The sequence below is a fragment of the Yersinia massiliensis CCUG 53443 genome (assembly GCF_000312485.1).
In the GTDB taxonomy this organism is placed as follows: Bacteria; Pseudomonadota; Gammaproteobacteria; order Enterobacterales; family Enterobacteriaceae; genus Yersinia; species Yersinia massiliensis.
In genome coordinates, this window is the sequence record NZ_HE997645.1 from 115343 (window position 1) to 173013 (window position 57671).

Consider the following 57671-nt stretch of genomic DNA (forward strand, 5'->3'; position numbering starts at 1 on the left):
AACCTTGACGCCTAATGACTCCGCAATCGCCACGGCTTTGTCCATATCGTCCAAATCTGCGACGTTGGTTTCAGGGCGATATTTGCAGATGGCTTCTTTCATCGTTAATTTGGCGAACGGCTTGCCAAAATCAAACGTCTGCTCACCATACTGCACCACACTGCTGCCTAGAATAGTTTCGGTCAACGTGCGGAACAACTCTTCGGTCAACACGATAAGATCTTTGTAATCCGCATAAGCCATATAGAGTTCCATCATGGTGAACTCAGGGTTATGGCGCGGTGAAACACCTTCATTACGGAAGTTGCGGTTGATTTCAAAAACGCGTTCAAAACCACCCACCACCAGACGCTTCAAATACAGTTCTGGCGCGATACGCAAATACATATCGATATCCAGCGCATTATGATGCGTGACAAACGGACGTGCAGAAGCGCCGCCAGGAATCACCTGCATCATAGGGGTTTCGACTTCCATGAAGCCTTTTTCCACCATGAAGCTACGGATGCCAGACATCACTTGTGAGCGAACTTTGAAGGTATGGCGAGATTCGTCATTCGCGATCAAATCCAGATAGCGTTGACGGTAGCGAGTTTCCTGATCGGCCAGACCGTGGAACTTATCTGGCAGCGGACGCAGTGCTTTGGTCAGCAAACGCAGTTCGCTACAATGGATAGACAGCTCACCGGTTTTGGTTTTAAACAACTTACCGCGTGCACCCAGAATATCGCCCAAATCCCACTTTTTGAATTCTTCGTTATAAACGCCTTCCGGGAGGTCATCACGGGAAACGTATAACTGAATACGACCACCGACATCTTGCAGCGTGACGAATGAGGCTTTACCCATGATACGGCGAGTCATCATTCGACCAGCAACGGTCACTTCAATATTCAGCGCTTCTAATTCTTCGTTTTCTTTGCTGCCGTACTCAGCATGCAACTGGTCAGAAAGATGCTCACGGCGGAAATCATTAGGGAATGCAATTCCCTTCTCCCGCAGCGCAACCAGTTTTTCCCGACGAGCTTGTAACTCACTGTTGAGTTCTTGCGTTTGGTCAGCGACTTGCGTTTTTTGCTCTGACATCTCAGTTCCTTATAACCCGGCTTTCAAACTTGCTTCGATGAATCTGTCCAGATCACCATCCAATACCGCTTGCGTGTTACGTGTTTCCACGCCGGTACGCAAATCTTTGATACGGGAGTCATCCAGTACATAAGAACGGATCTGGCTGCCCCAACCGATATCGGACTTGTTGTCTTCCAGAATCTGTTTATCAGCATTTTTCTTTTGCATCTCAAACTCATACAGCTTCGCTTTTAGCTGTTTCATGGCTTGATCTTTGTTTTTATGCTGAGAACGGTCATTCTGGCATTGAGTCACAATATTGGTTGGAATATGGGTAATACGTACCGCAGATTCCGTTTTGTTGACGTGCTGACCACCCGCGCCAGATGCGCGATAAACGTCAATACGTAAGTCTGCCGGATTGATTTCGATATCAATATCGTCGTCCACTTCAGGATAGACAAAGGCAGAACTGAAAGAGGTATGACGGCGGCCGCCTGAGTCAAACGGGCTTTTACGGACCAGACGATGTACGCCAGTTTCAGTACGTAACCAGCCAAACGCGTACTCACCAATAATTTTAATGGTGGCAGACTTCAAGCCCGCTACATCACCATCCGACTCTTCAATGATTTCAGTTTTGAAACCCTTGGATTCAGCCCAACGCAGATACATACGCAGCAGCATACTGCACCAGTCCTGAGCTTCAGTACCACCTGAACCGGCTTGCAGATCCAAATAGCAGTTGGCGCTATCGTATTCACCAGAGAACATACGGCGGAATTCAAGCTGGCCCAGCTTGCCATCAAGGATATCTAACTCAGCAACGGCTTCGTTAAACGTCTCTTCGTCGTCAGCTTCAATCGCCAATTCTAGCAAGCCAGTCACGTCTTCCATGCCTTGATCCAATTGATCAATGGTGGTGACGATTTCTTCGAGTGCAGAACGCTCTTTACCCAGCGCTTGCGCGCGCTCAGGTTCATTCCAGACGTCGGGCTGTTCTAGCTCGGCGTTTACTTCTTCCAGTCGCTCTTTCTTGGCATCATAGTCAAAGATACCCCCTAAGAACGGCAGTACGCTCAGACAGATCCTGAATTCGGTTTTTTACCGGGTTTATTTCAAACATGATTTAAAGTCTTACGTTGAGTCGTCGATGACGGAGTGTCATTAGAACCGGTAATTCTAACGGATCTTAACCACGGTTTATAGCAAGTTGACTATATTTCCTGCGTACTGACCATGATTTCCTCCGTACCGGTCATGGTTACCGGAATAACCGCCCGCCTTGCACCAAATCACGAATGAATACCCGTGATTTGGGCTTCACTCGAGACGAACTAATAAGGCCACAAATGTTGGATCAGCAACTGGACACTGCGGTTACCGCGAAACTCATTAATATCGAGCTTATACGCGAGCTTAACTTCACGTACGCTGCTGTCTGGCCATAAAGTCGTATCGATATTAAACGCGATGCCATCGAGCAAAGGCCCGCCATCTAATGGCTCAACCATGAGTTTCAGATGCCGCTCCCCCACTAGCCGCTGTTGTAAAATGCGGAATCTGCCATCAAAAGTGGGTTCTGGGAATGATTGCCCCCAAGGGCCGCCATCGCGGAGCAACTCTGCCGTTTCAATCGATAAATCGTTGCCTTTCAGTTCACCATCAGACCAGACCACGCCTTCTAATTGCGAAGCATCCATCCACTCACCGACTAAATCAGCAAAACATTGACGGAATTCATCGAATTTATCCTGCTCTAGCGATAATCCTGCCGCCATTGCATGCCCGCCAAACTTCAGAATCAAGCCAGGGTTTAAGGTATCGAGGCGTTCAAGGGCATCACGCATATGTAAACCCGCCACACTGCGGCCAGAGCCTTTTAGTAAACCCTCTCCTGCAGGGGCAAATGCAATCACGGGCCGATGAAAACGTTCTTTAATTCGTGAGGCCAAAATACCCACCACACCTTGATGCCACTCGGGGTGATACATCGCGATACCGTAAGGTAACTCAGTACTGGTGCGCTCCAATTGGTCACACAGTTGCAGGGCTTCGACCTGCATACCTTGCTCTATCTCGCGGCGAGTCTGATTAAGGCTATCAAGATCGATTGCCAGTGCGCGAGCCTGAGCAATGTCGTCACTGAGCAGCAGCGCCACCCCAATAGACATATCATCCAAGCGCCCTGCTGCATTCAGCCGAGGACCGAGAGAGAAACCCAAGTCATTAGCGGCTAACTGCTTGGCATCACGATTCGCCACTTCCAGTAATGCGCGGATCCCTGGGCGGCATTTCCCTGCACGGATACGGCTAAGGCCTTGATGTACCAATATGCGATTATTGGCATCCAGTGGCACCACATCAGCAACAGTGCCCAGTGCAACTAAATCCAGCAATTCCGCTAAATTGGGGACAGCTAGCGCACGTTGCTCAAACCAGCCACTGTCTCTGAGGCGAGTACGTAATGCCAACATCAGATAAAAAGTGACACCGACCCCCGCGAGAGATTTAGACAGAAAATCGCAACCGGCTAAATTGGGGTTAATGATGGCTTCAGCCGCAGGCAGTGTTTCACCGGGTAAATGATGATCGGTAACCAGCACTTGAATGCCCTTGCCATGTGCCAAGTCCACCCCTGCATGGGAGGAAATACCGTTATCTACCGTGACAATCAGTTCCGCGCCAAGGGCGGCAACTTGCTCGACGACTTCAGGGCTAAGCCCGTAGCCATCGTCAAAACGATTTGGCACTAAGTAATCAATATTACTGCCACCCATGCTGCGCAACGCCAGCACGGCCAGTGCCGTGCTTGTCGCACCATCAGCATCAAAATCGCCGACGATCACGATGCGCCGACGATCAGACAGAGCCTGTTGCAATAGGGTGACACCCGCATCAATGCCGTCGAGTTGCTGCCATGCCAGCAGCCCCTTGACACCGCGCTCTAGTTCTTCTGAACTTGTCACACCACGGCTGGCATAAAGGCGGCGTAACAGAGGATGCAATTGTTCAGGCAAATGGCTGCCATCCACTTCTTCACGACGACGAAGTTGAGTTTTCAATGTCACGGGGGATTAATCCGCTGCTTTTGAGGAAGCCTGATGCTTATTCAGCACCTGCAACATCTCTTTGGGTTCCATATACCCCGGAACAACGGTGCCATTTTGCAGCACAATAGCTGGTGTACCTTGAATACCAAACTGCACACCTAGCTGGTAATGCTTGCTGATATCCGTTTTGCAGGTCGCTGGCGAGATCTCAGTACCTTTCATCGCTTCATCGAATGCTTTGTTACGATCAGCCATACACCAGATGGAACGCATGTCTTTCTCTGCTTGAGAACTTAGCCCCTGACGTGGGAAAGCTAGGTAACGTACCGTAATCCCCAGTGCGTTATAGTCTTTCATCTGCTCATGCAATTTATGGCAGTAGCCACAGGTAATGTCAGTAAACACCGTCACTACATGCTTTTCCTGCGGCGCTTTGTACACAATCATTTCGCTGCTCAATGCTTCCATTCTTTTCACTAACGATTGATTGGTCACATTAACCGGCTGGGTGCCACTAACGTCATACAACGGCCCTTGCAACAGATGCTTACCGTCGGCCGACATATAGAGCACACCACTTTCAGTCATTACCGTACTTAAACCGGGGATCGGCGAGGGTTGGATATCCGCATGCTGAATATCTAATTTTTTCAGTGTTTGCTGGATAGCGGTTTCGTCAGCATGAGCCAAACCAGTGAGAGCCGCGATTAACATCGGCAACAGTAATAAACTCTTTTTCATATATAAATCCTATCCTTTTCCACGCGACGATTAAGCGCGCGGATGATGCTGTTGATGTAGCTGCTTCAAACGTTCAGTGGCTACATGGGTATATATTTGGGTCGTCGACAGATCACTGTGGCCCAATAACATTTGTACCACACGTAGGTCCGCACCATGATTCAACAGGTGCGTGGCAAAAGCATGCCGTAATACGTGGGGTGAAAGCCGTTCACTATCTATACCCGCAAGGATCGCATAGTGTTTGATGCGATGCCAGAAAGTCTGGCGGGTCATTTGTTGGCAACGGTTGCTGGGGAAGAGCACATCCAGCGACTGACCATTGATAAGCCACGGTCGCCCGTGCTCCATATAATTCTCAATCCAATAAACGGCTTCCTCGCCCAAAGGCACGAGTCGCTCTTTATTACCTTTACCGATAACCCGCACCACACCTTGGCGCAAACTCACGTCGCTGATGGTCAGACCAACCAGTTCAGATACCCGTAGGCCGGTAGCGTAGAGCACCTCTAGCATTGCTTTATCACGCAATTCCAGCGGGATATCGATATTAGGTGAATTAAGCAACGCATCAACCTGCGCTTCACTTAAATCTTTCGGTAAACGCTGCGGTAGTTTAGGCGATGACAGCAGCGCTGTTGGGTCATCATCGCGTAATTTTTCGCGATATAAATATTGAAATAACCGCCGCATCGCACTCAGTAAACGAGCAGAACTGGTGGCTTTATATCCACCCTCAACACGCTCAGCAAGGAAAGATTGCAAGTCCTGCGAACCGGCGCGCATTAAATCACTGCCGTGGTGTTCCAACCATCCGGTTAATGCATGTAAATCCAAACGGTATGAGGCCAGTGTATTTTCTGCCAAATTCCGCTCCAGCCACAGCGCATCTAGAAACTGTTCAATCAGGGGATTATTTTGCTGCTGCATCGCGATTGCTCTCTTTGATTGAACTCAGCCGCCATTATGCCTGATGACGGGACAAATCTGGTACACTCGATGCTATTCCTTATTAGTAATGCTATGGCTATACATCATGAAGATTGGTCTCTTTTACGGCTCCAGCACCTGTTACACCGAGATGGTGGCAGAAAAAATCCGCGATATTCTCGGTGAAGATTTGGTCGACCTCCACAATCTGAAGGATGTCAGTCCCCGCGTGATGGAAGAGTATTCCATCCTAATTTTGGGGATACCGACTTGGGATTTCGGCGAGTTGCAGGAGGATTGGGAAGCCGTTTGGCCGCAATTAACACAGCTTGATCTTAAGGGAAAGATTGTTGCCATGTATGGCATGGGTGATCAATTCGGTTATAGCGAATGGTTCTTAGATGCCCTTGGCATGCTACATGACCATATTGCCCCGCTGGGTGTGAAATTTATTGGTTTTTGGCCCACCGAGGGATTTGAATTTACCAGTCCGAAGCCCCTTAGCGCTGATGGCAAACACTTTGTCGGTTTGGCGCTGGATGAAGTCAATCAGTACGATTTAAGTGAGGCGCGGATTGAACAATGGTGTGAGCAGATTCTGTTAGAAATGGATGCGCTGCTTTAGCCGAATGGTATTGAGAATCAGATAAACGGGCAGCAAATGTGCCCGTTTTGCTTTAATGTTTGCTTACTTTAATGCTTTCTTACTTCAATGTTCTCTTTCTTAACTAACGTTGCCACACGCGCTTACTTCCACAAACGGAATTTATCCTGCGAACCGCCTCCCGCGGGCATTGGGTCTATCGGCATTCCCTCCTCAGCAGTTTCAGGCACCGTTGTTTCGCTGCTTTGTGTTCCGGTCAAACGTTGCGCTGAAGCCACCTGATACCAGTCTAATTGGCGAGTCAGGATCATCACGGCCGCCAGAACGATAAACAACAACCCAGCCCCCAGTAACAGCGCATTGTCTTCTGATTGCAGCAAACCATACAACACACCGTAAAGCAGTAATAAACCCCCAGCAAAACACATGCCCCGCAACCGCCCACCTAGAACAGCACTCAGATAAATGGCAATCAAGGCGCTGCAACTCAGGCTAGCGATGATGTACGCCAGCGTGAAACCAAGGTGCTCAGCGAACGCCAATAACATCAGATAGAACAAGACTAATGCCGCGCCAACCAACAAATATTGAATAGGGTGGACGCGCAGTGACGTTAAACTTTCAAACAGGAAGAAACTGAAAAATGTCAGGCCAATAAACAAAATGGCATATTTGATCGCCCGTGCCGTCAACTGATAATGGTCAACTGGCTCAATCAGACTGGTATTAAATGCCGGTAACTCATTGAAATCAAGGCGGGAGTTATCGCTTGCAAAGTTAATATTCATGCTATTAGCCAGCCAGTTACTACTCCAATGGGCACGAAAACCATTCTCATCAACTTTGCGCTGCATCGGTAGGAATTCGCCGATAAAGTTAGGATGTGGCCAGTTACTCTGTAACGTCAGTTCGCTGTTACGCCCAACAGGGACGACTGAAAGGCTGTTGGTACCAATCAGGGTCAACTTAAAATCAATATCAAATTTGCCTTGCTGGATTTGTGCCAAAGTCAGCGGTACATGAACGCCTTGTGTACCACCGCGCCCCATAAATACCCCTGGCTCAAAGTTCATTTTTTCATCGCCCAACGTCAGTGGCGAAATCTGCTGAATGCCCCGTGAATCACTTAATGCCAATACCAGCGACGGTGCCCCAATGATGACGCCTTCGCGCGCCAAGTCATCCAGAGATGAAGGCTCGAATTGCCCATGAAAATAGAATTCACCTTGATATACCTGAGCTTTATAAATTCCCAGTTGGCGGACATCGACATTTGGCGCACCTTTGACGGTCATGACTTCAGGCAATAAATAACGGTGATGATAGACACGCTGGCCTTGCTTTTTGCCGTCAACTTCAGTTACCACCCATTCGCTATAAGGCACCACGATGAGTGGACCTAGAATCTTCTGCGCTCGACTGGTGCTATCGCTGACTTTATCAATCACACTTTGGCGATAGCCGCTACGCTCATCGATAACGTTCAACAGCATTTCTTTTGGGATCATCATCAACAGAATTAAGCCCAGCAATGTGGCTATTTTCCAAAACAGAACGGATTTAAACATGACTTGCACTCCTTTTAAGGTCAGGAGAGCAGCCTAACGACGTGAAGTGAAAGGAGAATGAGGTTATGTGAAGTGAGCGTGAAGTTAGCCGTTAAACGTTATCTATCGGTAACATCAAGCGGGCGGTTACGCCTTGCGGCTGGCGGTTTTCCAACGAAATAGTGCCTCGATGAATTGCCGCGACCTCGCGAACAAAATTCAGCCCCAGCCCCGTACTTTTAGGGGTATTGGCTCTGGGCAGTGAATAAAAACGGTCGAAGATCCGCGCTTGGGCATATTCGGGAATACCACTGCCACTGTCTTCAACCGTAATGACATAGTTATCCGCTTGCCGCTCACCGCGCAATGTCACTTTGCCCCCTTCAGGCGTAAAATCCAGTGCATTATCAATGAGATTGCTCAGTGCTTGGCTCAGTAATAAGGCATCACCCGTGATCATCGCGCTATCGGCGCCCAAAAAGCGCAAGTCAATACCACGGCTGACCGCCTGAGCTTCTGTGCCATTATAGACTTGCTGCAATATCGGGCGGATTTCCAACGGGGAAAGTTGCAGGTCGACTCGGCTCTCTAACCGTGCCTGAATAAGCATTTTATCGACTAACTGTTGGATACGGGCACTTTGCTGCTCAATATTGAGTAGAAAACGCTGGGCAGTGACCGGTGGTGGGGACTCCCGTAATAATTCCGCCGCGCCGGTAATAGCTGCCAACGGACTTTTCAGTTCATGAGTCAACGTGTGAACGTATTGTTCGATATAGGCTTTGCCATCCAATTTCAGGCGCATGCTTTCTAATGCTTGCGCTAAGTCATTGAGCTCGCTGCTCCCCATCGCCGGTAACACGACGGGCTGTCCCTGCGCGACTTGCTCGGCGTAGTTGACCAATTTACCGATTGCACGGTTGATCCACCAAACAAAACCCAATCCGATCAGCAGTGCGATACCCAATAACACGCCGCCAGCTAACAAGATTTTACGTTCACTGCGTTTGATAACCGGTGCCATCGATATATTGGGTTTCCCCACGCTGAGCACCCCCATAATTTTATTACCAACCATGACTGGTGCGGCGACATACATCACCGAACTTTGCTCATCATTGGGGTCACTGCGGGTACTGCGCGCACCATATTCGCCGCGCAGCGTTAACCATACGTCATTCCAGCGTGAATAATCCTGCCCCACCGCTTTGCTGGAAGAATCAAAAATGACTTGCCCATTAGCATCGGTTAGATAGACCCGATATTCGTTACGATCTTTGCGAATTCCTTCAATGTTGGCTCCGATTGGCCGCAAATTCAGCGATGCAAAGGCTTGTGCCAACTGGCCGTCCGCAACCTTGTTTTGCAACATGTCCTGCCGAGCAAACTGTGCCAGTAAGGTCGCGGTATCCACCAATGTGCCTTCGGTGGCTCGCCGTACGCCTGGTTTAACTTCCTGCACAAAAATGCGGATCACAAAGTAACCCGCAATAGCCACGATCAGAAAATAGCCCAGTAACAGTCGAATACCAATTTTCATAATAAATAGCTCATGGGCAATGGCTCATCATCGGCAGCTTAAGGTTGGTATGTCAGGCTATAGCCCAGCCCGCGATGAGTGCGGATGGGCGATTCTTCATCGTAAGCCATACGCAATTTTGAGCGCAGTGTCTTAATGTGGGTATCGACGGTGCGGTCTTGGCTCTCTTCTGCCTGCGCCCAAACAATATCCATCAGTTGTTGGCGCGAATAGATACGCTCGGGTGCTAGCAGTAATGTTTTCAGCAGTAAGTATTCATAGCGTGTTAGCCACAATACCTGTTGATGGTAGGTCACGCGCGCGCCCGCTTCATCGAGCGTGAAATGACCAAATTGATGCAGTGCTGTAGGCGCAGACAGCATTTGTGACTTCTGTAAACGGCGCAAAACGGTGCGTACTCTGGCGCTCACTTCGCGGGGTGAGAACGGTTTGGCAATATAATCGTCGGCACCAATTTCCAGACCGATAATCCGATCCAGCTCTTCACTACGGGCGGTCAAAAAGACCACCGGTAACTCTGGTGCCTGCGCCAGAAGACGGCGGCAGAGGTCAAAACCGTTGATATCGGGCAAGCCGACATCCACTATCGCCAGTGCGGGCGGGCCATTAGCCAATGCCACGAGCGCCGGTTCCCCCCGGTCAAACCACCGGAGGGTAAAACCTTCGCTTTCCAGCGTATAAATAAGCGTATCGGCAATGCTTGGCTCGTCTTCCACCAGCCAGATTAACGGCTTCATCGGGTATGCCCTTCATCCGCATCAAAGGAGTGACGCAATAGCAAGCAAAGTTGCCGCCACTCATCTTCTGACATGCTATCAGCCGCCAACCATAGGCGCTTACAGGTTGATCGACTGTTTGCCTGCCGTAAGCGCAATAACACACCATATCGGGTCATCCATGGCTGCTTAGCGACAATCCATTCAAGCCGTTTCCATAGCACCACATTGCCGGGTTTCAGCCTGATTTCCCCTTGGCAGGAGGTAATATTCTTCTGGCTGCGGATGCACTCAAATACCACCAGTGTCAGCAATACTAACCACAGCGCGGTATAACCCTGAGGCCAGGGTGCGACCAGCGTGAGGATGACCAAGACGCCATGTGTCAATAAAGAGAAAAGTTGAGTGTGCCAGGATATCCGCAGGTCACATCGCCACTGGGCCACGGGCTTTATTTCGCGTTTGAATCAATTTCACCATCTGACGCAGTTCGTCATCCTGCGGCTCCCCATGATTCATCAACCAATTGAAAAGGTCTGGGTCATCACATTCCAGTAGCCGAATAAAAATCTGCTTCTCGCTATCACTCAAGCCATCATATTCGTATTCAAAAAATGGCATGATGGAGATATCCAGTTCACGCATACCACGGCGGCATGCCCAGTGAATACGGGCTTTATTATCGATTTCCATGTCCTGATTGACTCCTCAAAGAAGGATGCTGATAGGCTAAAGGCGCTAGAGTGCTGTTTTTTCATACATATTCAGCACGTCGCCACAGAATCTGCGGCTATTGTACCTCAGAAAGAGGCGAATTCAGAGACAGGATAATAATGGTCAATCCGTGGAATAACTGCTTGCAAAGCTACTCGGCTATTTTACCATTGAGGCATCAGTTTTTCGCAGACACTTAACTTCACAAACAATCAATTCGCAGGTAAATAATGGCACATAACACTCCGTTCGTTGCACAACCGCCCGCTGCATCCTCCGAACTGCCGTTAACGCTAATGTCACTCGAGGATTGGGCACTGGTGACCTTAACCGGCGCTGACAGAGTCAAATATCTGCAAGGGCAAGTGACCGCGGATATTGATGCTCTGGCCGATGATCAGCATATTCTTTGCGCCCATTGTGATGCTAAAGGAAAGATGTGGAGCGATTTGCGGCTATTTCACCGTGGCGAGGGGCTGGCGTATATCGAACGCCGTAGCCTGCTTGACCATCAGTTAATTGAACTGAAGAAATATGCCGTGTTCTCCAAGGTGGTGATCACCGCGCAACCTGATGCGGTTTTATTCGGTATCGCTGGCACGCAGGCAAAAACTGCGTTGGCGGAAGTCTTTGCTGAATTACCCAATGCCGATCATCCGGTAGTACAGCAAGGGAATAGCACACTGTTGCATTTTTCGTTGCCTGCCGAGCGTTTCCTCTTGGTCACGGATAGCGAACAGGCGCAGCAACTGGTTGATAAACTGGCTGATCGTGCTCAATTGAATAACAGCCAACAGTGGTTAGCCTTGGATATTGAAGCAGGGTTCCCGATTATTGATGCCGATACTAGTGCGCGATTTATTCCGCAGGCGACGAATATTCAGGCATTGAAGGGTATCAGTTTCAGTAAAGGGTGTTACACCGGTCAAGAGATGGTCGCCAGAGCAAAATACCGTGGCGCGAACAAACGTGCGCTGTATTGGCTTGCGGGTCATGCCAGCCGAGTTCCGGCTGCGGGTGAAGATTTAGAGTGGCAATTGGGTGAAAACTGGCGTCGCACGGGGAGCGTGTTGGCGGCCGTTCAACTCAGTGATGGTCAGTTGTGGGTTCAAGCAGTATTGAATAACGATCTGGCGGCAGACAGCGTACTGCGCGTTCGTGACGATGCTGATAGCGTACTGACTATTCAGCCATTGCCGTATTCACTGACCGAAGAGTAATCTCCCTCGTTTGCCCCACATGTTTGAGGCCGGTTATCCGGCCTCAATATTTATGACAAATCCCTCTACGTTTTTACGGCCTCATCAAACGTACAAATAGATCGCCATAAAATGGCAAACACTGCCACCTAGCACAAAACCATGCCATATTGCGTGACCAAAGCGGATACGTTTAGAGGCATAAAAAATCACCCCCAAGGTGTAGAGCAAACCACCGGTGGCCAGCAGTGCCAACCCACCAATCTCAAGTTTTACCGCCAACTGATAAATCACAATCAGTGATAACCAACCCATCGTTAGATACGTGACCAGCGACAGCACTTCAAAGCGATGAGCGAAGGCCAGTTTGAATATCACACCAATCAGTGCCAGCCCCCAGATAACCGCCATTAAACCTCGCGCCAGCGGTGAATCGAGCCCTACCAGCAGGAAAGGCGTATAGGTGCCGGCGATTAAAAGATAAATGGCGCAGTGATCGAACTTCTGTAACCAGAGCTTCGCCTTACGGTGTGGGATCGCGTGATACAGGGTCGAGGCTAAAAACAGCAAAATAATGCTGCCGCCGTAGAGGCTGTAGCTGGTGAGTGCTTTGGTGTCAGCGCCGGTATCCACAGCTTGCACCAAGAGCAAAACCAACCCAATGATACCGAGCACTACACCAATGCCATGGCTGATGCTATTGGCGATTTCTTCCGCCCAAGGATAAACCGGCGTGGTGGTTGCTGGAGTGACTGTTGTTGCCGCAGTGACTGTTGTTGCCGTAGTGACTGTCGTTACCGCAGGCGCATCAGGGATGACGGGGGTCGAAGGTTTAGTCTTCAATACTGATTTTCCTGAATATTATTTATTTTATCGCAGGTCATCGTTAGCTCATTCCGTTAGCCTGATAAACGATGCTCTAGTTGTACAAAAATACCACACTCAGATTAACTGAGAATGATTCCAGTGTACACGTGTACGCTAAAATATTCTGTCAGCACATGTAAGCTGCCGTGACAGTGCCTAATGGATGGAAAATCATGTATTGAGCTGCAACCTTTTATTTTCCGCCAGCCATATCCAACACGCTGCCGGTGACATAAGAAGCGCTGTCTGACAGCAGCCAGACAATGGCTTGCGCCACTTCTTGCGGATGGCCACCACGCTTCATGGGCAGTGAGCTTTGTACGCGATCAACCCGCCCAGGTTCTCCTCCGCTGGCATGCATATCTGTATAGATAAAACCCGGGCGCACACCGTTGACTCTGATACCTTCTCCAGCGACTTCAAGCGACAACCCCGTGGTTAACGTGTCAATCGCCCCTTTGGAGGCGGCATAGTCCAGATATTCGCCCGGCGCACCAAGGCGGGCCGCCGCAGAGGAAACATTCACAATCGAACCGCCATTGCCGCCATGGCGAAAAGCCATACGCTTAACGGCTTCGCGGCTACATAAAAAATAACCGGTCACATTGGTGGTTAGTACCCGATTGATACGCTCAGCGGTTAATCCTTCGATGCTGGTTTGGGGGAACAGAATACCAGCATTATTCACCAGTGCAGTAAGCGGGCCGAGCTGGGCTTCAAGTTGTTCAAACAATGCGACAACTTGCCGTTCATCGGCAATATCAGCCTGCAAGGCCACTGCCAGCCCACCCCCCGCGGCAATTTCAGCCACAACGTGTCGGGCTGCTTGTTCGTCATTGATATAATTAACCGCCACCCGATAGCCCTGTTTTGCCAACAGTAATGCCGTGGCGCGGCCAATTCCCCGACTCCCGCCGGTGACTAATGCCACTTTTTTATGCATGCCTTAACCCCCTATTCCACCGTGAAGATGTTCCAATTTGAAGCGTAAGCGCCGCCATCGTTTAACTGAACTGCCCATAAAAAAGGGCTGCAGTTTAATGTGCAGCCCTCAGTATCATTCAAAACACCTATTACTTGTAATCAGTTATTCATAATCAGTGATTGGCACACATGAGCAGAACAAATTACGGTCACCGTAAACATCATCTAAGCGTTTCACGGTCGGCCAATACTTGTTTTCCAGCACACCGGCAATAGGGAATACCGCCAGTTCACGACTGTAAGGGTGCTGCCAATCGCCAACTAATTCCGCTTGAGTATGAGGTGCGTTCACCAGTGGGTTATCTTCCAGCGGCCACTCACCTTTGGCGACTTTCTCGATTTCTGCACGGATCGCCAACATGGCATCGATAAAGCGGTCCAGCTCGACTTTACTTTCTGATTCAGTCGGCTCCACCATCAATGTCCCTGCCACAGGGAAGGACATCGTCGGCGCATGGAAACCAAAATCAATTAAGCGTTTGGCGATATCCATTTCACTGATGCCGGTAGCTTCCTTCAGCGGGCGAATATCCAAAATGCATTCATGCGCTACACGGCCGTCATGGCCGGTATACAGCACCGGATAGGCTCCTTTCAGGCGAGTCGCGATGTAGTTTGCATTGAGAATAGCCACCTGACTGGCTTGCTTCAAACCATCAGCTCCCATCATGCGGATGTACATCCAACTGATTGGCAAGATTGATGCACTGCCGAATGGCGCTGCGGAAACAGCTCCTTGCTGAGTGGTCATGCCATCAATTTGTACGACGCTGTGACCGGGAACAAATGGCGCTAAGTGGGCTTTGACACCAATTGGCCCCATGCCTGGACCGCCGCCGCCGTGGGGGATACAGAAGGTTTTATGCAAGTTAAGGTGCGAGACATCCGCACCGATATAACCTGGGGTGGTGATCCCGACCTGCGCATTCATGTTCGCGCCATCCAGATAAACTTGACCGCCGAACTGATGAACGATCTGGCAAACTTCACGAATGGTTTCTTCGTAGACGCCATGAGTTGACGGGTAGGTCACCATAATGCATGACAACTCATCACCTGCTTCACCCGCTTTCTGGCGCAGGTCATGCAAATCAATATTGCCTTGCTTATCACAAGCCACGACGACGACTGACATCCCTGCCATTTGCGCGGAAGCTGGGTTGGTGCCGTGAGCAGAGCTTGGGATCAAACAGATATGGCGGCTCGCCTGATTGCGGCTTTCATGGTAACGACGGATAGCCAGCAGCCCCGCATATTCCCCTTGCGCGCCTGAGTTCGGCTGCATACACACCGCGTCATAACCGGTCAGTTGTACCAACCATTGCGACAGTTGACCGATCATCTGCTGATAACCCGCCGCTTGTTCTGGTGGGCAGAACGGATGTAATTCAGCGAATTCCGGCCAAGTGATTGGGATCATCTCAGCCGCCGCATTCAGCTTCATGGTGCAAGAACCTAGCGGGATCATGGCCTGATTCAAGGCTAAGTCTTTACGCTCTAAACGATGCATGTAACGCATCATTTCCGTTTCGCTGTGGTAACGGTTAAAGACCGGATGAGTCAGAATTGCGTCTTGGCGCAACATTGAGGCTGGGATCGACTGGCTATGCTGACTGACTTTGGCATCAAGTTGGTCAATGTCCAGACCGTGGTTATCACCGACAAGCAGGGAGAATAACGCCTGAATATCTTCACGGGAGGTGGTTTCATCCAGCGTAATACCCACTGCGCCATGAATATCAGTACGCAGGTTAATGCCAAAGCTCAATGCTCGGGCCAAAACAGCGGCTTTGTCTTTAACGTCAACCGTCAGCGTATCGAACCAATGTTGGAAGCGCAGCGTCAGACCGGCTTGCTGCAAGCCAGCCGCGAGAATGTCGGTCATGCGATGAATACGCCCAGCGATACGCTGCAAGCCCTGCGGGCCATGATAAACCGCATACAAGCTGGCGATATTGGCCAGTAACACCTGAGAAGTACAGATGTTGGAGTTCGCTTTTTCGCGGCGAATATGCTGCTCACGAGTTTGCATCGCCATGCGCAGCGCAGTATTGCCCGCCGCATCACGCGATACGCCAATAATCCGGCCCGGCATCGAACGTTTAAATTCGTCACGGCAGGCAAAGAAGGCGGCATGTGGGCCACCGTAGCCCATCGGCACACCAAAACGCTGCGCAGAACCAAAGACCACATCGGCACCCTGATTGCCCGGTGCAGTCAGTAACACCAGCGCCATAATGTCAGCGGCAACGCTCGTGATGATCTTGCGTTTTTTCAGTTCAGCCAGTAACGCACTGTAGTCATGCAATTCGCCGGTGGTGCCCACTTGTTGCAGTAGCACACCGAAAACACCGTCTAGCTCGAGCACTCTTTCCGCACGGTCAATAATGACTTCAAAACCAAAGGTTTCCGCGCGAGTCAGCACCACATCCAATGTTTGCGGATGAACGTCATCGGCGACGAAGAAGCGATTAGCCTCTTTCAGTTTGCTCGCACGTTTAGCCAGCGCCATGGATTCCGCTGCGGCGGTGGCTTCATCGAGCAACGAAGCAGACGCCAAATCCAGACCGGTGAGGTCTTGGGTCAATTGCTGGAAATTCAGTAATGCTTCGAGACGGCCCTGAGAAACTTCAGGTTGATAAGGGGTATAAGCGGTGTACCAGCCTGGATTTTCCAGCATATTGCGCAGGATAACCGGCGGTGTCAGCACAGGGCTATAACCCATACCAATATAAGATTTGTAGCATTGATTCTGGCTGGCAATCCCTTTCAGTTCCGCCAGCGCCTGATGTTCAGTCGCGGCATCACCCACTGGTGGCGGGCTAGGTAATTGGATATCTGCCGGAACGATTTGCTGGATCAGTGTCTTTAACGAGCTGGCACCAATGGCGGCCAACATCTGTTGCTGCTGTTCGGCTGAAGAACCGATATGGCGCGCAATAAAAGCATCGTTATGTTCAAGCTGGCTGAGATTCTGAGTCATTGCTACGAATTCCTGAATAATGCAAAGTACGGGAGATAGGACTGACCTCAAAGGGCGTTATTGTTGCAGGCAGTTTGGATTCGGACAGCGCACAGAAACCGGTACGTACACAGAGTATCTGATGATGACTAGTACGTGAGGATTTCGAGCACTGCCCGGGTTCAAAATGGCAAATAAAATAGCCCTAAATCTATTTACTCGTCGATAGTGGCTAAATAAGCTTCAGCATCTAACAAACTCGCCAACTCGCCCTCATCAGACGCTTTAATGCTAAACAACCAACCATCAGTGTAAGGTGCGCTGTTGACCAATTCTGGTGAACTCTCCAGCTCGGTATTCACCGCAACGATTTCACCGCTGATTGGCGCATAAATATCGGATGCCGCTTTCACTGACTCAGCGACGGCACAATCGCTGCCCGCTGAAACGTCGCTGCCCACTTCAGGCAAGTCGACAAATACCATGTCACCCAATAATTCTTGCGCGTGTTCGGTGATCCCTACGCTATAAACGCCATCGCCATCGGCACGGACCCACTCATGGGAAGAGGCATATTTTAAATCTGCTGGTACATTGCTCATTGCTGCGACTCCAATTCATTTGGGTATAGAGCCAAAGTTTAGACTCATATAATCTGGAATGATGACAAATAAACTTACAGTGCGACCGGTTTACCCGCCCGCACAAAACCTGGTTTTGTGACCCGTACCGGCATTTCACGGTGACGAATCTGTACGACAGCATTTTCACCAATACCGGCCGGCACGCGGGCCAATGCGATACTAAAACCGAGTGTAGGCGAGAAAGAGCCGCTGGTAATGACGCCAACCTGTGTCTGGCCTGAGGCATCAGTGAAATGCACTGGCAGCTCGTTACGCAAGACGCCTTTTTCCGTCATGATCAAGCCAACCAATTGCTCCGTTCCGTTAGCACGTTGTTGTTCCAGCGCTTCACGGCCAATAAACTGGCGATCTTCCGGCGACCAAGCCACCGTCCAACCCATATTGGCGGCTAACGGAGAAATCCCTTCATCCATTTCTTGGCCATAGAGGTTCATTCCAGCCTCGAGACGCAAAGTATCACGTGCGCCAAGACCAGCCGGTTTGACACCCGCAGCCAGAAGTTGCTGCCAAAAATCAACGACGTTTTCTTTTGGCAAAGCGATTTCATAGCCTGCTTCACCGGTGTAGCCCGTGGTGGCGATAAACAAATCGCCCGTCTGAATACCAAAGAATGGTTTCATCCCTGCAATGGCTTGCTGTTGCTCTGGGGTCAGTAAAGTCGCCACTTTCTGTTGTGCTGTCGGGCCTTGTACCGCCACCAGCGCCAGATCGTCACGCACTGTCACTTCAACCTGATAAGGTTCAGCATGCTGTGTTATCCAAGCCAGATCTTTATCACGAGTGGCCGAGTTAACCACTAAGCGGAAATAGTCTTCACGCAGGAAGTAGACAATCAAATCATCAATTACACCGCCAGAAGCATTCAGCATTCCGGTGTAAAGGGCTTTGCCCGGTTGGGTCAGTTTGGCGACATCGTTGGCGAGCAGATAGCGAAGGAATTCACGGGTACGCGCACCGTGCAGATCGACAATCGTCATGTGGGAAACATCAAACATACCGGCGTCTTGGCGCACAATATGGTGTTCATCAATTTGAGAGCCATAATGCAGTGGCATCATCCAACCATGAAAATCTACCATGCGCGCACCGCACGCCACGTGTTGGTCATACAGCGGGGTCTGCTTTGCCATCTTTACTCCTGAATTTAAGGCATGACGGGTATAACGCAAACGATACCTTTTACCCAACGTTATCACCGAATTCTCTCAGTAACCATAAGCTAAAATAAGCGAGAACACGGAGTGAAGGTATAAAGTGCAGGGATATTATTCAGAATTTTCCGCTAAAAAACCGTGGATGAAGGCACATAATTAACAATTAAGCAGTGAAAATGACGATGTTATATAACGAAACCACTAAAAGCCTGTCAGATTCAACTTTTCAGGTTTTTAGTGGATATGAAAATAACTAATGCGAAAAACTGACTGAAATTAGATTATTTCAACTGAGGGGGGAGAATCTCTGCAAGACAGCACTGAGAAACCACCCAGCACTGATGTCTGCATAGGGTGGTTTCGAGTACAACCTAAATTGGGTAAGACCGCTAATACGGCGCTATTGGGAAGGTTCTAACCAATCGGGTAAATCATTGAGCCCCATGGCCTGCCGCACTAGCTGTGGCTTAACGCCCGGCAAATTATCGGCTAGCGTTAGCCCAATATCTCGCAGCAGCTTTTTCGCCGGATTGCTGCCAGCAAATAGGTCTCGGAAACCTTGCATACTGGCAAGCATCATTGCAGCACTGTGTTTACGGCGGCGCTCATAACGGCGCAGATAAAGGTGTTGGCCGATGTCCTTGCCCTGACGCTGCAAGCGACGGAGTTCTGATACCAGCTCAGCGGCATCCATAAATCCTAAGTTAACACCTTGCCCTGCCAACGGATGGACGGTATGGGCGGCATCCCCCACTAAAGCCAGCCGATGTGCAGCAAAGCTACGGGCATAGCGTCCCACCAGCGGGAACGTTTTTCTCTCGCTCTCAAGCTGACATTGCCCCAAGCGCATATCAAACGCCATACCGAGTGCTTGGTTAAATTCTGCCGCGGGTAGCTCAGATAATGCCGCTGCGCGCTCAGGTGGAAGTGACCAAACAATCGAGCACAGATGGGGGTCGCTGAACGGCAGAAAAGCCAAAATACCGTCGCCATGAAAGACCTGACGAGCCGTGGCTTGATGGGCCTCTTCAGTGCGGATCGTTGCCACTAACGCATGGTGAGCGTAATCCCAAAAAGTCAGCGGGATATCCGCTTGCTGGCGCAATTCAGAGTGAGCACCATCCGCGCCGACAACTAGCTTGGCGCTGAGCATGCGGCCATCTGTCAACGTGATAAAAGCTTCGCTTTCCCCCCACGCAACCTGTTTAAGGCTTGCGGGGGCTAACAGCGTGATATCCGCAAGTTGGCTAGCACGTTGCCACAGTGCTTGCTGAATCACGCGGTTCTCAATGATGTGCCCAAGGTGACTAAAGCCATATTCATCGCCATGGAATGAAATTTTGCCAAAGCTGTCTTGATCCCAAACTTCCATGCCGTTGTAAGGGCTGGCACGTAATGCTTGAATGCCATGCCACACGCCAATTTTTTGCAACAAGCGTTCGCTGGCCGCATTGATCGCCGAAACCCGTAGCGCCAACTCACCGGTCAAAGGGGCAGAGAGTAACTCTGGCGCGGGTTGATGCTCTAAAATAGCGATGCGCAAACCACTGCCTTGTAAACCGCAGGCCAATGCCAAACCGACCATTCCGCCACCAGCGATAACGACGTCATATGATTGCATACCGCGACAATTCCTCATGAATATTAACTTTTAGCCTCACTCTTTCGATGTGTGATCGTGAGGTCAGGCTCATCGGCAGGCTAAGTATTAACGCTCAACCCATCCCAGAGTGCGACGAGCAAACGCATCACGGACCACGGGCAGAGACTCCATCGACATCAACGCCAGATTGCGCCCGACGACTAGCGGACCGTAGCGATTGGCAAACAAGCGAATTAACCCATCGGTCACGCCAATCGTGGCTTGTTGGTCTTGCTGCCGCCGTTGCTGATATTGAGCGAGTATCCCATAATCGCCAAGGTCTCTCCCCATCACACTGGCCTGTGCGAGGGTTTCTGCCAGCGACATCACATCGCGCAGCCCTAGATTAAAACCCTGCCCAGCAATCGGATGCAACGTTTGCGCCGCATTGCCCACCAATGCCAGACGATGACTGACATGACGCGAAGCCGTGAGTAGGTGTAATGGGTAACTATGTCGTTGCCCGACATGGCGCATTTGCCCCAACCGCCAGCCAAAAGCGCGTTGTAGCTCCGCCAGAAAACGAGCATCGTCCCAGCTATCGATTTGCTGTTGATCTTGTTTCGCATGACACCAGACCAATGAGCTACGCCCTTGAGACATCGGCAACAGCGCCAATGGCCCATGGCGGGTAAAACGTTCAAACGCACGGCCGTTGGGCAATTCGGAGGTGGTGACGTTGGCAATAACCGCGATCTGTTGGTAGTCCTGCTGTTGCCACTGGATGTGACAAGCGCGGGCCAATGCCGAATGAGAACCATCTGCTGCCACCAGTAATTGAGCACTCAATTGCTGGCCATTATCCAACGTCACACTGGCGGACTCTGTGGTACGAACCACATCCACTACTTTTGCCGGACAATGCAGCGTCACACCCGGAGCCTTTTGTAGCAAGGCAAACAGCCGTTTACCGGCGTCATGCAGCTCAATAACATGCCCTAACGCGGGAACACGATAATCATGCGCTCGCAGATTGACACAACCGGAATGCCCACGGTCACTGACATGAACATGATCTATGGCGGTGGCACAATCGGCCAAAGCCGACCAAATGCCAATGCGGTCAAGCTGCTGACATGTTCCTTGCGCCAGTGCAATAGCTCTGGCATCAAACCCCGGATGCGCCCGACTATCAGGCGCCTGCGCTTCAACGAGTGCAACCGGCACCTGCCCTTTAGTCAGGGATGAAATCGCCAGCGCCAGTGTCGCACCTGCCATCCCGCCGCCTACCACTATCACGCTCATTCGTTATCTCGCCGCAGCCATTAACGCTTCGATAGCATCGGGGTCTTTTACCACACTGGCTGTCAGGTTTTCATTGCCATCAGCCGTGATCACGATGTCATCTTCGATACGAATACCAATGCCACGATATTGCGCGGGAACATCCGCATCTGGCGCGATATACAGGCCTGGCTCGATAGTCAGCACCATACCGGGCTCCAGCGTGCGGCCACGATCACTGTTGCTGTAATCGCCGACATCGTGAACATCTAACCCCAGCCAATGGCTAAGTCCGTGCATAAAGAAGGGCTTATGTGCCTGTTCTGCAATCAGTTGCTCGATATCGCCTTTCAGGATGCCCAAATCGACTAAACCCGCCACCATGATTCGCACCACCTGTTCCGTCACTTCACGGATGCTGGTGCCGGGGCGGAACAGTTCTAGTGATTTGTTAATGGATGCCAATACGATGTCATAGATTGCCCGTTGGGCGGGCGTAAACTTGCCATTAACAGGGAAAGTACGGGTGATATCACCGGCATAGCCTTGATACTCACAACCGGCGTCGATCAGCACCAGTTCGCCATCTCGCAATTCGCACTCGTTTTCGGTGTAATGCAGAATACAGCCGTTCTCACCGCCGCCAACGATAGTGTTATAGGCCGGATAGCGCGCACCGTGGCGAGTAAATTCATGCAGAATCTCCCCTTCTAGCTGGTACTCAAACATACCGGGGTGGCATTTTTCCATGGCACGGGTATGGGCTAACGCACTGATTTCGCCCGCGCGACGCATCACAGCAATCTCTTCTTCTGACTTAAACAGACGCATTTCATGCAACCACGGCCGCCAATCAGTTAACGTTGCTGGCGCACGCAGATTTTTACGAAAACCGTTACGTAACCTTTCCAGTGCGGCAAAAACAATTTTATCTGCATAATCGTATTGGCCCTGCGCGTGATAAATCACATCAAGGCGATTAAGCAGTAAATAGAGTTGCTCGTCGATTTCATCGAAAGGTAATGCCCGATCGACCCCAAGCTTAGCGGGGGCGGCTTCTTGCCCTAGACGGCGACCAAACCAGATTTCAGCGGTTAAATCCCGCACCCGATTGAACAGCACACTGTGGTTATGCGTTTCATCGCTTTTCACCAAAATCAGCACAGCTTGCGGTTCGTTAAAACCCGTTAGGTAGCTAAAATCACTGTTCTGCCGATAAGGATATTCAGAATCCGCACTGCGTGTGACTTCTGGTGCAGCAAAAATAATTGCTGCGCTACCTGGTGCCATCTTTGCCAACAGCGCCTGACGGCGATTCTGGTATTCTTGTTCAGTCATTACACTCTCCTGAAATAGCCGTTTTTCACCCGTCAAAACATCACATCGCGTCGCGTCGCTTAATGTAATGTCGGCTTACGCATCTCTGGTGCGGTGGGCTTATCTTGGGTAAATTCGATATGGCACAAAATAGCGGCCACACGGACATACTCAATCACCTCTTCCAACGATTGAGCTAACTCTTCCTGATCTTCATCTTCGTCATAGCCCAATTGAGCGATATTACGCAGATCGTCAATCGCTTCGCCTGTTTCGCCTTTCACTTGAGCCAGCTTCGGTTGCAGCATCCCCAACCCTAGCAGGAAATGGTTCACCCAACCGGATAATGCATCTGCACGCTCAAATACCGTGATCTCTTCACCTTCAGGGATCAGCAACTGGAACATAAAACCTTCATTTTCCAGTGCTTCTTGTGTTGCTTGATGTAACTGTTGTAACTGTAAACCCAGAGTTTGCGGGAAGGCAACGCCGTCGTTGGTCAGGTCATGCACCATGACACGCCACCCTTCGTCTTTACTGCCGCCGCAGAGTAATCCGCTGATAAGGCCATGCATTTCTGCGGGGGTTAAAGCCACTGCTTGCTGGTTCAGTGCCAGGGCAACGGATTGATAAGTTGGTAATGTATTCTCTATAGACATGCGTATTGGTCATCGTTGGCTGGATAAGTTCATGTTATGCTACCATCAAGCTCAGTCCCTATACCAGAAAACGCATAGCCACAAAGTGGTTGTATCTTGGTATTGAGGTATATATAGTGACGCCCGCTTTGACGCTACGAGCAATTTGCCTCTGGTTTTCAAGGCTAGCGCAAAAATTAGTCAGGAAGGTGGCATGTCTGCACAACCGGTAGATATTCAAATTTTTGGTCGCTCGTTAAGAGTAAACTGCCCGCCAGAACAACAAGATGCGTTGAACATGGCAGCAGAAGATCTTAACCAACGGTTGCAAGATCTTAAAGTTCGCACAAGGGTCACCAATACAGAGCAGTTAGTTTTTATCGCGGCATTGAACGTTTGTCACGAATTAGCTCAGGAAAGGTTGAAAACTCGCGACTATGCATCCAATATGGAACAACGTATTCGGATGTTACAACAGACTATTGAGCAGGCGTTGCTTGAACAAGGTCGCATCTCTGAACGCCAAGATGCACAATTTGAATAAATCTCTGTTGAATGATAGATTCAGTAGGGAGTAAAGAATTTCTCTGAGATGTTTGCCAGCGGGCCAGTCCCCTGAGCCGATATTTAATACCAACAGAATGTAGTGCCTCCGTAACCGGTGCGCATGCTCGGTCCGCCGAGAAGCCTTAAGGTTGCGACGCTGCGTTCACCTTGAACCATGGGTTCAAGGGTTACAGCCAGCAGCGGCATCTCGGAGATCCCTTTCTTATCGGGTAACGGTCAGTTTCAGTTACCACGTTCGCTTTGACATACGCTATTTTTCGATGTTAAGTCAATCACATGTCCTTGAATCCACAAGATGCCCTTGAGCAGCATGCCCTTGAACGACATGCCCTAGAAAGACAAAGCATTCGCCAAGAAATTCGTGAGCGTCGGCAACAGTTAACCCCCGAACAGCAACACCATGCCGCCCATTCGGCCGCTAATCATTTCGCTGCGCATGATAAAATTCAGCAAGCCAGCAACGTTGCGATATTCCTTTCTTTTGATGGTGAGCTGAATACCGCGCCCATCATTACGTTATTGTGGCAGCAAAATAAGCAGGTTTACCTGCCGGTGCTACACCCATTCAGCCCCGGTCATCTGCTATTTCTTCATTATCGTCCTGATACTTTACTCATCCGTAACCGCTTAAAAATCCTTGAACCGCAGCTCGATGTGCGGGAAGTTCTACCGCTCAATCAATTGGATGTGGTGATAACGCCATTGGTGGCGTTTGACCATCATGGTCAGCGTTTAGGTATGGGAGGCGGGTTTTATGACCGCACACTGCAACACTGGCAACAAGGCGGCCCCTATCCTATTGGGTTGGCCCATGATTGCCAGCAAGTCGAGCATTTACCGAATGAGCATTGGGATGTGCCTTTGCCAGAAATTGTGACACCTGCGAAAGTGTGGCAATGGTAAATCATCGTTCTTAGCTCGTAAAAAACCCGATATCAACCGATATCGGGTTATTAGGCATGAGCCACTATCTTTGCCGCTAAGATTAATACAGTAAGCGTGCGCGGATAGTCCCAGGGATAGCCTTCATCGCTTGCAACGCTCTTTCTGCATTTTCTTCATCATCTGTTTCAACGTCGATGACAACGTAGCCGATTTCAGCGCTGGTTTGCAGATACTGCGCAGCGATATTGACGTTCTGTTCAGCAAAAATTTTGTTAATGCTGGTCAGGATGCCAGGACGGTTCTCATGAATATGCAGCAAACGGCGAGTATTATCGCCATGAGCAGGCAGAGAAACCTCTGGGAAGTTAACCGCAGACAGTGTTGAGCCGTTGTCGGAATACTTCGCCAGTTTACCGGCGACTTCATCACCGATATTTTCCTGCGCTTCTTGAGTCGAACCGCCAATATGTGGCGTCAATAAGACGTTATCAAACTCACACAATGGTGAATTGAACGGGTCTTTATTGGTGGCTGGCTCTTCAGGGAATACGTCAATTGCCGCACCGGCCAAATGATTACTCGCCAATACTTCACACAGCGCAGGGATATCAACAACAGTCCCGCGAGAGGCGTTAATCAGCATTGCACCGGGCTTCATCAGAGCCAACTGCTCAGGGCCAATCATATTTTTGGTGGAGTGATTTTCAGGCACATGCAAACTAATCACATCACTCATGTTCAGTAAGTCAGACAGGTGACGAACCTGCTGTGCATTCCCCAGCGACAATTTATTTTCGATATCGTAGAAGAACACTTTCATACCAACACTTTCAGCCAGAATACCCAACTGTGTACCAATATGACCATAACCGATGATACCCAGTTTTTTACCACGGGCCTCATAGGAACCGACAGCCAGCTTATTCCACTCGCCGCGATGCGCTTTGGCGTTAGCCGACGGAATGCCCCGGAACATCAGCAGTAGCTCGCCCAGTACCATTTCGGCAACCGAACGGGTATTGGAGAAAGGCGCATTGAATACCGGCACACCGCGCTTGGTCGCCGCCGTTAAATCAACCTGATTTGTACCGATACAGAAACAACCGACTGCAACCAATTTTTCTGCTGCAGCAAAAACTTCTTCGGACAGATGCGTGCGCGATCGAATTCCGATGAAGTGGGCATCACGAATAGATTCTTTCAGTGATTCGGTGTCTAAGGCACCTTTATGGTATTCAATATTGCTATATCCGGCTGCACGCAGATTATCAACTGTGCTCTGGTGCACCCCTTCCACTAACAGAAACTTAATTCTGTCTTTCTCCAGTGATACTTTTGCCATGTCCCCGACCCTATTTTCAGACTTCAGATGTGGCTGCCGCTATCGAATGAATTCGGTCAGCACCCTGTCAACATAACAAATATTACGCGAGCAGCAATACAAACGATTGCCTACCTCTCAGCATAACAACCACTGCGAATGTTAATTTATGGAATAAAAAACTAGCGGCAAGAGGGTTAATGGCAGGTTAAGAAATTGAAATGACAAAATGTGATATATATCACCAAATTTAACGTTTTTAAGAAAAGATAATTAAAGGCGAAAATTTTCAGGACAAAGTGGTCGCACCTTATCCTGAAAATAATTTAGCCGATTGATTTGGCCGATCAGAGCGTTATCGTTTTAACACCATCAGCGGTGCCAATCAGCGCGACATCAGCGCCACGGTTGGCAAATAACCCAACCGTCACCACACCGGCAATACCATTGATTTTATTCTCTAAAGCAATGGCATCTAGAATCGTCAGATTGTGGACATCTAAAATAACGTTACCGTTATCGGTCAGCACATTTTGGCGATATTCAGGTAACCCACCCAGCTTAACCAGTTCACGGGCGACGTAAGAACGCGCCATTGGGATCACTTCGACTGGCAGCGGGAATTTACCCAGCACATCCACCTGTTTGGTCGCATCTGCGATACAAATAAACTTACGTGCAATGGCCGCAATAATTTTCTCGCGCGTGAGCGCCGCGCCACCGCCTTTGATCATCTGCATATGGCCGTTGATCTCATCAGCGCCGTCAACATAGATATCCAGTACATCCACTTCGTTGCAATCAAAGACCTGAATACCGTAACTTTTTAGTTTGGCGGTAGAGGCATCAGAGCTGGAAACGGCTCCTTCAATTTTATCTTTGATGGAACCAAGGGCATCAATAAAGTGCGCGGCGGTGGAGCCCGTCCCTACGCCTACGATAGTGCCAGGCTTGACATAATCTAATGCTGCCCAGCCCACTGCTTTTTTTAGTTCGTCCTGAGTCATGGTGAGTCACTGCCTATGAGATGAAAAACTGAATCCATTATAGAACATGCGCAGAATAAAACGCCGCAATAAAACAGGCATAGGACGCGGTTATTTCTAGCTGGATCACAGTTATATCGGTTTATTTGTGGCGGGGACTTTCATCATCAGCCAAAACAAAATGACCAAAATGTGGCATAGTGCCCTATCGACTAAATTTTTGGAGAGATGACTCCGATGAAACGCCCAGACTACCGTACGCTACAAGCGCTGGACGCGGTGATCCGTGAACGCGGTTTTGAACGCGCTGCACAAAAACTCTGCATCACACAATCGGCGGTATCTCAACGCATCAAGCAGTTGGAGAATCTGTTCGGTCAGCCATTGTTAGTGCGCACCGTTCCCCCTCGTCCGACTGAGCAAGGGCAGAAATTGCTCGCGTTGCTGCATCAAGTTGAATTGTTGGAAGAAGAGTGGCTCGGCAATGATACTGGGGTAGATACACCGTTGCTGTTGTCTTTGGCGGTAAACGCCGACAGTCTGGCAACTTGGCTGTTGCCCGCATTAAAGCCGGTACTGGCCGACTCCCCTATTCGGCTAAATTTACAGGTCGAAGATGAAACGCGAACGCAGGAGCGATTGCGCCGTGGTGAAGTGGTGGGGGCCGTCAGTATCCAACCGCAACCATTGCCAAGCTGTTTGGTCGATCAATTGGGGGCGTTGGATTATCTGTTTGTTGCCTCAAAGCCCTTCGCGGAACGTTATTTTCCCAATGGCGTCACCCGCTCGGCTCTGCTGAAAGCACCAGCCGTGGCCTTTGACCATTTGGATGATATGCATCAGGCATTTTTACAGCAGAATTTTGATTTATCGCCTGGCAGCGTTCCCTGCCATATCGTTAACTCATCGGAAGCCTTTGTTCAGTTGGCAAGGCAAGGCACCACCTGCTGTATGATCCCTCATCTGCAAATCGAAAAAGAGTTGGCCTCAGGTGAGCTAATCGATCTGACTCCGGGTTTACGCCAGCGGCGGATGTTGTTCTGGCACCGCTTTGCACCAGAAAGTCGCACAATGAGAAAAGTCACTGACGCCCTTTTATCTTATGGGCGTCAGGTCTTAAGGCAGGATTGAATTATTTAGCGGCGCTGGTCGCTGTTTGCAGCTCAAACACCACATCGACTTGATCATCGAAATGAATGGTCTGTTGCTCGTAGGTTTGAGCTGCATCGTTGGCAGGTGCCGCTTCAGCGCTCTTAAACATACGTGCTACCGGCATTGGCTGGTAGTTCGCGACATGATAGCGAATGCTATAAACAGGCCCCAACTTGACCTTAAATCCGTCGGCTAAAGAACCGGCTTGGCTAATGGCGTTTTCAATGGCTTTTTTACGGGCCTGTTCACGATAAGTCTCTGGATTTGCGACGCCGAGTTCGACCGCACGGATCTCATTCAGACCTGATTTTAATGCCCCATCCAACAACTCGTTCAACTTGTCCAACTGACGAAGCGTTACCTGAACTTGACGCACCGCACGGTAGCCTTTTAATACCGCTTCGCCGGTTTTCTGATAGTCATATTCAGGTTGTGTGCGAATATTCGCCGCATTGATATCTTTCTTTTCAATGCCACTTTTACGCAGGAAATCAAAATATTGTGCAACGCGAGTATCTGCCTGTTTTTTGGCGTCTGCCGCATCTTTGGCCGATACACTCACCTCAATGGCGATAGTCGCAATATCCGGTGTAGCATCCACACTGGCCGTACCGGAGGTGACAACATGCGGCCCTTCTGGCACTTCGGCAGCCTGAACTTGCAGTGCCAAAGGTAACGTCCCTAATCCCATCATTGCGGCCAAAGCCAATGTCTTCAACTTCACGGTGCCTCCTAAGAAATGCATGACAAATCAGTCTACGTCAGTCAGATAACCAGTGAATCCAAGCAGCCACAAATATATTTGCAGTTAATTACACTTGCGAGAATCATATTGGCAGAGTGATTAATGTGCCATCGGTAATCCACTAACCCATCAAACGTAGCATATCTTCCAGAGTATGGGATTCGGATTAATGATAAAAACTCACAGATTTAGCCCCTGCAGTGCTAACTGAAAGGCAATAAACCACATCACGCCCCCCACCAGTAAGTTAATGATCCGCTGCGAGGTGGGCCGATTAAGCCAAGGTGATAACCATGCCGCCAACAGCGCCAGTGCGAAAAACCAAGCGATAGAGGCACTCACAGCCCCTAGCGCAAACCACGGACGCACATCAGGTAATAGCTGTCCTCCTAAGCTACCTAACACCACAAACGTATCGAGATACACGTGAGGGTTGAGCCAAGTGACCGCCAGCAATGTCACCACGATAGGCCAGCGCCCTTGTACACCTGTCGCGCTAGAAGATGCGGCATTCTCCCCCCGCCAAGCAGCAACGAGTGCACCCCAGCCGTACCACAGCAAGAAAACCACCCCACCCCAAGTCACCAAGGCTAAGAGTAATGGTGAGCGGCTAAGTAATGCGCTGCCGCCAAAAATCCCAGCGCAAATGAGGATGATATCGCTCAAGGCACATAACGATGCGCTCATTAAGTGATGTTGACGTTTGATACCCTGATTCATCACGAAGGCATTTTGCGGCCCGAGGGGCAAAATCATCGCGGCACTGAGAGCAAAGCCTTGCAAAAACACAGCTAACATACTGTTACCTTTAAATAATAATTGGAAATAGCATAGGAGTTTGGCGAGCCATTAGCAGCATAGTACGTGGAGATAATCATCAGAGGAAATTGATAATTCTTATCAACTATAAGTAAAGCTAATAATGGATAGAGAGGGAGGTATCGACAAAAAGAAGTCAAAAGAAACGGGCCAATATCAGCCCGCTTTGACAGGATTTACCGCGTTCCGGTCGTTATGCGGACGGGTTAGATTCCGCTTTGGCGGTTTGATGTAAATGCACATCCATCTGCGGGAATGGAATACCTATTTTATGGGCATCCAATGCACGTTTGAAGTTCTCCAGCAGATCCCAGTAAACATCTGCCGCGTCGCCATTGGTGGTCCAGACTCGCACCGTGAAGTTCAGTGAGGATGCCGCCATCTCATTGAGACGAACCGTCACACCTTTATCCTGCATCACGCGTTTATCAGCAGCGATGATGTCACCCAGTACTTTCTTTACTACATCAATATCGGCGTCATAAGCTACGCCGATAACCATATCAGTGCGGCGGTTTGGTTCACGGCTGGTATTGATGATGTTATTGGCGATAATCTTGCCATTAGGCACGACGATGATTTTGTCATCAACGGTACGTAAGGTTGTTGAGAATATCTGTACCTGTTCCACGGTCCCCGCTACGCCGCCCAAATCGACATATTCGCCCGCTTTAAACGGACGGAAAGCAACCAGCAACACACCGGCGGCAAAGTTGGATAGCGAGCCTTGCAGCGCCAAACCTACAGCTAAGCCGGCTGCACCAATAACGGCAATGACTGATGCCGTCTGTACACCAAGACGCCCCAGTACCGCAACGATAGTGAAAGCCAAAATGCTATAACGCGCCATTGCGGCCAAGAAATCCGCAACAGTGACATCAATGCCCCGTAGCTTCATCACCCGCGCAAGCATTCGCGAAACAACCTTAGCGATGATTGAACCGACCGTCAAAATCAATAGTGCCGCAACAAGATTCACTGCATATTGAATCAGTAAATCTTGGTTATTCACTAACCAAGTACTCGCTTCATTGATGCCGTCAACTACGTTTAATTCTTCCATTTGAACCATCCTACAAAAGCTCCCAGCGGGAGAGATTACGCAAAAAAATCACCGCAAAATACTGGCTGATAAATCAGGCAGCCCAAATAGGGTAACTAACAATGAAGAGTGTTGCCAATTTAGATAACGCTGGATGAGGATGAAAAGTATCGTCGAAGATGAATAACGCCTTACGGGACAGCAAGTCTCAACTTCGCATCCAGTCAGCTTTATTTAAACGAAAAAAGGCCCTTAAGTAAGGGCCTTTTGTATATCGAGTGAAGCAGTACCGAATTACAGAACGTCTTTCGCGTTCAGTTCTTCAAATGCTTTTTCCAAACGAGCGATCATAGTTACCTGTGCAGCACGCAGCCATACACGTGGATCGTAGTATTTCTTGTTCGGCTTATCAGCACCTTCTGGGTTACCCAGTTGGCCTTGCAGATAGCCTTCGTTCTTTTTGTAGTAGTTCAGAATACCTTCCCACGTTGCCCATTGGGTGTCGGTGTCGATATTCATTTTCACTACGCCGTAGCTGACCGCTTCTTTGATTTCAGCAGCAGTCGAACCTGAACCGCCATGGAACACGAAGTTCAGGGAGTTGTGCGGCAGGTTATGTTTCTTAGAAACATAATCCTGAGAATCGCGCAGGATAGTCGGGGTCAGTTTCACGTTACCTGGTTTGTAAACACCGTGTACGTTACCGAAAGAAGCCGCGATGGTGAAACGTGGGCTGATTGCATTCAGTTTTTCGTATGCATAATCAACGTCTTGTGGCTGAGTATACAGAGAAGATGCGTCCATATGGCTGTTGTCCACGCCATCTTCTTCACCGCCAGTACAGCCCAGTTCGATTTCCAGTGTCATACCCAATTTCGCCATGCGAGTCAGGTACTTGCTGCAAATTTCGATGTTTTCTTCCAGGGACTCTTCTGACAGGTCAATCATGTGAGAAGAGAACAGTGGTTTACCGGTCGCGGCAAAATGTTTCTCGCCTGCGTCCAACAGACCGTCTAACCATGGCAGCAATTTCTTCGCGCAATGGTCGGTATGCAGAATGACAGGAACGCCATAGTGTTCAGCCATTTGATGTACATGGTGAGCGCCTGAGATAGCACCCAGGATAGCAGCGCCTTGGCCTTCTGCTTTCACGCCTTTACCTGCGATGAATGCTGCACCACCGTTAGAGAACTGAACGATAACTGGCGCGCGCACTTTGGCTGCTGTTTCCAGCACTGCGTTGATAGAGTCGGTGCCAACACAGTTGACTGCTGGCAGAGCAAAGTTGTTTTCTTTTGCTACTGCGAACACTTTCTGAACGTCATCACCTGTGATGACACCTGGTTTTACGAAATCAAAAATTTTAGACATGTACGTTGTCCTGTTTCGTCGACTGAAGATAGCAGCTATCCGATGGGATAGGCCCTAAAGGTAAATCAGGTTTCGCTTATCTAGCGGTATAAACCATAAGCGAAACGGGCGGCTCTCGCCCCCCGTTATCTCAATTACTGCTTAGCACGCTCTTCCAGCATCACAACCGCTGGCAGTTTTTTCCCTTCTACGAACTCAAGGAATGCACCACCGCCCGTAGAGATGTAGGAGATTTGGTCAGCAATACCGAACAGGTCGATTGCTGCCAGCGTGTCACCACCGCCTGCGATAGAGAATGCTTCGCTTTCTGCGATAGCGCGAGCGACAATCTCGGTCCCTTTACGGAAGTTAGGGAACTCAAACACACCCACTGGGCCATTCCACAGAATGGTTTTGGCGTTTTTCAGGATCTCAGCCAGACGCTCCGCAGACACGTCGCCCAAGTCCAGAATTTGCTCATCATCTTTAATTTGATTAGCTGGTTTCAGTGTTGCAGTCGCCGTTTCAGAGAACTCGGTCGCAACACGAACGTCTGTTGGAACAGGGATATCACAAGTTTCCAGCAAGCGTTTTGCTTCAGGAATCAGGTCTGCTTCGTACAGTGATTTACCAACATTGTTACCTTGAGCAGCAACGAAGGTATTGGCGATACCACCACCAACAATCAGTTGGTCCGCAATTTTAGACAGCGCACCCAATACAGTCAGTTTGGTTGAAACTTTAGAACCACCCACGATAGCAACCATTGGGCGAGCTGGGTTACCCAGTGCTTTACCCAGTGCTTCGAGTTCGGCTGACAACAGCGGACCGGCACAAGCGATAGGGGCAAATTTACCCACACCATGAGTAGACGCTTGCGCACGGTGAGCCGTACCAAACGCATCCATTACATACACGTCACACAGTGCAGCGTATTTTTTGGACAACGTTTCGTCGTCTTTTTTCTCGCCTTTGTTGAAGCGAACGTTTTCCAGCACCACTAACTCGCCAGCTGCAACTTCAACACCGTCTAGATAGTCTTTCGCCAGACGTACCGGAGCAGACAATTTGTCTTTCAGGTAGTTAACGACTGGCAGCAAGGAGTACTCTTCGTTGTACTCGCCTTCGGTCGGGCGACCCAAGTGAGAGGTAACCATTACTTTAGCACCTTGCTTCAGTGCTGTTTCAATGGTCGGCAGTGATGCACGGATACGCGCATCAGAAGTCACTTTACCCTCTTTTACCGGCACATTGAGGTCCGCACGGATCAGCACGCGTTTGCCAGCCAGATCCAGATCGGTCATCTTAATTACAGACATGGTGAATCCTCTTGTTGATTCTCTTTAAAGTTGCATAAGCTGCACATCAACGCAGATATAACCGCAGTAACCCACGGAAAAATAAGACGTTGGCATACCATACTAGAAACCACTTCGAGCCATCGCCAATGTCGTATCCAACATTCTATTGGCGAAACCCCATTCGTTATCGCACCATACCAATGTCTTAATTAGGTGCTGCCCACTGACCCGCGTCTGCGTGCAATCGACAATAGCACTGTGCGGATCATGGTTAAAATCAGTCGACACCAAGGGTAATTCCGTATAGTCAACTATACCACGAAATGAGCCTCTTGCTGCCTTTTGCAAAAGCTGGTTAACCTCAGCCACGCCAACAGGGCTTGTCACGCTAACGCTTAAATCGATAGCCGTCACGTTGATCGTTGGTACCCGTACCGAGATAGCCTCAAACCTGTCGCAAAACTTCGGAAAAATACGGGTAATCCCTGCCGCCAGTTTGGTGTCGACGGGGATAATGGACTGGCTTGCTGCTCGCGTACGACGTAAATCCTGATGATAAGCATCAATCACGGGCTGGTCATTCATTGATGAATGAATGGTGGTCACAGTGCCAGACTCGATGCCATAGGCATCATCCAACAACTGAATAATAGGAATAATACAGTTCGTGGTACAGGAAGCGTTGGAAACAATCCGGTGCTCAGCCTGTAAATCCTGATGGTTAACACCATAAACCACGGTCGCATCTAAATCATGGCCACCGGGATGGGCAAACAACACCTTTTTGGCACCCGCGGTTAAATGCGCCTCACCATCTGCGCGGCTGCCATACACGCCGCTGCAATCCAGAACCACATCAATTCCTAACTCACCCCAAGGCAATTGCCCGATCTCTGGCTGATGTACCAACCGGATGGTATCGTCCCCGACGTATAAACTGTCACATTCCTGACGAACATCCCAGGCGAAGCGGCCATGGCTGGAGTCATACTTCAACAGATGGGCCATCCCTTCTGCATTCGCCAACTCATTAATCGCAACAACAGAAATTTCTGCCCGACGACCTGATTCATACAGTGCGCGTAAAACGCTACGGCCAATGCGGCCAAAGCCATTTATCGCTATGCGGATTGTCATGTTACTCCCTGTTTCTGGTTATTATCATGCAACCCTATAGCCTACTGCACTGCACCCTAAGATGTTAATCGCCTTATCACAATTCAGCCAGAATACACCTGACTTTTTCCTCAGCAAATTTGAGCTGAAACGGAAAACGAATTATGACTGAAACGCTTCAGCCAGAATAAACCAAACTTATCAGAAAAGGAATATCTGCCTGATAAAGGGCACAATTCATCCATCAATTGGCGAAAAAAAAGACCGCCGAAGCGGTCTTTTAACAGGTGTATTACCTCGATTCTCATCAGCGTTTACACCTTTTGGCTATCTTAATAACGGCTCGTATTAATCAAGCCGTTAGCTTTCTCTCGAAGATTACTTCAACAGTGCCTGAGCTTTTGCCACCACATTTTCGACGGTGAAACCAAACTCTTTGAACAGCAATTCCGCTGGAGCAGATTCACCGAAGGAATGCATGCCCACAACATCGCCATTCAGGCCAACGTATTTGTACCAGTAATCAGCAATACCCGCTTCCACCGCGACGCGAGCGCTAACCGCTGATGGCAATACGGATTCACGGTAAGCCGCATCTTGTTTGTCGAAAGCATCTGTTGATGGCATAGAGACAACACGCACTTTACGGCCAGCAGCAGTCAATTGATCGGCAGCAGCGACAGCCAATTCAACTTCAGAACCGGTTGCGATAAAGATCAGCTCAGGTTGGCCAGCACAATCTTTCAGCACGTAAGCGCCTTTAGAGATGTTAGCTAATTGCTCAGCAGTACGTGGCTGTTGTGCCAAGTTCTGACGCGAGAAGATCAGTGCGCTTGGGCCGTCTTTACGTTCCAATGCATACTGCCATGCCACCGCAGACTCAACTTGGTCACAAGGACGCCATGTGCTCATGTTTGGTGTCACACGCAGGCTGGCCATTTGCTCAACAGGCTGATGGGTTGGACCGTCTTCGCCCAGACCGATTGAGTCATGGGTATAAACGAAGATGCTGCGGATTTTCATCAATGCGGCCATGCGCACTGCGTTACGTGCATATTCCACGAACATCAGGAAGGTTGCGCCGTAAGGGATAAAGCCGCCGTGCAGAGCGATACCGTTCATGATGGCTGACATACCAAATTCACGGACACCGTAGTGAATGTAGTTACCGGCCAGATCATCGCCCAGTGATTTAGAACCGGACCAGATAGTCAGGTTACTTGGTGCCAGGTCAGCAGAGCCACCCAAGAATTCAGGTAACACTTTGCCGAAAGCTTCCAGCGCATTTTGTGATGCTTTACGGCTAGCAATTTTGGCTGGGTTTGCTTGCAACTCTTCAATGAATTTCTTCGACTCAGTCGCCCAGTTAGCAGGTAACTCACCGCTAACACGACGTTTGAACTCAGCAGCCAACTCTGGGTGTGCTTTCGCGTAAGCGGCAAACTTCTCGTTCCAAGCCGCTTCTTTTGCCTGACCGACTTCTTTTGCATCCCACGCGGCATAGATATCCTGTGGAATTTCGAATGCTGGGTATTTCCAACCTAAAGCTTCGCGAGTCGCAGCCACTTCATCCGCACCTAATGGTGCGCCGTGTGAGTCATGCGTACCGGCTTTCTTCGGCGAACCAAAACCGATGATGGTTTTGCACATCAACAGTGACGGTTTGTCTGTCACTTTGTGGGCTTGTTCGATGGCCGCTTTGATGGCGTCAGCGTTATGACCATCAACACCACGCACAACGTGCCAGCCGTAAGCTTCAAAACGGGCTGCAGTGTCATCAGTGAACCAGCCTTCAACGTGGCCGTCGATAGAGATACCGTTGTCATCATAGAACGCGGTCAGTTTGCCCAGCTTCATGGTTCCAGCCAGAGAGCAAACTTCGTGAGAGATGCCTTCCATCATGCAACCGTCGCCCATAAAGGCATAGGTGTGATGATCGACAACGTCATGACCAGGGCGGTTAAACTGCGCGCCCAACGTGCGTTCTGCAATCGCAAAACCAACAGCATTCGCAATGCCCTGACCCAATGGACCCGTGGTGGTTTCTACGCCTGCGGTATAACCATATTCTGGGTGACCTGGCGTTTTAGAGTGCAATTGGCGGAAGTTTTTCAGTTCTTCCATCGGCAGATCATAGCCAGTAAGGTGCAACAAGCTATAAATCAGCATGGAGCCGTGACCATTTGACAAGACGAAACGGTCGCGATCTGCCCAGTGTGGGTTGGTTGGATTATGGTTCAGGTAATCACGCCACAGAACTTCGGCAATATCTGCCATACCCATAGGGGCACCGGGGTGGCCGGAATTCGCTTTTTGCACTGCGTCCATGCTTAGTGCGCGGATCGCGTTGGCAAGCTCTTTACGAGAGGACATGTTTTACTCCAGGTCGGATTAAAAAAAGCGTTCAAGTTTACCATTTTCTCAGATCAAACATTGAAACGGCAATCACTAAAACCAAATGAGCTATAACTTCCATATTAATGACGAATGGAGTCTGCTGAATTTCAGAATTAAGCTATAGCTGTAACGCCCAAGGCACGTTAACCTCACTGCGTTCTTAGCCACACTGAGCGAATCAACACTCAAGGGACCGAAAGTGCTCGTTTTTGCAAACAAATCTGCAAACCCACACGGGGTAACAATAACTTTCATGCGACAACAACAACTTTCACGCGACAACAACAACTTTGGGCAAAACCTATTGCCGACAGAGTAGAACAACCGACGTCGATTCAACAGCTATTAATGCAATAGATGGTAAGAGTGTCGCAGCATCTATCGGCGAAGTGCCGTGAATAGATAACGACTCGTGATGCGTTATCGGCGCAGTTAGAACGGTGCTATTGAATGATAAAAATGACATCACCACAGGAAAAAGTGTTATGAAAATTCGTACCTCTATGATTGCACTGAGCCTGACAGCCCTGCTTAGCGGCTGTCAAAATATGAATACTGATGGCTTAATGCAGTCGGGTGCTCAAGCGTTTCAAGCGGCAACCCTAAGTGATGCTGATGTAAAAAATCTCAGTGAAAAATCTTGCTCAGAAATGGATCAGAAAGCACAGATCGCCCCAGCAGATAGCACTTACGGTAAACGTCTGGCGAAAATTTCTGCTGCATTAGGCAATAACATCAATGGTACACCAGCCAACTATAAGGTTTACGTGACGAAAGATGTGAATGCTTGGGCGATGGCTAATGGGTGTATTCGTGTCTATAGCGGTCTGATGGACATGATGACCGACAATGAAGTGGAAGGTGTGCTTGGCCATGAAATGGGCCATGTAGCCTTGGGTCATACCCGTAAAGCGATGCAGGTGGCCTACGGCACGACCGCACTGCGTACTGCTGCGGCCTCCGCTGGCGGTATCGCAGGTCAACTTTCTCAATCCCAATTAGCGGATATTGGCGAGAAGCTGGTCAACGCCCAATTTTCTCAGAAACAAGAAAGTGAAGCGGATGATTACTCATTTGATTTGCTGAAAAAGCAGGGTATTGATCCCAATGGTTTAGTCACCAGTTTTGAGAAATTGGCCACCATGGATGCAGGTCGTACCAGCACCATGTTCGACGACCACCCTTCATCCCAAGCCCGCGCCGATCATATTCGTCAGCGAATTGCGACCGAGAAATAAATTCGTTCCGCAGATAAAGACAAAACGCCCCACTCTTGGGGCGTAAAATTTTGACACAGTGTCTGGTGCAGTGAAAACAGGCAGATCGTAAAGACGCCGTGAATCCGTCCATGGAGGCTCGAGCCGCGCCATCCTTGGCGCGGACGCTTTACTCTTCTGACTGTCCTCACTGATTCAGATCTCGCTATCGTGGTATGAGTCTTTGCTTGGGTCTCTTAGCTATATTCCCACTTAGCTATTTTTCCACATCGAGATTAACTTCAATCTGATCGCCATTCACCCGCACCGGATAAATCGCTAAGTCTCTATCGCCAGGCTCACGCAGGCACTGCCCCGTCCGGACATCAAACAACGCGCCATGCAAGGGGCATTCAATGATCGCGCCGTCAGTAAAGCCCTGACTTAATAATGCATTAGCATGAGGGCAGATATCTTCCATCGCAAAATACTCACCATCAACCAGATAGATACCAATTCTCTGCTCATCAACCTGAGCAGAAAAAGGAAAATCCGGTTTGACGTAATTCGCCTTACAAACGCTAAACCACCCCATGAAAGCCCCCTATTAACCCACACCATCATCATTTAAGTCATTACTATGAGTGTGGTTGAGAATGGGTTAATCGCCAGTGACCATAAAAACAAAAAGGGCAAACTCACGTTTGCCCTTAAGTCATTTTCGAAACCTGTTAATACTTACTCATCTTCGAGATACGTATATCCGTACAGGCCCGTTTCAAACTCTTCCATAAACTGAGCTTGAAGCTCGGTGTCCAGATCGGTTTGTTTCACTTGATCGCGGAAATGAGCCAACAACTTCTCAGGATTCAATTGAACGTATTCGAGCATATCCGCAACGGTATCGCCTTCATCGGTTTGCTCAACTTCAACCGTGCCATCAGGGAAGACATAAACATCAACTGCGGCCGTGTCGCCGAACAAATTGTGCATATTGCCCAAAATTTCCTGATACGCGCCGACCATAAAGAAGCCCAACAGCGGTGGGTTCTCTGCATCGTAAGGCGGCATTGGCATGGTCGTCGCGACCCCATCACCATCAATATAATGATCGATAGTGCCATCTGAATCGCAAGTAATATCTAACAACACAGCGCGGCGTTCTGGCGGCTTATCTAACCCTTCCAATGGCAAGACTGGGAACAACTGATCGATGCCCCATGCATCGGGCATGGATTGGAACAACGAGAAATTGACATACAGCTTGTCAGCCATACGTTCTTGCAGCTCATCAATGATCGGCCGATGCGCACGGTTGCTCGGATCAAGCTGCTTTTGGATATCATTGCAAATGCTCAGATACAGCTCTTCCGCCCAAGCACGTTGCGTCAATTCCAGCATACCGTGAGCATATTGGGTATGAACGTCGTGCAAGTCCATCTGGCTATCGTGGAGCCATTCACGCAACGAGCGGCGGTTTTCTGGCTCTTGCATTTCCAGCCACGTATCCCACAAGCTTTCTAGCGCACGCGGGGCATCGGCTGCTGGTGGTTGCGGCTCGTTGAACTCATTGCGTTCCACACCGATAACATTCGATACCAGCACCGTATGGTGAGCCGTCACTGCACGACCCGATTCCGTGATAACGGTTGGGTGTGGCAGACCATGCTCATTACAGGCATCACCAATCCCCCAGATAACGTTGTTGGCGTATTCATTTAAGCCATAGTTCACTGAGCAATCGGATTGAGAGCGTGTCCCTTCGTAATCCACACCCAGACCACCACCCACATCGAAGCACTGGATATTGACGCCTAATTTGTGCAGTTCCACATAGAAACGCGCAGACTCACGCACGCCAGTGGAGATATCGCGGATGTTGGACAACTGAGAGCCTAAATGGAAATGCAATAATTGCAGACTATCCAGACTATTGGCTTCACGAAGCATATCAACCAGTTGCAGCACTTGGGTCGCTGACAAACCGAACTTAGATTTTTCACCACCGCTGGCTTGCCATTTGCCAGAGCCTTGCGATGCCAAGCGAGCACGAACACCTAAACGTGGTACCACATTCAGGCGTTCAGCTTCTTCCAACACCATTTTGATTTCTGACATCTTTTCGATAACCAGATAAACCTTATGGCCCAGCTTTTCACCAATTAATGCTAAACGAATATATTCGCGATCTTTGTAGCCATTACAAACGATGACCGAGCGGGTCATGCCTGCATGGGCCAGCACCGCCATCATTTCAGCTTTAGAACCGGCTTCTAACCCTAACGGCTCACCTGAGCTGACTAAGGACTCAATGACCCGCCGATGCTGGTTGACCTTAATCGGGTAAACCAGGAAGTAATCACCTTCATAGCCAAAAGATTCACGCGCACGTTTAAATGCAGCATTAATTGAGCGCAGACGGTGCTGTAAAATTTGGGGGAAACAGAATAACGCAGGCAAACGTTGCCCCTGCTCAAGCTGCATTCCTTTGACCAGTTGTGCCAGATCGACACGTGCTTCACGGACATCTGGATCAGGGCAAACGCTGATATGACCTAACTCATTGACGTCATAATAGTTGCCACCCCAGTAGGCGACGTTATACGTGCTCAGCATCTTGCTGGCATTACGATCATTCATGGCAACCTCCTGCATGGAGCGTAAAGAAACAGGTGCGCCCGCAGTTGACGGACGGTCAATCAAGTTATCATCAGACATAATTCGCCTCTATTGCGATACTGACGATAAAGTCAGCCACTATCGCAGCTACAACCAGCCAGGACAACCCGCGTGAATGCCAAAATGGCAGAATAATTCGCTAAAAAGCGCGAACCACAAGCGGTTTATCACTCAGCTATTCATTACCCAAAGGGTAAAACACGGTTAAATGTAAAATACGTTGGACTGTAAATACGTATTGAGATTTTGTGAATCGGATAAGCCGCAAAGTTATTTGGCTGGTCAGATTCAGTGCTTCAGGCGGTGATTAACCTGCCCGAGAATCCTGAGTCGCACCCATGTGGGTGTAACATCGGGTTGATGGCGTACTAGAAAGGGAGGTTGCAAAAGGGGATTGAACGTCAGAATGACGTAGCTGTTGATGTGCAGCAACCAGTAGACAACGGATCATTAATCCAACCACCTCCACGCATGCCGTTCACAATGAACGGACAAGACTTTATTAATAGACAATTTAGGTAACAGTTTGATGACGTCGCTTTTAAATGCTCGCCTGCTGATTAGCGCCCCTGAGTACTGAGAGCCAAAACTGAAGTGCAAAACACTAAAAACCGAGCAATGAGCGAATGCCATCTTCTGCCATCTTCATCATTGCGTATCAAATAAGCTGCGCGCGCAGTTTATACCTATAACGCGAGCAAAATGCAAAATGAAAATAGCCTGCAACTGTATCAAGCGGTAAATAAACCTAAGAACAATAGAAACAAGAAATCTCTCAATGAAAAAAGGGCTGGCATTAAGGGCAAAACCTGTCCTAAAATAGACGTCTAGATGTTAATACATCCACAGATTTTAATGGTTAAAGTACCCGTTACGTTATCAACGTTAACGGTTTCAAATAGATAGACTGCTAAAGGCTTTGCCTAAAGGGGCGTTGTTTAGCGTTAGACTGCAAAAAGTTTGCATTTGCATGACTTTCTGTTATTTCGCTGACACGTTATGCAGTGACTTCTCACTTGTATTCAAGGTAAAGAAAATAATGGCTAAACATTTATTTACGTCGGAATCTGTCTCTGAAGGGCACCCGGATAAAATCGCTGATCAGATTTCAGACGCTGTTCTTGACGCAATTCTTGAGCAAGATCCAAAAGCACGTGTTGCCTGCGAGACCTATGTCAAAACGGGTATGGTATTGGTGGGTGGTGAAGTCACCACTAACGCATGGGTAGATATCGAAGAGATTACTCGTCGTACTGTACGCGAAATCGGTTATGTAAATTCTGAGATGGGTTTTGACGCCAACTCGTGCGCGGTATTAAGCGCAATCGGTAAGCAATCACCAGACATCAATCAAGGTGTTGACCGTGCTGATCCACTGGAACAAGGCGCGGGTGATCAGGGCTTAATGTTTGGTTATGCCACAAACGAAACCAACGTTTTAATGCCAGCACCCATTACCTATGCTCACCGTTTGGTTGAGCGCCAAGCTGCGGTTCGTAAAAATGGCACTCTGCCGTGGTTACGCCCCGATGCAAAAAGCCAAGTTACTTTCCAGTATGACGAAGGCAAAATCGTCGGTATTGACGCAGTCGTCTTGTCAACTCAGCATTCTGAAGACATCAGCCTGAAAGATTTACAAGAAGCAGTGATGGAAGAGATCATCAAGCCGGTTCTACCTGCGGAATGGCTCACTGCCAGCACTAAGTATCACATTAACCCGACAGGCCGTTTCGTTATCGGTGGCCCAATGGGTGACTGCGGTTTGACTGGTCGTAAAATCATCGTTGATACCTACGGCGGTATGGCGCGCCACGGTGGCGGTGCATTCTCGGGTAAGGATCCATCCAAAGTCGACCGTTCAGCCGCTTATGCCGCGCGTTATGTTGCAAAAAATATCGTTGCTGCCGGCTTGGCCGATCGTTGCGAAATTCAAGTGTCCTACGCCATCGGTGTGGCAGAGCCAACATCCATCATGGTGGAAACATTCGGCACTGGGAAAGTTTCAGAGGATCAACTGATTACGCTGGTGCGCGAGTTCTTTGAACTGCGCCCTTATGGCCTGATTCAGATGTTAGATCTGCTGCATCCGATCTATCAAGCCACCGCAGCTTATGGTCACTTTGGTCGTGAAGAGTTCCCTTGGGAAAAAACCGACAAAGCCGCAATACTGCGCGATGCTGCTGGCCTAAAATAAGTTTTAGTCCGCACATTTGAATGACATTAACCCCGCGCTGCGGGGTTTTTTATGCATGAAAATTAGCGCTGACGATAGCTTTCAATCAAGCTAAAAATGGCCATTCCAGCCAGCATTGCGGCCATGAAGAGTATGCCTTTGAATGTCCCTGCCCCCACTAATACCAGCGCTGGCCCAGGGCAAATACCCGCTAAACCCCAGCCAATACCGAATAACACGCTACCGCCAATTAAGCGTTTATCGATACGGGTCGATGTGGGCAAATGTAATGGTTGTCCAAGCAAACTGGTTTGACGCTTTTTCCCCCAAACAAAGCCAAACGTAGCAATCACCACCGCTGATACCATCACCAGTGCCAGCGAAGGATCCCACTGACCGCCAATATCAAGAAAACTGAGTACTTTTGCTGGGTTAGCCATACCCGCGATAATTAAGCCTACCCCAAAAAGTAGCCCTGCCAGGAATGCAAAAAACAAATTCATGTCCCTTCCTCAATCTGCTTATTTGCTAAGCGAAAAGATGCCGAACAAGCCATACAGTGATAAAACCAGCAAACATAAAACTGAGTGTCGCCACCAATGAACGCAGCGAGAAACGCGCTAACCCGCAGACACCATGACCACTGGTACACCCCGCGCCATAGCGCGTCCCGATCCCCACCAGTAAGCCAGCCAACACCAATATGGGTAAATCAGCTTCAATCTCAATCGGAGGTAATTCAGTGAATAACGAGTAAACCAAGGGAGAGGCCATTAGGCCGAGAATAAACACCACTCGCCAAGCAACGTCCCCTGCTTTAGGTTGCAGCAAACCACCCAGAATGCCGCTGATGCCCGCAATTCGGCCATTCCATAACAATAGAACGGTCACTGCTATCCCTAATAACGCCCCTCCCATCAGTGCGCTATAGGGGGTAAAATTAGCCCAATCGACGTTCATACGCCCTCCTTCTCCTGCGGGCAATAAAGCTGATAAAGCACCTCAAGCAACGCCAATACCTTGCTATCGGCAATCGAGTAAAATATTCGCTTACCATCACGGCGTGTATTGACCACCCCATCACTGCGCAGTACGCCCAGTTGTTGCGATAACGTCGGTTGGCGGATCCCCAGCGCCGCTTCCAATTCACCCACTGCCCTCTCTCCTTGGCTCAGTTGGCACAACAGAAGCAATCGATCTTCATTCGCCAAAATGCGCAATGCATCGCAAGCTTGGGATGCCGCCTGCCTCATCAAATCCATGCTGATCGTTTTATCGCCGTCCATATGCACTCCTAATGCACCATTTCGATATATGTTTTTATATTATATATTTTTGTATATTGATCCATTGAATAATTGATCCATTAAAAAATAGTGCTCCTGACTGGCTTGCATCTGGTTATCGACCGTTTTATTCTTCCGCAATATGAGCACTCGAAGAATCCCCATCGCGTTACAACAAGCCGTCATGCGCTGTTTACGCCACAAATTGCAACTGGCGAATCAGCATCTTGGCACCGCTTATCCAGAGCCAAAAATAAACTATTACCAGCGTGGTACTAGCGCGGGTAGCGCCTATCTGCAAGCCTTCGAAATTCGCCTTAATCCAATCTTATTGCTGGAAAATCAACACACTTTTATCGATGAAGTCGTACCGCATGAACTGGCACATCTGTTGGTTTATCGTCAGTTTGGTCGCGTCTCTCCCCATGGCAAAGAGTGGCGCTGGATGATGGAGCATGTCCTGCAAGTTCCTGCCAGCCGAACTCATCAATTTGAAGTGACGTCAGTGCGCAGTAAGACGTTCAATTATCAATGTAAATGCCAACAACACGCCCTAACCATTCGCCGGCACAATAAAGTGCAGCGCGGTGAGAGCGAGTATCGCTGCCGTCAATGCGGAGAAAAGCTACAGTTTATTGCAGTGAAAAGCTGTTAGGAATTCGCGTTACTTGTTATAAAACAGCGTGTTAACTTGCCATCCATAAACATTTTCTATAACCTGCCTGCTTTTCATTATCAGGCTGTTTTGAGATATGTTACGCAAAATTCTGTTTCTACTGGTTATCTCCTCCCCTTTGCTTCCACTCACGGGTTACAGCCAAAGCATTAATAATTTTTCTCAGGCAAAAACAGTGGCGGCTAAAATCCACCAAGATGCGCCGGGCAGTTTTTATTGCGGCTGCAAAATTGACTGGCAAGGTAAAAAAGGGGTGCCTGACCTCAAAAGCTGCGGCTATCAAGCCAGAAAAAACGTCCAACGTGCTACACGAATTGAATGGGAGCATGTGGTTCCTGCATGGCAATTTGGCCACCAGCGCCAATGCTGGCAGCAAGGTGGCCGTAAGAATTGCACGAAAGATCCGGTTTACCGCCAAATCGAGACCGATTTACACAATCTTCAACCCGCGATAGGCGAGGTGAATGGCGATCGTAATAATTTCATGTATTCACAATGGAATGGTGGCAACGGCCAATACGGCCAATGTGAGATGAAAGTTGATTTTAAAAATAAGATTGCAGAGCCTCCTGCCCGTGCACGCGGTGCAATCGCACGTACCTATTTTTATATGCGCGATCAGTACCAACTGCGTCTTTCCAGCCAACAAAGCAAGCTGTTTGATGTCTGGAATCGTCAGTATCCGGTCACAAGTTGGGAATGTCTGCGTGATGAGCGTGTCGCGAAAACTCAGGGGAACCATAATCCTTATGTACAACAGGCTTGCCAGCAACGAAAAAGCTAACGAGGGTATATTGGTCAATCAATCCAAATCGTTCTATCCTCCTGATAAATAGGATTGCGGCAGGAGAGAATTTTCGATTGGATGAGGCTTCCCTGTCTCTGTTATCCTTAGTCACTTATTAATTTCGTGCGGCTCAATCTGCCACACGGTTTGTTTTCGTTTCAGGACTTAGGGCAACCCATGCGTATACCCCGCATTTATCATCCGCAACCTTTGCAGGCGAATACCGAACTTGCGCTAAGTGATGAAGCCGCCAATCACGTGGGCCGAGTGCTTCGGATGGGTGAAGGGCAAAACCTGCAATTATTCGATGGCAGCAATCAAGTGTTCTTCGCAGAAATCATCCGAGTGGACAAAAAAAACGTGGTTGTCCGTCTCGCTGAAGGGCAGTTGGAAAGTCGAGAGTCCCCGCTGAATTTACATCTCGGTCAGGTCATTTCTCGTGGCGAAAAAATGGAGTTCACGGTACAGAAATCCATTGAGCTAGGTGTCAACGTGATTACGCCACTGTTCTCTGAGCGCTGCGGCGTTAAGCTGGAGGGTGAGCGTTTGGCGAAAAAAATCCAGCAGTGGCAAAAAATTGCCATCGCCGCCTGCGAACAATGTGGCCGTAATACCCTGCCAGAAATTCGCAATGCCATGTCGTTATCCGACTGGTGTGCCGAGCAAGATGACAGCCTAAAGCTGAATTTGCATCCTCGCGCCAGCAACAGTATTAATACCCTCCCCTCGTCACTCAACAAAGTGCGTTTGTTGATTGGCCCGGAAGGCGGCCTCTCTGGCGATGAAATTGCCATGACCTCGCGCCTCGGATTTACTGATATCCTGCTAGGGCCGCGAGTTCTGCGTACCGAAACTACTGCCCTTACCGCAATTACCGCTTTGCAAGTGCGATTTGGCGATCTGGGATAATTCGTTCCCATTAGGAGAGAATAATGATCAAGCTCGGCATCGTAATGGACCCTATCTCGTCCATCAATATCAAGAAAGACTCCAGCTTCGCCATGCTGTTGGAAGCACAGCGCCGTGGCTGGGAATTGCATTACATGGAAATGGGCGATCTTTATCTACGGGGTGGCGATGGCCGTGCACGTACCCGCCTACTCAGTGTGAAGCAAGATAAAGATGACTGGTTCAGCTTTGGCGCAGAGCAAGATCTGCCTTTGCATGATCTTGATGTCATTCTGATGCGCAAAGATCCTCCGTTTGATACTGAGTTTATTTATGCCACCTATATTCTGGAACGTGCGGAAGATAAAGGCACCTTAGTGGTGAATAAGCCGCAGAGCCTGCGCGACTGTAACGAGAAGTTGTTTACCGCTTGGTTCCCTGAGTTGACGCCCGATACACTGGTCAGCCGCAGCAAAGATCATATCCGTCAATTCCATCAGGAACACGGTGATATCATTTTGAAGCCTCTTGATGGCATGGGTGGGACCTCCATTTTCCGTGTTAAGCAGGATGATCCTAACTTGTCCGTTATCATTGAGACGCTGACCGAGTTGGGTAGCCGTTTCTGTATGGCGCAGAACTTCCTGCCAGCCATTAAAGAGGGTGATAAGCGTGTTTTAGTGGTTGATGGCGAGCCAGTACCCTATTGCTTGGCGCGTATCCCTGCTCAGGGTGAAACCCGAGGGAATCTGGCTGCGGGTGGCCGTGGTGAAGCGCGTCCATTGAGTGAAAGCGATTGGAAGATTGCCCGTGCCGTGGCGCCGGTATTGAAGCAGAAAGGCTTAATTTTTGTCGGATTGGATATTATCGGCGATCGCCTGACTGAAATTAACGTCACCAGCCCAACCTGTATACGTGAAATTGAAGCGGCTTTCCCAGACGTTTCGATTACCGGCATGCTGATGGATGCCATTGAAGTCCGTTTGGCCAATAAGTAGCCTCAACGCCCTCCCCTAAAAACTTGGAGCCGCCGCTAACAACCCTGCGGTTCCAAGTATTCCAGACGCACGAGTGCAGCTAACACCGCTGCCGCTTCAAGTATCCAATACTCTCCCAAAGTACTTGGAGTGACAGCAAGGCAGCCAGCGAGAAAATCCCGATGAGCTGACTCAGGTCAGTGATTCGGGTGCACGAGCGCAGCTAACACCGCTGCCGCTTCAAGTATCCATACTCCCCCAAAGTACTTGGAGTGACAGCAAGGCAGCCAGCGAGAAAATCCCGATGAGCTGACTCAGGTCAGTGATTCGGGTGCACGAGCGCAGCTAACACCGCTGCCGCTTCAAGTACGAAGGGGGAGGGTGACATTATCTGCATTTATCCGCATACTGACCTAAACTCATCCTTCAACTCAGCGAACCCACGACATAACCTAATGAATTTACAGCATCATTTTCTTATCGCTATGCCTTCACTGCAGGACCCGCAATTTATGCGCTCAGTTATTTATATCTGCGAGCATAACGATGAGGGGGCAATGGGTTTGGTGATTAATCGGCCGATGGAACAATTTACCGTCGAAATTGTACTGGAAAAATTGAAAATCACCCCTTCCCCACGAGATCCTGCAATACGCTTGGATAAACCGGTATTGGCCGGTGGGCCGCTGGCAGAAGATCGTGGGTTTATCCTGCATTCGCCACGTGGGGGCTTCAGCTCCAGTATTTCTATCTCATCCGATACGATGATAACCACGTCTAAAGACGTGCTAGAAACGTTCGGTACTGCTGAACAGCCTAAAAATCTCTTGGTGGCGCTCGGCTATGCTGGTTGGCAGCAAGGACAGTTAGAGCAAGAGTTACTCGATAATGCTTGGCTGACGATTGAAGCTGATACTGACATTCTGTTTCACACCCCGATAGCTGAGCGTTGGCAAGCCGCCGCCAATAAATTGGGCATCAATATCTTCAATATTGCGCCACAAGCAGGGCACGCTTAATGGCTAATCGCACTATTATTGCCTTTGATTTCGGCACCAAAAGTATCGGTGTGGCTATTGGTCAAGAGGTCACAGGGACAGCCAGAGCATTGACTTCGTTTAAAGCTCAAGATGGCACCCCAGACTGGCAGAAGGTCGAAAAACTGCTCAAAGAGTGGCAACCTGATTTGGTCGTCGTCGGCTTACCGCTGAATATGGATGGCACCGAACAACCACTCACCGCCCGTGCGCGTCGGTTTGCTAATCGCCTGCATGGCCGCTTTGGTGTACAAATAGCCTTACAGGATGAACGACTCAGCACCGTCGAGGCTCGCGCCAATTTGTTTGATAGTGGCGGCTACCGTGCATTAGATAAAGGCAGTGTTGACGCCGCTTCTGCGGTTATTATTTTGGAAAGTTGGTTTGATGAGCAAGCGGGCTAAGTAGGCTATTTTTATCTGCCCGCAGTTGCTCTCGGCTTAGCGTTGCCACAGACTGAACAGGCCATTCACGTCGATCATGGCACCCACGTCCACGGAATTGTATACTCTCGTTATGCCAATCGGCGGCTCAAAATATTGCACACCCTACACGGGTGTTTTTTACATTTATTGAGGTTTTCTCATGACAAAAGTGACTGTTGCTGCGACTCAAATGGCGTGTTCTTGGGACCTGCCAAAGAACATTGAAAATGCGGAGAAGCTGGTTCGTCAGGCGCATGCCAAGGGCGCACAGATTATCCTAATTCAGGAACTGTTTGCCGCACCTTATTTCTGTATTGATCAAAGCCCAGAACACTATGCATTGGCGCAAGAGCTGGATAACAGCCCATTGATCCAGCATTTCTCACAGTTAGCGGCTGAACTGCAAGTGGTATTGCCACTGAGTTTCTTTGAGAAAGCCAACAATGCATATTACAACTCGCTGGTCATGATCGATGCCGATGGCGCTGTGTTGGATGTTTATCGTAAAACTCACATTCCAAATGGCCCTGCCTATCAAGAAAAGCAGTTCTTTATCCCAGGCGACACCGGTTTTAAAGTCTGGCAGACCCGTTACGCTAAAGTTGGCGTTGGCATCTGTTGGGATCAATGGTTCCCTGAAACAGCTCGTAGCTTGGCACTGCTTGGTGCAGAGATCATCTTCTACCCAACAGCAATCGGCTCTGAACCCGCTTACCCTGAAATCGACAGCCAGCCACACTGGACCCGTGTCCAGCAAGGCCATGCCGCCGCTAATCTGGTGCCAGTGATTGCCTCTAACCGTATTGGCACTGAAAAGAGCAAGTTTATTGATGGTCTGGAAATGACCTTCTACGGCTCTTCTTTCATCGCCGACCAAACGGGTGCCCTGCTGGCTCAAGCCAACAAAACCGATGAAACCGTGTTGGTGCATGAGTTCGATTTACAGGAAATTGCCGCTCAACGCGCTTCATGGGGCTTATTCCGCGATCGTCGTCCAGAAATGTATCAGGCATTAGCCACTTCTGACGGCAAGACCCGGAGATAATTTATGTCAGTACAAAATACGGTTTCATCAATCACAACGTCACAAGCTCTGACGGGTACCCCCCAACAGGACGGCTTTTTTATGCCAGCCGAATGGGCAAAGCAGGATGCCGTCTGGATGTTATGGCCCTATCGCCAAGATAACTGGCGTGGCAAAGGCGTTCCTGCTCAGCAGACATTTGCCAAAGTAGCTGAGGCCATCAGCCGCGCTACCCCTGTGTTTATGGGGGTTCCTGCCGAATTTATGGCACAGGCTAAAGCCACCATGCCTGCCAATATCACGCTAGTTGAAATGGCTAGCGATGATGCTTGGATGCGTGATACCGGCCCAACAATGGTGATTAATGGTGCCGGTGATCGCCGTGCCGTTGATTGGCAATTCAACGCTTGGGGCGGCCTTAACGGCGGCCTGTATGCCGACTGGCAACAAGATGAGAAAGTTGCCGTTCAGGTCAGTGATTTCCTGAAAAATGCCCATTACAGTGCGCCGTTAGTGCTTGAGGGTGGTTCTATTCACACCGATGGCGAAGGTACATTACTGACCACCGCAGAGTGTTTGCTCAACCCAAACCGCAATCCACATCTAAATCAGGCGCAGATTGAACAGCTGTTGCGTGAGTATCTGGGTGTCACGCATTTCATCTGGTTGCAGGACGGTGTTTATAACGATGAAACTGATGGTCACATCGATAATATGTGCTGCTTTATCCGTCCGGGTGAAGTCGCGCTGCATTGGACCGACGATCAGCAAGATCCGCAGTACGCACGTTCTGTTGCCGCTTTAGAGGTGCTGTCCAATGCGGTCGATGCCAAAGGGCGTAAACTGAAAATTTGGAAGCTACCTGCGCCCGGCCCGCTCTATAACACCGAAGAAGAAACTTTCGATGTGCTTTCAAGCGATGCAGTGCCCCGTACTGCGGGTGAGCGTCTTGCTGGCTCTTACGTCAACTTCTTGATCAGTAACCAGCAGATAATTTATCCGCTGCTGGATAGCCGCACTGACGGGCTGGCGCAGGACTTATTGCAGCAGATGTTCCCTGACTATGCGATTGTCGGTGTCCCTGCCCGCGAAATTCTGCTCGGCGGTGGTAACATTCACTGCATTACCCAGCAGATCCCTGCGGCATAAGTTTCCCGTTGTACCCATCGTTATCTTCGAAAGAGAGCCGCTACCTGTTAGCGGCTCTCTTTTGAGTCACTCAATGCACCGTCGCTAAAATGCCTTGTTTTTTCCGCTGCGCAAAACTCTGCTCAAAGGTTTGCATTCCCCATTGTGCGCCCGATTGGATAACAGTCAGGAGCTGGTAGGTTTTTCCTTCACGGATCAAATGACTGCCTGCTGTGGTCTGGGTCAAGATCTCAAATAGTGCAATGCGCCCTCCGCCAGGTTTTTGGCACAATTTCTGCGCGACAACAGCACGTAAACTAGCCGCTAATTGCGCCTGTATCACGGTTTTCTCTGCCGCCGGAAAAGTATCCACCAGCCTATCGATGGCCTGAGTTGCGGTGCGCGCATGTAATGTCGCTAACACTAGATGCCCTGTTTCCGCTGCGGTCAGCGCAAGCCGAATGGTCTCTTGATCACGTAGTTCCCCCAATAGAATGATATCGGGATCTTGCCGAAGTACTCCCCTTAATGCTCCACTGAAAGAATCCGTATGACTCCCCATTTCCCGCTGTTGGATCAAACTAGATTGGCTGCAATGGATAAACTCAATCGGATCTTCAAGGGTGATAATGTGGCGAGCTTGTTGATCGTTAATGGCTTTGATCATCGCGTTCAAGGTGGTGGATTTACCACTACCGGTAGCACCGGTAATCAAAATCAAACCGTTTTCTCGTTTGGCTAATTCACGAATAATGTCAGGGGCTTCTAGTTCAGCCAATGACGGGCAGGTCTTTGGGATAAGCCGGAATGCGATTGAGTACCCTTGTCGTTGCTGAAAAATATTTGCGCGCAACCGTTGCCCCGCTACGGTGGTGTAGGCGCAATCAACCTGCCCTGTTTGTTGTAACTGGTTTTGTTGTGCTTGAGTCAGTAAATGCTGACACAACCCATTGATCCAGTCCGCATTCACCTGCGGCCAATGCGAAAAGATTTTTAGTTCGCCATCAATACGTAATATCGGATGATGGCCGGTACAAAGGTGCAGATCCGAGGCATTATGATTTACACTATCCGCCACTTTATTGGCGAAATCCTGTTCGTTAAAGCCGTTTTTGGCACGTTCGGGATTTTCTAAATTAATGCATCTGGCGGTTGCATCGCCATATGCGGGGTTATCCGGACCTTCGTTTTTATCATTTAGGCTGGTGAAATCCATATCAAACTCCTGAGTCCATATGAGCACAATTGAGCAGAATCTACAGGATGTCAGAGCACGAATTGCCACCATTTCACGCAATTGCGCACGCTCTCCAGAAGAAGTTACCTTGCTTGCAGTGAGTAAAACCAAACCTGTGACCGCTATCGAAGAAGCTCTCGCGGCAGGGCAATATGCCTTTGGTGAAAACTATGTGCAGGAAGGGGTAGATAAGATCCATTACTTTGCGGATAAGCACCAAGGTCATCCACTTGAATGGCACTTTATTGGCCCGCTGCAATCCAATAAAAGCCGGTTAGTGGCCGAGAATTTTGCTTGGTGCCATACCGTCGATAGGTTGAAAATCGCTCAGCGTTTGAGTGCACAACGCCCCGCTGAAATGCCTGATTTGAACGTCCTGATTCAAGTCAATATCAGCGATGAGCAAAGTAAATCTGGGATTACCTTAGCGGAATTACCGGCGTTGGCGGCCAATATTAGAGAGCTGCCGAAGGTGAATTTGCGCGGGTTGATGGCTATTCCAGCACCTGAAACTGATTACCAAAAACAACTGGCGGTATTTGAGCAAATGCATCAGGCGTTCTTGACTTTGAAAGCCCAGTACCCTCAGATGGATACGCTTTCGATGGGTATGACGGATGATATGCCCGCCGCTATTGCCGCTGGCAGTACATTAGTGCGTATTGGCACCGCTATTTTTGGCGCTCGCGCATAAGCCTGTCGTCAGAGCGGTTAATACTCAAGTGTCTAACACGCTACCCGTACTCATTGGTGTTGTCGTCAGAGCAGCTAACACCGCTACAGCGCCAAGGACCAACATGCTACCCAAAGGCATTGGGGTTGTAGCAAGGCAGTAAACGAACGAATCCCGATGAGCTGACACCAGTCAGTGATTCGAGTGAGTGAGAGCAGCTAACACCGCTACAGCGCCAAGGACGAAGGGTATAGGAGAAAATCAATGCAACACCGCTACATCACATTCATCGGCGCAGGCAACATGGCCCGCGCAATCATTGCAGGCTTAGTTGCCGGTGGTTACCCTGCTAAAAAAATCAGCGTTTGTGCACCTTCTGGTAAGAACCGTGATGCACTGGCTGCTGAATTTGGTGTCATTAGTTCCGATAATAATATCGCCGAGGCACAGAAGGCAGAAGTTATCGTTTTAGCGGTCAAACCTCAGTTAATGGCCGAGGTATGCCAGCCATTGCAGGAAAATATCGATTTCACTGGCAAGCTGGTACTTTCCATTGCTGCGGGCGTTCAGGTTGCGCGCTTCTATACCTTATTGGGCGAAAACCTCAATTTGGTGCGCATCATGCCCAATACGCCATCGCTGGTTGGGAAAGGAATGAGCGGCTTATATGCCCCAGAACAGGTTTCCAAGGAAGATCGCGACTTCACTACTGCGTTGATGAGCTCTGTAGGTAAAGTTTGCTGGGTGAGTGATGAAAACGGCATCAACAGCGTGATTGCTGCCGCAGGCAGTGCGCCCGCCTATTTCTTCCTGTTTATGGAAGCCATGCAACGAGAAGCAGAGCAGTTAGGTTTTGACAGCGAAACCGCCCGTCTGCTGGTGCAGCAAGCGGCCTCTGGTGCCACCGCCTTGGTCGAAGCCAATCCACAAGTGCCACTTTCAACCTTGCGCCAACAAGTCACGTCCAAAGGCGGAACCACAGCGGAAGCTATTCGAGTGTTTAACGAGCAACATTTGGCTGAAACCGTTGCTGCCGCCATGCAAGCGGCTATTGTGCGGGCCAAAGAAATGGAAAAGCTGTTTTAACGGCAAAAAAATTTACAAAAACCGACACCGCCCCTGACACTTTCTCGTTAAGATAGGGGCCGGTAACGTAGGCGAATATCTAATATTAAGGACGAAAGCAACTCATGCTAACGCTGACTTTTCTGGCCAAAACGGTCATTGACCTGTATGTGATGGTACTGCTGTTGCGCATCTGGATGCAGTGGGTTCACAGCGACTTCTATAATCCGTTTTCACAGTTTGTGGTGAAAATCACTCAGCCAATAGTCGGCCCATTGCGCCGGATTATCCCGTCATTGGGGCCAATCGACAGTGCATCGTTATTGTTGGCTTACTTGCTGATGACCATTAAGTTCCCTCTGCTATTACTGATTGGCAGTGGCTCAATATCCCTCAGCCCGTATAACTTGTTGTTTGGGGTGATTGCCCTGTTTAAAGCTGCCGGTTATTTGATCTTCTGGATCATGATTATTCGCGCACTGATGAGCTGGGTCAGCCAAGGCCGTAGCCCAATGGACTATCTGCTTTATCAGCTCACTGAGCCGTTAATGGCACCGATTCGTCGTATCTTACCCGCCATGGGGGGGATCGATTTCTCAGCGATGGTCGTTATTCTTATTCTGTATCTGATCAACTTCTTAGGGATGGATTTGCTGGGCGAGTTGTGGATGATGCTGTGAGTGCAGTGACATCCCTGCTGGACGGTTTAGTACTCAGGCTATATATTCAGCCCAAAGCGAGCCGTGATCAGATTGTCGGTTTACATGGCGATGAATTGAAAGTCGCCATTACCGCCCCACCCGTTGATGGGCAAGCCAATGCCCATTTAATCAAATTTATCGCTAAACAATTCCGTGTCGCTAAAAGTCAGGTGATTATCGAGAAAGGCGAATTGGGGCGGCATAAGCAGATTAAAGTTATACATCCGCAACAAATTCCACCCGAAGTTGCGGCACTACTTGAGTGATATATCCCTGTCATCCTATTGAGTATCAGCAAGCAGTGTCAGCTTAAAATTCAGGATTTATTCATGCAAAAAATAGTATTAGCGACCGGCAATCCCGGGAAAGTCCGTGAGCTGGCAACCTTGCTTGCTGATTTCGGCTTAGATGTTGTCGCGCAAACAGAACTGGACGTTGAATCAGTTGAAGAAACCGGCTTAACATTTATCGAAAATGCCATCTTAAAAGCACGCCATGCGGCGCAAAAAACCGGTTTACCCGCAATTGCCGATGACTCGGGTTTGGCTGTGGATGCTTTGGGTGGTGCGCCCGGTATTTATTCCGCGCGCTACGCCGGTGTTGATGCCAGCGATCAGGAAAACCTCGATAAGCTACTGGTGACACTGAAAGATGTTCCCGATGGGCAGCGCAGCGCTCAATTCCATTGCGTGTTGGTTTATATGCGCCATGGTGATGATCCTACGCCATTGGTGTTCCACGGCCAATGGCCCGGCGTGATTGCCCATCAGCCCGCAGGAGCGGCTGGATTTGGCTATGACCCTATTTTTTATGTCCCAGAATTGGGTAAAACTGCCGCAGAACTGACCCGAGAAGAGAAGCATGCGGTATCTCATCGCGGCCAAGCCCTAAAGCTAATGTTGGATGCGCTACGCAATGCTTAAGTTACCGCCGCTGAGCCTCTATATTCATATTCCTTGGTGTGTGCAGAAGTGTCCTTACTGCGACTTTAACTCTCATGCGCTGAAAGGTGATGTCCCTCATCAGGAATATGTCGAGCACTTATTGGCGGATCTTGATATAGACGCACCGTTGGTGAGTGGCCGTGAGGTCAGCACTATTTTTATTGGCGGTGGCACGCCCAGTTTGCTCAGTGCCGAAGCGATGCAACAGTTGCTCGACGGTGTACGCGCCAGATTGCCGGTTGCCATTGATGCTGAAATCACCATGGAAGCCAACCCCGGCGCAGTCGAAGCCGATCGGTTTAGCGGTTATCAGCGCGCCGGTATCAATCGCATTTCAATTGGTGTGCAAAGCTTTAGCGCGCAAAAGTTAGTTCGTCTTGGCCGGATACACGGGCCAGAAGAGGCCAAGCGTGCAGCAGCATTAGCAACAGCATTAGGGCTACGCAGTTTTAATCTTGATTTGATGCATGGTTTACCCGACCAAACATTAGAAGAAGCGCTGGATGATTTGCGTCAAGCGATTGCGCTCAATCCCCCTCATTTATCTTGGTATCAGTTGACTATCGAGCCAAATACCGGTTTTAGTTCTCGCCCCCCTGTCCTACCAGATGACGATGCGCTATGGGATATTTTCCAGCAGGGGCACCAATTACTTAGCGCCGCAGGATATCAACAATACGAAACCTCGGCCTATGCCAAACCGGGCTATCAGTGCCAGCACAACCTGAATTACTGGCGTTTTGGGGATTATCTGGGGATCGGTTGTGGCGCTCACGGTAAAATCACCTTCAGCGACGGACGGATTTTGCGCACAATAAAAACCAAACATCCCCGTGGTTTTATGCAGGGCAAATATCTCGATAAAAAGTATGAAGTGGAAACAGCGGATCGGCCTTTTGAATTCTTTATGAACCGTTTTCGTTTGCTGGAAGCTGCACCTCGTGCGGATTTCTATCATTTTACCGGTTTAGCTGAAAGTCATATCCGGCCGCAATTGGATGAGGCGTTAGCGAAAGGGTATTTGATTGAAACAGAAGAGAATTGGCAGATTACCGAGAAAGGAAAGCTATTCCTTAACTCGCTGTTAGAGCTGTTTTTATAACCATTCATACCTGGTTTAGCATTCACATCTGAGGGCAGTTATCGCCCCTCAGATGTACTTAAAATAGCTTATCAGACTGCTGACAAACACCGGTGGATCGACCTAGAACGGTGAGGACAGGCAGAAGAGTAAAGGATGGCGCGGCTCGAGCCTCCAAGGATGGATTCACGGCGTCTTTACGATCTGCTTGTCCTCTCGACAAAGGGTACATTGCCAGCTATAGCTTATTTAGCCTACTTTGATGGTAGCCACCCATCTACAATTAGTTCAAAGAATTAAGTAAATCTTTCCGCTGTTGTTCTAGCGTAGTGACTCGGCTACAAACTTCATGGCCAAACTGCTGGAAGTCCTGTTCCTGATTATTCCATTCATTCTGGATAGCCTGCTGCAACCCGCCCAAATTACCCATGATGGCTTGTAATGGGTTATTGCCCGCGCCACTGGTCGC

At 49.4% G+C, this 57671-nt stretch carries 57 protein-coding genes and 1 other RNA gene (2 of these 58 running past the window's edge); 22 read left to right on the forward strand and 36 right to left on the reverse strand.

Going from position 1 to position 57671, the window contains the following annotated elements:
* The 5 genes from lysS to xerD all read right to left on the reverse strand — a co-directional run.
* A protein-coding gene (gene lysS, locus BN68_RS13100; protein WP_019211607.1) for a lysine--tRNA ligase crosses the window boundary here: on the reverse strand, positions 1–1086 show its 5' portion. The gene continues 432 nt to the left of window position 1, outside the view; 1086 of the gene's 1518 nt are visible here — the first part of the coding sequence; the start codon lies at positions 1084–1086; its stop codon lies off the left edge, out of view.
* Between the two features lie 9 nt (positions 1087–1095).
* A protein-coding gene (prfB, locus tag BN68_RS13105; RefSeq protein ID WP_098904924.1) for a peptide chain release factor 2 occupies positions 1096–2194 on the reverse strand; the annotation gives its coding sequence in 2 pieces (ribosomal slippage) (positions 1096–2118 and positions 2120–2194; 1098 coding nt in all).
* Positions 2195–2405: 211 nt separating this feature from the next.
* The gene (recJ, locus tag BN68_RS13110; RefSeq protein WP_019211609.1) at positions 2406–4139 is read right to left on the reverse strand and encodes a single-stranded-DNA-specific exonuclease RecJ; all 1734 of its coding nucleotides are present in this window, start codon (positions 4137–4139) and stop codon (positions 2406–2408) included.
* A gap of 6 nt (positions 4140–4145) precedes the next feature.
* On the reverse strand, positions 4146–4862 hold the full coding sequence (gene dsbC, locus BN68_RS13115) for a bifunctional protein-disulfide isomerase/oxidoreductase DsbC (protein ID WP_019211610.1): 717 nt from the start codon (positions 4860–4862) through the stop codon (positions 4146–4148).
* Positions 4863–4892: 30 nt separating this feature from the next.
* The gene (gene xerD, locus BN68_RS13120) at positions 4893–5792 is read right to left on the reverse strand and encodes a site-specific tyrosine recombinase XerD (protein ID WP_019211611.1); all 900 of its coding nucleotides are present in this window, start codon (positions 5790–5792) and stop codon (positions 4893–4895) included.
* Between the two features lie 106 nt (positions 5793–5898).
* Here xerD and fldB point away from each other — a divergent pair, with 106 nt between their 5' ends.
* Positions 5899–6417, forward strand: a complete 519-nt coding sequence (gene fldB, locus BN68_RS13125) for a flavodoxin FldB (protein WP_019211612.1) — start codon at positions 5899–5901, stop codon at positions 6415–6417.
* Between the two features lie 122 nt (positions 6418–6539).
* Here the strand turns inward: fldB and creD are convergent, their stop codons facing one another.
* From creD to sdhE, 5 genes are all read right to left on the reverse strand, one after another.
* The gene (gene creD, locus BN68_RS13130; protein WP_019211613.1) at positions 6540–7964 is read right to left on the reverse strand and encodes a cell envelope integrity protein CreD; all 1425 of its coding nucleotides are present in this window, start codon (positions 7962–7964) and stop codon (positions 6540–6542) included.
* A 91-nt stretch (positions 7965–8055) separates the two neighbouring features.
* Positions 8056–9483 carry a two-component system sensor histidine kinase CreC gene (creC, locus tag BN68_RS13135; RefSeq protein WP_019211614.1) on the reverse strand — a complete coding sequence of 476 codons (1428 nt, stop codon included), beginning with the start codon at positions 9481–9483 and terminating at the stop codon, positions 8056–8058.
* 38 nt (positions 9484–9521) lie between these two features.
* Entirely contained in the window at positions 9522–10220 is a 699-nt protein-coding gene (gene creB / locus BN68_RS13140; RefSeq protein ID WP_019211615.1) for a two-component system response regulator CreB, read from the reverse strand.
* Complete coding sequence (locus BN68_RS13145; protein WP_042806750.1) at positions 10217–10645, reverse strand: protein YgfX; 429 nt, start codon at positions 10643–10645, stop codon at positions 10217–10219. The genes creB and BN68_RS13145 overlap by 4 nt, the downstream gene beginning before the upstream one ends.
* Complete coding sequence (sdhE, locus tag BN68_RS13150) at positions 10626–10892, reverse strand: FAD assembly factor SdhE (protein WP_019211617.1); 267 nt, start codon at positions 10890–10892, stop codon at positions 10626–10628. Before sdhE ends, BN68_RS13145 begins: the two co-directional genes overlap by 20 nt.
* 251 nt (positions 10893–11143) lie before the next feature.
* Here sdhE and ygfZ point away from each other — a divergent pair, with 251 nt between their 5' ends.
* Positions 11144–12133 carry a tRNA-modifying protein YgfZ gene (ygfZ, locus tag BN68_RS13155; protein WP_019211618.1) on the forward strand — a complete coding sequence of 330 codons (990 nt, stop codon included), beginning with the start codon at positions 11144–11146 and terminating at the stop codon, positions 12131–12133.
* A gap of 84 nt (positions 12134–12217) precedes the next feature.
* Here the strand turns inward: ygfZ and trhA are convergent, their stop codons facing one another.
* From trhA to BN68_RS13200, 9 genes are all read right to left on the reverse strand, one after another.
* Positions 12218–12928: a PAQR family membrane homeostasis protein TrhA gene (gene trhA / locus BN68_RS13160; RefSeq protein ID WP_042806779.1), complete on the reverse strand. Its 711-nt coding sequence runs from the start codon at positions 12926–12928 to the stop codon at positions 12218–12220.
* A 244-nt stretch (positions 12929–13172) separates the two neighbouring features.
* On the reverse strand, positions 13173–13922 hold the full coding sequence (locus BN68_RS13165; RefSeq protein ID WP_019211620.1) for an SDR family oxidoreductase: 750 nt from the start codon (positions 13920–13922) through the stop codon (positions 13173–13175).
* Between the two features lie 144 nt (positions 13923–14066).
* Positions 14067–16946 (reverse strand): aminomethyl-transferring glycine dehydrogenase, encoded by a 2880-nt coding sequence (gcvP, locus tag BN68_RS13170; protein WP_019211621.1) that lies wholly within the window; start codon positions 16944–16946, stop codon positions 14067–14069.
* A 194-nt stretch (positions 16947–17140) separates the two neighbouring features.
* Positions 17141–17527, reverse strand: a complete 387-nt coding sequence (gcvH, locus tag BN68_RS13175) for a glycine cleavage system protein GcvH (protein WP_019211622.1) — start codon at positions 17525–17527, stop codon at positions 17141–17143.
* Positions 17528–17601: 74 nt separating this feature from the next.
* Entirely contained in the window at positions 17602–18699 is a 1098-nt protein-coding gene (gene gcvT, locus BN68_RS13180; RefSeq protein ID WP_019211623.1) for a glycine cleavage system aminomethyltransferase GcvT, read from the reverse strand.
* A gap of 424 nt (positions 18700–19123) precedes the next feature.
* Complete coding sequence (gene ubiI / locus BN68_RS13185; RefSeq protein WP_019211624.1) at positions 19124–20344, reverse strand: FAD-dependent 2-octaprenylphenol hydroxylase; 1221 nt, start codon at positions 20342–20344, stop codon at positions 19124–19126.
* A gap of 87 nt (positions 20345–20431) precedes the next feature.
* Positions 20432–21610: a 2-octaprenyl-6-methoxyphenyl hydroxylase gene (ubiH, locus tag BN68_RS13190; protein WP_019211625.1), complete on the reverse strand. Its 1179-nt coding sequence runs from the start codon at positions 21608–21610 to the stop codon at positions 20432–20434.
* Between the two features lie 3 nt (positions 21611–21613).
* Positions 21614–22927: a Xaa-Pro aminopeptidase gene (gene pepP, locus BN68_RS13195; RefSeq protein ID WP_019211626.1), complete on the reverse strand. Its 1314-nt coding sequence runs from the start codon at positions 22925–22927 to the stop codon at positions 21614–21616.
* Positions 22928–22986: 59 nt separating this feature from the next.
* Positions 22987–23565: a YecA/YgfB family protein gene (locus BN68_RS13200; protein WP_019211627.1), complete on the reverse strand. Its 579-nt coding sequence runs from the start codon at positions 23563–23565 to the stop codon at positions 22987–22989.
* 193 nt (positions 23566–23758) lie between these two features.
* Between BN68_RS13200 and zapA the strand changes: the two genes are divergently transcribed.
* The 3 genes from zapA to BN68_RS13210 all read left to right on the forward strand — a co-directional run bounded on the left by zapA (position 23759) and on the right by BN68_RS13210 (position 25014).
* Entirely contained in the window at positions 23759–24088 is a 330-nt protein-coding gene (zapA, locus tag BN68_RS13205; RefSeq protein ID WP_004706812.1) for a cell division protein ZapA, read from the forward strand.
* 37 nt (positions 24089–24125) lie between these two features.
* A non-coding RNA gene (ssrS, locus tag BN68_RS23355) (6S RNA) lies at positions 24126–24309 on the forward strand.
* A gap of 78 nt (positions 24310–24387) precedes the next feature.
* Positions 24388–25014: a 5-formyltetrahydrofolate cyclo-ligase gene (locus tag BN68_RS13210; protein WP_019211628.1), complete on the forward strand. Its 627-nt coding sequence runs from the start codon at positions 24388–24390 to the stop codon at positions 25012–25014.
* Positions 25015–25096: 82 nt separating this feature from the next.
* Here the strand turns inward: BN68_RS13210 and serA are convergent, their stop codons facing one another.
* Together serA and rpiA are read right to left on the reverse strand one after the other, a co-directional pair.
* The gene (gene serA / locus BN68_RS13215; RefSeq protein WP_019211629.1) at positions 25097–26338 is read right to left on the reverse strand and encodes a phosphoglycerate dehydrogenase; all 1242 of its coding nucleotides are present in this window, start codon (positions 26336–26338) and stop codon (positions 25097–25099) included.
* Positions 26339–26664: 326 nt separating this feature from the next.
* On the reverse strand, positions 26665–27324 hold the full coding sequence (gene rpiA, locus BN68_RS13220) for a ribose-5-phosphate isomerase RpiA (RefSeq protein WP_019211630.1): 660 nt from the start codon (positions 27322–27324) through the stop codon (positions 26665–26667).
* A gap of 216 nt (positions 27325–27540) precedes the next feature.
* Here rpiA and BN68_RS13225 point away from each other — a divergent pair, with 216 nt between their 5' ends.
* Positions 27541–28434, forward strand: a complete 894-nt coding sequence (locus BN68_RS13225) for a LysR family transcriptional regulator ArgP (protein WP_019211631.1) — start codon at positions 27541–27543, stop codon at positions 28432–28434.
* A 1-nt stretch (position 28435) separates the two neighbouring features.
* Here BN68_RS13225 and BN68_RS13230 read toward each other — a convergent pair whose 3' ends face one another.
* From BN68_RS13230 to tkt, 7 genes are all read right to left on the reverse strand, one after another.
* Positions 28436–29179, reverse strand: coding sequence for an oxidative stress defense protein (locus BN68_RS13230; RefSeq protein WP_019211632.1), 744 nt, complete (start codon positions 29177–29179; stop codon positions 28436–28438).
* A 201-nt stretch (positions 29180–29380) separates the two neighbouring features.
* The gene (gene argO / locus BN68_RS13235; RefSeq protein WP_019211633.1) at positions 29381–29998 is read right to left on the reverse strand and encodes an arginine exporter ArgO; all 618 of its coding nucleotides are present in this window, start codon (positions 29996–29998) and stop codon (positions 29381–29383) included.
* A gap of 214 nt (positions 29999–30212) precedes the next feature.
* Positions 30213–31082: a small-conductance mechanosensitive channel MscS gene (gene mscS, locus BN68_RS13240; protein ID WP_019211634.1), complete on the reverse strand. Its 870-nt coding sequence runs from the start codon at positions 31080–31082 to the stop codon at positions 30213–30215.
* 273 nt (positions 31083–31355) lie between these two features.
* Positions 31356–32432, reverse strand: coding sequence for a class II fructose-bisphosphate aldolase (gene fbaA, locus BN68_RS13245; RefSeq protein WP_019211635.1), 1077 nt, complete (start codon positions 32430–32432; stop codon positions 31356–31358).
* A gap of 134 nt (positions 32433–32566) precedes the next feature.
* A complete protein-coding gene (gene pgk / locus BN68_RS13250; RefSeq protein WP_019211636.1) occupies positions 32567–33730 on the reverse strand; it encodes a phosphoglycerate kinase in 1164 nt (387 codons plus the stop codon).
* A 102-nt stretch (positions 33731–33832) separates the two neighbouring features.
* Positions 33833–34849 (reverse strand): erythrose-4-phosphate dehydrogenase, encoded by a 1017-nt coding sequence (gene epd, locus BN68_RS13255; protein WP_019211637.1) that lies wholly within the window; start codon positions 34847–34849, stop codon positions 33833–33835.
* Positions 34850–35206: 357 nt separating this feature from the next.
* Positions 35207–37201 (reverse strand): transketolase, encoded by a 1995-nt coding sequence (gene tkt, locus BN68_RS13260; RefSeq protein ID WP_019211638.1) that lies wholly within the window; start codon positions 37199–37201, stop codon positions 35207–35209.
* 509 nt (positions 37202–37710) lie between these two features.
* Between tkt and loiP the strand changes: the two genes are divergently transcribed.
* Positions 37711–38463, forward strand: a complete 753-nt coding sequence (gene loiP, locus BN68_RS13265; RefSeq protein WP_019211639.1) for a metalloprotease LoiP — start codon at positions 37711–37713, stop codon at positions 38461–38463.
* A gap of 235 nt (positions 38464–38698) precedes the next feature.
* Here loiP and BN68_RS13270 read toward each other — a convergent pair whose 3' ends face one another.
* From BN68_RS13270 to BN68_RS24660, 3 genes are all read right to left on the reverse strand, one after another.
* Positions 38699–39016, reverse strand: a complete 318-nt coding sequence (locus BN68_RS13270; protein WP_019211640.1) for a non-heme iron oxygenase ferredoxin subunit — start codon at positions 39014–39016, stop codon at positions 38699–38701.
* 143 nt (positions 39017–39159) lie between these two features.
* Complete coding sequence (gene speA / locus BN68_RS13275) at positions 39160–41139, reverse strand: biosynthetic arginine decarboxylase (protein ID WP_019211641.1); 1980 nt, start codon at positions 41137–41139, stop codon at positions 39160–39162.
* Positions 41140–41407: 268 nt separating this feature from the next.
* The gene (locus tag BN68_RS24660; protein ID WP_419835451.1) at positions 41408–41551 is read right to left on the reverse strand and encodes a hypothetical protein; all 144 of its coding nucleotides are present in this window, start codon (positions 41549–41551) and stop codon (positions 41408–41410) included.
* 588 nt (positions 41552–42139) lie between these two features.
* Here BN68_RS24660 and metK point away from each other — a divergent pair.
* The gene (metK, locus tag BN68_RS13280) at positions 42140–43294 is read left to right on the forward strand and encodes a methionine adenosyltransferase (protein ID WP_019211642.1); all 1155 of its coding nucleotides are present in this window, start codon (positions 42140–42142) and stop codon (positions 43292–43294) included.
* Positions 43295–43356: 62 nt separating this feature from the next.
* Here metK and BN68_RS13285 read toward each other — a convergent pair whose 3' ends face one another.
* The 3 genes from BN68_RS13285 to BN68_RS13295 are packed head-to-tail and all read right to left on the reverse strand — an operon-like array spanning position 43357 to position 44559.
* On the reverse strand, positions 43357–43776 hold the full coding sequence (locus tag BN68_RS13285; RefSeq protein ID WP_019211643.1) for a DUF6691 family protein: 420 nt from the start codon (positions 43774–43776) through the stop codon (positions 43357–43359).
* 25 nt (positions 43777–43801) lie between these two features.
* Positions 43802–44233, reverse strand: coding sequence for a YeeE/YedE family protein (locus tag BN68_RS13290; RefSeq protein ID WP_019211644.1), 432 nt, complete (start codon positions 44231–44233; stop codon positions 43802–43804).
* Positions 44230–44559: an ArsR/SmtB family transcription factor gene (locus BN68_RS13295; protein ID WP_019211645.1), complete on the reverse strand. Its 330-nt coding sequence runs from the start codon at positions 44557–44559 to the stop codon at positions 44230–44232. Before BN68_RS13295 ends, BN68_RS13290 begins: the two co-directional genes overlap by 4 nt.
* A gap of 142 nt (positions 44560–44701) precedes the next feature.
* Here BN68_RS13295 and BN68_RS13300 point away from each other — a divergent pair, with 142 nt between their 5' ends.
* The 8 genes from BN68_RS13300 (at position 44702) to aguA (ending at position 51522) form a co-directional block, all read left to right on the forward strand.
* Entirely contained in the window at positions 44702–45214 is a 513-nt protein-coding gene (locus BN68_RS13300) for a SprT family zinc-dependent metalloprotease (RefSeq protein ID WP_019211646.1), read from the forward strand.
* A gap of 97 nt (positions 45215–45311) precedes the next feature.
* Positions 45312–46019: a deoxyribonuclease I gene (gene endA, locus BN68_RS13305; RefSeq protein WP_019211647.1), complete on the forward strand. Its 708-nt coding sequence runs from the start codon at positions 45312–45314 to the stop codon at positions 46017–46019.
* A 180-nt stretch (positions 46020–46199) separates the two neighbouring features.
* Entirely contained in the window at positions 46200–46931 is a 732-nt protein-coding gene (rsmE, locus tag BN68_RS13310; protein WP_019211648.1) for a 16S rRNA (uracil(1498)-N(3))-methyltransferase, read from the forward strand.
* A 23-nt stretch (positions 46932–46954) separates the two neighbouring features.
* Positions 46955–47908, forward strand: coding sequence for a glutathione synthase (gene gshB / locus BN68_RS13315; RefSeq protein WP_019211649.1), 954 nt, complete (start codon positions 46955–46957; stop codon positions 47906–47908).
* A 434-nt stretch (positions 47909–48342) separates the two neighbouring features.
* The gene (locus BN68_RS13320) at positions 48343–48906 is read left to right on the forward strand and encodes a YqgE/AlgH family protein (protein WP_042806752.1); all 564 of its coding nucleotides are present in this window, start codon (positions 48343–48345) and stop codon (positions 48904–48906) included.
* Entirely contained in the window at positions 48906–49328 is a 423-nt protein-coding gene (gene ruvX, locus BN68_RS13325) for a Holliday junction resolvase RuvX (RefSeq protein ID WP_019211651.1), read from the forward strand. Before BN68_RS13320 ends, ruvX begins: the two co-directional genes overlap by 1 nt.
* Positions 49329–49509: 181 nt before the next feature.
* Complete coding sequence (gene aguB / locus BN68_RS13330) at positions 49510–50394, forward strand: N-carbamoylputrescine amidase (protein WP_019211652.1); 885 nt, start codon at positions 49510–49512, stop codon at positions 50392–50394.
* Between the two features lie 3 nt (positions 50395–50397).
* A complete protein-coding gene (aguA, locus tag BN68_RS13335; protein WP_019211653.1) occupies positions 50398–51522 on the forward strand; it encodes an agmatine deiminase in 1125 nt (374 codons plus the stop codon).
* 70 nt (positions 51523–51592) lie between these two features.
* On the opposite strand, the gene BN68_RS13340 is transcribed toward aguA, so the two are convergent.
* Positions 51593–52717: a type IV pilus twitching motility protein PilT gene (locus BN68_RS13340; protein ID WP_042806753.1), complete on the reverse strand. Its 1125-nt coding sequence runs from the start codon at positions 52715–52717 to the stop codon at positions 51593–51595.
* A gap of 19 nt (positions 52718–52736) precedes the next feature.
* On the opposite strand from BN68_RS13340, the gene BN68_RS13345 reads away from it, so the two are divergent.
* The 6 genes from BN68_RS13345 to hemW all read left to right on the forward strand — a co-directional run bounded on the left by BN68_RS13345 (position 52737) and on the right by hemW (position 57223).
* Positions 52737–53432 (forward strand): YggS family pyridoxal phosphate-dependent enzyme, encoded by a 696-nt coding sequence (locus BN68_RS13345; RefSeq protein ID WP_019211654.1) that lies wholly within the window; start codon positions 52737–52739, stop codon positions 53430–53432.
* 243 nt (positions 53433–53675) lie between these two features.
* Positions 53676–54497, forward strand: a complete 822-nt coding sequence (gene proC, locus BN68_RS13350) for a pyrroline-5-carboxylate reductase (RefSeq protein ID WP_019211655.1) — start codon at positions 53676–53678, stop codon at positions 54495–54497.
* Between the two features lie 104 nt (positions 54498–54601).
* Entirely contained in the window at positions 54602–55156 is a 555-nt protein-coding gene (locus tag BN68_RS13355) for a YggT family protein (RefSeq protein WP_019211656.1), read from the forward strand.
* A complete protein-coding gene (gene yggU / locus BN68_RS13360) occupies positions 55153–55443 on the forward strand; it encodes a DUF167 family protein YggU (protein WP_019211657.1) in 291 nt (96 codons plus the stop codon). Before BN68_RS13355 ends, yggU begins: the two co-directional genes overlap by 4 nt.
* Positions 55444–55506: 63 nt before the next feature.
* Positions 55507–56100, forward strand: a complete 594-nt coding sequence (locus BN68_RS13365; RefSeq protein ID WP_019211658.1) for an XTP/dITP diphosphatase — start codon at positions 55507–55509, stop codon at positions 56098–56100.
* Positions 56093–57223 (forward strand): radical SAM family heme chaperone HemW, encoded by a 1131-nt coding sequence (hemW, locus tag BN68_RS13370; protein ID WP_019211659.1) that lies wholly within the window; start codon positions 56093–56095, stop codon positions 57221–57223. The genes BN68_RS13365 and hemW overlap by 8 nt, the downstream gene beginning before the upstream one ends.
* Before the next feature lie 262 nt (positions 57224–57485).
* On the opposite strand, the gene BN68_RS13375 is transcribed toward hemW, so the two are convergent.
* A protein-coding gene (locus tag BN68_RS13375; RefSeq protein WP_019211660.1) for a YggN family protein crosses the window boundary here: on the reverse strand, positions 57486–57671 show its 3' portion. 552 nt of this gene lie beyond the right edge of the window; the window shows 186 of its 738 coding nt (coding positions 553–738); its start codon lies beyond the right edge, outside the window — the gene reads right to left on this strand; its stop codon occupies positions 57486–57488.

Coding starts and splice junctions, on each gene's coding strand:
- sdhE (WP_019211617.1), bottom strand. CDS start 10,892: ATGGAAATCGATAATAAAGCCCGTATTCACTGGGCATGCCGCCGTGGT.
- ygfZ (WP_019211618.1), top strand. CDS start 11,144: ATGGCACATAACACTCCGTTCGTTGCACAACCGCCCGCTGCATCCTCC.
- gcvP (WP_019211621.1), bottom strand. CDS start 16,946: ATGACTCAGAATCTCAGCCAGCTTGAACATAACGATGCTTTTATTGCG.
- BN68_RS13210 (WP_019211628.1), top strand. CDS start 24,388: ATGTCCTTGAATCCACAAGATGCCCTTGAGCAGCATGCCCTTGAACGA.
- xerD (WP_019211611.1), bottom strand. CDS start 5,792: ATGCAGCAGCAAAATAATCCCCTGATTGAACAGTTTCTAGATGCGCTG.
- BN68_RS13165 (WP_019211620.1), bottom strand. CDS start 13,922: ATGCATAAAAAAGTGGCATTAGTCACCGGCGGGAGTCGGGGAATTGGC.
- BN68_RS13295 (WP_019211645.1), bottom strand. CDS start 44,559: ATGGACGGCGATAAAACGATCAGCATGGATTTGATGAGGCAGGCGGCA.
- mscS (WP_019211634.1), bottom strand. CDS start 31,082: ATGGAAGAATTAAACGTAGTTGACGGCATCAATGAAGCGAGTACTTGG.
- gcvH (WP_019211622.1), bottom strand. CDS start 17,527: ATGAGCAATGTACCAGCAGATTTAAAATATGCCTCTTCCCATGAGTGG.
- ruvX (WP_019211651.1), top strand. CDS start 48,906: ATGGCTAATCGCACTATTATTGCCTTTGATTTCGGCACCAAAAGTATC.
- argO (WP_019211633.1), bottom strand. CDS start 29,998: ATGTTAGCTGTGTTTTTGCAAGGCTTTGCTCTCAGTGCCGCGATGATT.
- fbaA (WP_019211635.1), bottom strand. CDS start 32,432: ATGTCTAAAATTTTTGATTTCGTAAAACCAGGTGTCATCACAGGTGAT.
- epd (WP_019211637.1), bottom strand. CDS start 34,849: ATGACAATCCGCATAGCGATAAATGGCTTTGGCCGCATTGGCCGTAGC.
- gcvT (WP_019211623.1), bottom strand. CDS start 18,699: ATGGCAAAGCAGACCCCGCTGTATGACCAACACGTGGCGTGCGGTGCG.
- BN68_RS13290 (WP_019211644.1), bottom strand. CDS start 44,233: ATGAACGTCGATTGGGCTAATTTTACCCCCTATAGCGCACTGATGGGA.
- BN68_RS13365 (WP_019211658.1), top strand. CDS start 55,507: ATGCAAAAAATAGTATTAGCGACCGGCAATCCCGGGAAAGTCCGTGAG.
- BN68_RS13320 (WP_042806752.1), top strand. CDS start 48,343: ATGAATTTACAGCATCATTTTCTTATCGCTATGCCTTCACTGCAGGAC.
- rsmE (WP_019211648.1), top strand. CDS start 46,200: ATGCGTATACCCCGCATTTATCATCCGCAACCTTTGCAGGCGAATACC.
- creD (WP_019211613.1), bottom strand. CDS start 7,964: ATGTTTAAATCCGTTCTGTTTTGGAAAATAGCCACATTGCTGGGCTTA.
- aguA (WP_019211653.1), top strand. CDS start 50,398: ATGTCAGTACAAAATACGGTTTCATCAATCACAACGTCACAAGCTCTG.
- endA (WP_019211647.1), top strand. CDS start 45,312: ATGTTACGCAAAATTCTGTTTCTACTGGTTATCTCCTCCCCTTTGCTT.
- ubiH (WP_019211625.1), bottom strand. CDS start 21,610: ATGAGCGTGATAGTGGTAGGCGGCGGGATGGCAGGTGCGACACTGGCG.
- fldB (WP_019211612.1), top strand. CDS start 5,899: ATGAAGATTGGTCTCTTTTACGGCTCCAGCACCTGTTACACCGAGATG.
- BN68_RS13270 (WP_019211640.1), bottom strand. CDS start 39,016: ATGGGGTGGTTTAGCGTTTGTAAGGCGAATTACGTCAAACCGGATTTT.
- BN68_RS13300 (WP_019211646.1), top strand. CDS start 44,702: ATGAGCACTCGAAGAATCCCCATCGCGTTACAACAAGCCGTCATGCGC.
- creC (WP_019211614.1), bottom strand. CDS start 9,483: ATGAAAATTGGTATTCGACTGTTACTGGGCTATTTTCTGATCGTGGCT.
- BN68_RS13285 (WP_019211643.1), bottom strand. CDS start 43,776: ATGAATTTGTTTTTTGCATTCCTGGCAGGGCTACTTTTTGGGGTAGGC.
- rpiA (WP_019211630.1), bottom strand. CDS start 27,324: ATGACTCAGGACGAACTAAAAAAAGCAGTGGGCTGGGCAGCATTAGAT.
- pepP (WP_019211626.1), bottom strand. CDS start 22,927: ATGACTGAACAAGAATACCAGAATCGCCGTCAGGCGCTGTTGGCAAAG.
- serA (WP_019211629.1), bottom strand. CDS start 26,338: ATGGCAAAAGTATCACTGGAGAAAGACAGAATTAAGTTTCTGTTAGTG.
- dsbC (WP_019211610.1), bottom strand. CDS start 4,862: ATGAAAAAGAGTTTATTACTGTTGCCGATGTTAATCGCGGCTCTCACT.
- BN68_RS24660 (WP_419835451.1), bottom strand. CDS start 41,551: ATGATCCGTTGTCTACTGGTTGCTGCACATCAACAGCTACGTCATTCT.
- zapA (WP_004706812.1), top strand. CDS start 23,759: ATGTCTGCACAACCGGTAGATATTCAAATTTTTGGTCGCTCGTTAAGA.
- hemW (WP_019211659.1), top strand. CDS start 56,093: ATGCTTAAGTTACCGCCGCTGAGCCTCTATATTCATATTCCTTGGTGT.
- aguB (WP_019211652.1), top strand. CDS start 49,510: ATGACAAAAGTGACTGTTGCTGCGACTCAAATGGCGTGTTCTTGGGAC.
- proC (WP_019211655.1), top strand. CDS start 53,676: ATGCAACACCGCTACATCACATTCATCGGCGCAGGCAACATGGCCCGC.
- loiP (WP_019211639.1), top strand. CDS start 37,711: ATGAAAATTCGTACCTCTATGATTGCACTGAGCCTGACAGCCCTGCTT.
- BN68_RS13340 (WP_042806753.1), bottom strand. CDS start 52,717: ATGGATTTCACCAGCCTAAATGATAAAAACGAAGGTCCGGATAACCCC.
- creB (WP_019211615.1), bottom strand. CDS start 10,220: ATGAAGCCGTTAATCTGGCTGGTGGAAGACGAGCCAAGCATTGCCGAT.
- tkt (WP_019211638.1), bottom strand. CDS start 37,201: ATGTCCTCTCGTAAAGAGCTTGCCAACGCGATCCGCGCACTAAGCATG.
- gshB (WP_019211649.1), top strand. CDS start 46,955: ATGATCAAGCTCGGCATCGTAATGGACCCTATCTCGTCCATCAATATC.
- BN68_RS13345 (WP_019211654.1), top strand. CDS start 52,737: ATGAGCACAATTGAGCAGAATCTACAGGATGTCAGAGCACGAATTGCC.
- ubiI (WP_019211624.1), bottom strand. CDS start 20,344: ATGCAATCATATGACGTCGTTATCGCTGGTGGCGGAATGGTCGGTTTG.
- BN68_RS13355 (WP_019211656.1), top strand. CDS start 54,602: ATGCTAACGCTGACTTTTCTGGCCAAAACGGTCATTGACCTGTATGTG.
- metK (WP_019211642.1), top strand. CDS start 42,140: ATGGCTAAACATTTATTTACGTCGGAATCTGTCTCTGAAGGGCACCCG.
- speA (WP_019211641.1), bottom strand. CDS start 41,139: ATGTCTGATGATAACTTGATTGACCGTCCGTCAACTGCGGGCGCACCT.
- pgk (WP_019211636.1), bottom strand. CDS start 33,730: ATGTCTGTAATTAAGATGACCGATCTGGATCTGGCTGGCAAACGCGTG.
- BN68_RS13200 (WP_019211627.1), bottom strand. CDS start 23,565: ATGTCTATAGAGAATACATTACCAACTTATCAATCCGTTGCCCTGGCA.
- BN68_RS13225 (WP_019211631.1), top strand. CDS start 27,541: ATGAAACGCCCAGACTACCGTACGCTACAAGCGCTGGACGCGGTGATC.